We start from the raw sequence: 57,671 nt of genomic DNA, 5'->3' as shown, positions 1-57,671 counted from the left end.
GCGTAGCTATCATAGCTTCTGTAAAATCGATAGATCCAAGCTTACCGGAAGCGGAGTTAGTTAAAATTTTCGACAGAGCAGCAAAGCAATGGCACGCTGCTGGCCAGGTTGAACGAGATAATTACGAGCAGCTAAAGCGCGAGTGGAAAGCGGTTTCTGCTCCCATCCAAACTAAGATTCAAGCTTGGCAGAATGATAACCAAGCTCAGAAGCGAGATTTAGTATTGCAAGCTCAGCAACTCGCAAATCACGACGATGTAGCTGTTGCAGCAGACGAAGCTCAGAGTCTACAAAACCGATGGAAGCAAGTTGGTAATGCGGGCAAGCGGGAAGAGAGTAAACTTTGGTCGGAATTTAAAGCGGCAAATGACTTAGTTTTCGAACGCTTGAAAGCAGAAAGAAAACTGCTTAATAACGTTGTAAACGAGAAGGTAGATTCACTGCTTTCTAATATCGAAAATATTGATACAAGCAGCGACGACGCTACTTTCAACGAGTCTATGGCCCGCGTTAGAGAACAGCTTGCTGAACTACCTAAGTCGCAGCGCAGTAAAGTTGAGCGAAAATTAAATGTGGTAGAAAGCAAGCGCGAAGCGCAGGCAGAACGAGCACAGGCTCAAGCTAAACGGGACAAAGCACAGGCACTCACTTCATTACTTAAGCTTAGCGTAGGTGAAGGTACTGAAGATAAGGAGATGCTAATTGAACGGTTGGGTAAGCGTTGGTCAGGTTTGTTCAGTCAGTCTGACGGCTGCACTCGCTCGCAGCACGATAGGCGGTGGTTAACCGTTGCCTTGGAAGTGGCATCTAATATGCCAAGTCCAGATGCTGATACATCAATAAGGTCAAGCGTTCAGTTACAGATGATGACTGCAAAACTTGAGCAAGGGGAGGCCGCCACGGCTTCTGAGATTTTAGCTGATTGGCTGTCTTATGATGTATTAGAGGTTAAAGACAATGCTTTAACCCAACGTGTTATTGCTGTTGTTGATGCACACCCCGAGGTGGTGTATTAAATGGAAAACGCTGTTGAATATGAATTTAAGACAGAAATGTCTGCATATCGGTTTTTGAACACCGTAAAACACCTTGATGCAGATGGATTGAAGGTTAAATTCGGAAAGTCTGACCATCACGTTAGTGTTAAATATCGTTATATTCTTGGTGAGTTTGATTCGACGCTATCGACGCTCGACGATTTAGCTAGAGACTTAGGTGGCGAAGAAGTTTCCTAGTAAGTTCTTAACGTAAACGAAAAAAGGGTCAGACAATGTCTGACCCTTTTTTTCTAAAGATGCTATTAACAATCTTTGTCTTCGGCATCTACGCCTTCTTTCACATCTTCGCAAGCATCTTCAACGGCGTTACCAGCATCGGTAACCATCTCGTCAAGCTCTTCACCTGCGTTTTCTGCTTCACCATCGCCACACGCGGCTAGTGATAGTGCAAATGCTGATGCTACTAATACTTTAGAAAGATTTTTAAATGAAAACATATCCTTACTCCTTTTTCCTATTAAAATGCTTGTTACTTCTAGGCTCTTGGTGCTTTGCCACGTAGCGCATTAGCGATTAGTGAGATTACTAGCAATGCGATAAACACGAAAAATAGAAACTGTGCTATACCCGTTGCTGCACCTGCGATGCCTCCAAAACCAAAAACTGCTGCGATAATGGCGATAATAAAAAATGTAATTGCCCAACCTAACATAACTAAGTCCTCGTTTTGCTTCCGTTACTTACACAGTTACTAATGCTAGCTTCATGCCGAGTTGTTAAGTTAATGATATTTAATATAAATATTTATTTTTCTTATTTTATTGGACGGTAGCAACTAGATAATTAAAGTCACGATTACATAAAAAAGTGCATATTTTACATGCCTGCAAAACGGTATAAGTTGAATCGTACAGCTTAAAGAAAGGTGAGGGACCCCTAAATATGTCAATATTCAGGGGCGAAGCTTACTTAATTGTTATTAGGGTTGTAGGGTAAGGATGATTGATGGGCCACAATTCGAAGATCACCGTCACTGTCTTTAACATAGGCAAATGTGTATTCGACCTTTGTTTCTCCGCCCTGTGTGTCGGTAAAGAAGTAGTTACCCATCGCTACTGCCATACGGCAGCTGTTATTGATAATGCCAACGTTATCAAACTTAACGTTTGTATAAGGTTTAATTGCGAAGCCTTTATCCTCAGCATAGGCATCGTTGCCGCCAACAAAGTAAGAAAGCGCTGCATCAAAGCTTGAGCGGAATTGGTCATTAGCGGCCAGTGTTGGTTTAAATAAAACACTACTTAAATCGTAGCCATACATCGCCTGTATAAAATCGGCAGCCTCAGTTGAGTAATCGCCATCATTACTAAATACTGCGCCAATTCTGACTATTCCGTCGCCCCATTTTCTTTGCGCTGACACCACCTCTCTTTCCGTGATGCACTCGTCGGAATAAAGTAGCGCGTTATCTAGTGCTTTTGCTTTTAAAACAGGCGCATTGGAAGCGGTATTGTCCATCTGCGGTTTAGCCACAGCACTGCACCCCGAGACTAATAACACTGTAGCCGCTGCAACTGCTGTCTTTGTAATAGCCGTGTTTAGGTTTTTCATCGCTGACTCCTTAGTCATATGCAAAATTAAGTTCTGCGTCACCCAAATCACTAATATGATTAAGGCGTATAAACCTGCTATGCAGTTCATGTGATTAAGGATAGATATTGTTGATGACAAAGACTTTTGTACAATATTAATAGAAGATTAATAGGGCATTAACGCCATGAAGATGCGGGAAAAGCTTTGAATGCAGTGGAGCTGAGTTGAGGCTTTTTGAGCACGGTGTATCGTGCTTATCTAGCAGCGCCAATTTAATTATAATGAAATAGATTAGAGTGGTGGGTGGGGAAAAGTCGCGCGGTCAAGGGTAGCAGGTTGTATGAACCTGGCAGTATGACGCGATAAACACCAAGTCGCGATCAAACTGCCAGACGCGGATATTGTATCTTATCTAATTCTGCTTTTGGGGTTCCAAAGGCTCTGACAATATCTCACTCACTGTGAAGGCATTTTTGCCCAAAATAGTCTTATCGCTAGACATCTTTACATCTATAGTAAAATAAATATCATTTATCTGTGTTTTTACCACGTCATTAGCGCTAGGTACGGCCATTGGCTGAGCTACTTCGTCACAGCCTGACATAGTACACTGTTTATCGGTTTGAAAAGCTACGGGCTGTTCGTTGTTCGCCATTATCTCTCTTGCCATCACAGGCTTTTTATCAACACTGGTTTTTACAATAGCGAGGTGGGAAAAACCTTGAGATTTAGCTATCTCAGCGGCCCGATGCAGTGCGTATTGCTGAACAAGATCTGCAGGCGTTTTATCCGTTGCTTTAAAAAGGACTCTAATCGCGTTTTCAGAAAGCTTTTCGCTGGAATAACCGTACGCGGCTTTTGAACTAGCCGATTTATAGGGAGTAGGGGCTGCAATGGGAGAGGATGAGCAACCTGTTATGGCTAAAGCAAAAGTAGCCCCAATTAAGGCCAACTTAATTCGTGATTTTCTATTTATGATTGTATTGCCCATCTCACATACTCCTTAGGTACTGTGATTATTGGAATAATGACATCAACGCCGTTCGGCCTAGAGCCATCATTGCTTGATTACGTTTTGCTTTAGGCTTTGCATCTACTGCACCTTTGTAGGCACCGAGTGCCGAAATACCTAACAGAACCTCGGGTTTTCCCATCAGTAACTTACATTGCCTTTTTGCTTGAGTAAGTGCAACGTCTGCGTGATGTTTTTGAGAGAAGTAAGCGTGCTCTTTTTGAGCAATATCTTGTATGTTCGATTTAAGAAAAATATTCATAAATACCATCCGTCATATTAACGAACCTTCTACAAGCAAATAAGTTAACCAATAACTTTATGCCATGTTCGAATCAGCCGTTGAAAGCTTAAATAATTAAATGCATTTTGAGCAAGCTTGAACAAACCAAATGCTGCAACACTATTAAGTACGAGAAGCACAAGAGGTACTACAACATAATGTAGGCCGATGTTGTGCAAAACAGCGCCAACGGCAATGTTCAAAATAAGCCAGCAGACTGTGCCAACCGCAAACGCAGCTAAACAAGCAAAAACGGTTACAAAAAAGCTCTTTTTAATGAGCATTAATTCGCTGTTGGTTAACTCTAAAAACGCAAAGCCTTGTGCTTTTCGCTGAGCGAGTGCTTCTTGTAGTGCTGAGAAAATGTCCGAGAAGGCCGGGTCTGGATATTGCTGTTCGCTTTTAGCGGAGCTTGCTGATTTACTCGTATTTAAATTGCGGGAATAAAAATTCGTCTGCGCCCCAGGGGGCGTCAGACGAAACGGATTTTCTTCGCACAGAGTAAATTGTGCTTTGTGAAAATCAGGGACTTTCATTAAATTACTTCTTGCGTAGCAGTGAAGTTACTAACATACCGGCAGCAAACGCGATACCCGCTGTTGCAAGTGGATTTTCGATTGCATAGTTACGCACTTTTGACGCTTGCCATTTTTGCTCTGCCAAACGTTTTCTCTCAGACATACTTTCTGCAGACGATGATGCTGTTTTACGAATATTTTCTTCGGCAATACCCGCACTGTCTGCTAATTTATCGACAGATGCATGAAGAGAATCTTTTAATTGATCCGTCACTGGGTGGCTTGGCTCAGTCACGCCGTTTGCTGTGGTAGATTTTACCGTTTGCGATTTTGCTGATGCTTGTGTAGCCATAATACTCTCCTTAATATTTTGGGTTCAATAAAACAGGTGCAACGCTTATACCAATGCGTTAACGTACTGTTTAATAAAGGAGTTTATGTTTTTGGTGTGGTTGGGGGAGTGAAAAGTTTGCAAGTCCCACGCACTGAGGTTGCAAACCTTTGTAATATTTTCGCAGTGTCTATGCGGACTAGTATTAGGCTAATGTCGCCCGCTTAGCCGACGACGGACTCTAAGTCATCTTTAGATACAGGCTTAAGGAGTGCGCTGTCTATACCAATAGATTTCATACTTTCTGTGTCGGCTTCATGTCCGCTTACTATCGTCAGCGATGTGTCAGGAAGTGCTTTCTTTAGCTCAGCGGCAAGGTCATAACCGTTGTAATCGGGCAAGGTTAAATCCATAAGTATGTGGTCAAAACGTTGCTCTTGAGCGGTATTTAATGCATCTGCACCACTATACGTAGTTGTAACTGTGTGACCTAAGTGTGTAAGAAACAGCTGTAAAAGCTCCGCCGCATCTTCATCATCTTCAATCACAAGGATTCGCTTGTTATTAACACCCTTTTCACTCGACTTTTCATCAATGTCTGTCTTTTCGGGGCTAAATGATGTTACATCTTGCTTGTTTTCATCTTCTGCTGAATAGGGAAGGTGTTTTTCCGGCGCAAACGGTTTGTCCAAAGGCATGTCAGCAACTTGAGCTTCTACGTTTGTAAACGTAACGTGGTTACCAGGTGGCAAGTATTGAGAAAGCAAGGTGGCGAGCGCAAACCGGTCGATAGGTTTTCCGATAACATCATTAAACCCTTCTCGAATTAACGACTCTTTGAGTCCCTTCCGGCTGGCGGCTGTTACTGCAATAACAGGAATTTTTTTACCGTGACGGCGTATCGCATGAAGTGCTTCAATACCATTCATAACAGGCATGTGAATATCCATTAGCACTAGGTCGAAAGGTTGATTGTGTTCATCTGCTTCCAACACAGCTTCTAGCGCCTTAACGCCATTTTCAGCATAGCTGATATCCGCCTGCGACTGGCTCACTAAATGTCCGGTAAGCCTACGTATTTCTCTCAAATCATCAACGATTAAAACCCTTCCCGTCACACAGAGGTTTATACTACTTGATTCAACAGGTTGAATTTGCTCAAGCTGAAGGTCAACGAGAGGTTGTGATGAAATATTTCCGGGGTCAATATTAAAAGTAAAGATACTTCCTTCGCCATGGCGAGATGTAACCGATATATCTCCACCGAGCTTAGTGACGAGCTCTTTGCATATTGCCAGTCCCAAACCTGCGCCGCCGTGATTGGCCCGCATTACATCTTCAATTTGTTCGAAAGGTTGAAATATGTTTTCTAGCTTATCAGGAGGCATTCCAATGCCAGTGTCCTCAACCGAGAAACATAAACGCGGCTCGTCTGCGGGCTCCGACGAGGACACTTCAAGTGAAATCGTTAGCGTAATGCTTCCCTTGTCAGTAAATTTTACTGCGTTAGAGATAAGGTTGAGCAGCACTTGTCGCAGTCGAGTGGGGTCAGTCTTAATAAATTCAGGGATTTTGGTAGTTGAAACAACGTTAAGACTTAAACCTTTCTCTTTTGCATTTAACCGCATTAGTGAATGGATGTCGGTAAGAAACGCCGATAAATTCACGTCTTGAATATTCAGCTCCAGTTTCTCTGCCATGATGCGCGACATATCAAGAAGATCATTCAGCAAGCTTAACAGATGCTTACCATTAGAGTGAATAATCGACAGTTCTTGTTGGAAAGGACTGTTGCGCGCGTCATCAATAAGAAGTTCGGTGTATCCAAGAATAGAGGTCAAGGGGGTGCGGAGTTCATGACCCAAATGGGCGAGAAATTTGTCTTTCGCCTTGTTTTTTTGCTCAACTTTATTGCGTTCAAGCCGCTCGTTTTCGATGTCACGTCGCACCATTGCATAGCGGATGGTGCGCATAAATCTTGGAGACTCAATTTCAGATTTCTGCAAATAGTCAGCGGCGCCAGCACGCATGACCATTTCATCTACCGTTGCATCAGATTGTCCGGTCAAGATAACTACGGGTAGGCTAAATTGATTTGACTTTAATACGCCTAAAACATCAATAGCGTTTTCTGCACCTAACAAGTAGTCAAGTAAGCACAAATCGAAACTATCAGCTTTAAGTGCTTCGACTGCGTCTAAACTGTTTGTCACCCACGTTAGTTCAAACGAAGGTGACTCACATTGTTCCAGATAATCAGAGGTAAGGAAGTAATCATCTTCATCATCCTCGACTAATAAAACTTTAATAACCTCTGTCATCTAGTTCCCCGACTACTCGTGTGGCAACTCTACGAACTCTATCCAATAACGTCCGAGCGCGCGCATTAGTTCAACCAGACCTTCAAAGTTAACCGGCTTGGTTATGTAAGATGCACACCCTAAGTCGTATCCTCGAAGCATATCTTCTTCTTCCTTAGACGTTGTTAAAATAACAACAGGAATACTTCTAAGTTTTGGATCGTTTTTAAGTTCTTGAAGTGCTTCTCTACCGTCTTTTCTAGGCATATTTAAATCTAACAGAATAAGACTAGGACGTGGCGCGGAAGCGGGGTCTGAGTATTTTCCCTCATGACGCAAAAACTCTAAGAGTTCAACGCCATCTTCAACGCAGAACAAATTGTTTAAAACTCGACTCTCTTTAAGTGCATCAACCGTAAGCAAACGGTCGTCTTCATCGTCGTCTGCCATAAGGATGTTGATAGGTTGGGACTGTTTACGCGTCATTGGTTGTCTCTCCATTATTGTTGTTAGTTCCAAAAGGGTCACTGTCTTTTGGCAGTATTATCGAGAATGTAGCACCCTCTCCAGGCTTGCTTATTGCGTTAATTTGCCCATTGTGACGTTCAACTATACGGCGGCAAACAGCTAAACCTATACCGGTTCCTTTGTACTCACTTCTACCGTGTAAACGTTGGAAAGGTGCAAATATTTTCTCCGCAAAGGACTGATCAAACCCAATGCCGTTGTCAGTTACCGTGATTTTTATCCACTCGTGCTCTTCGGAAATGAGGATATCTGATGTATCTTCGGGAAGTGCATTGGTTGCATTTATCGAAACAATGGGCTTGACGCCTTCACTTTGAAACTTGAGCGCATTGGAAATAAGATTTAAAAACAGCTGTTCAAGTTGCGATTTATCGCCACGAATGACAGGCATATCACTTACATTTATTTCGGCGGATTTTTCATCAATAGCAATTTCTAAATCGTCAATAACGCTATTTATCGCACGATTGAGGTCAACCTCGCCAAATTCCTTACCACGTGTTGATACGCGCGAAAACGCGAGAAGATCTGATATTAACATTGACATCCGCTCTGCTGCATTGAGCATGCGTGCAAGGTAATCTTTGCCTCGCTCGTCTATGACGTCGTTATAACCTGATTCTAACCTATTACCGAACGCTCGAATTTTTCTAAGAGGCTCTTGTAAATCATGAGAAGCGACAAAAGCAAAGTCTTCCAGTTCTCTGTTACTCCTTGCAAGCTCCTCAGAAAAAACGCTTAGCTCCTGTGTTCGCTCAGCAATCTTAGTTTCTAGATCCTCATTCACAGACTCAAGATCAGCTTGGTACTTTTCATGTTCCCGAGAGTTAATCTTTAACAGTAAGAATACGGTGATAATCAGAAGCAGAGTAGTGACAGAAGAAATGATTAATGTGTTCACTGAATCGCGTCTTAAGCTCATCAAGTTAGCCAAGTGAGTTCCTTGCATGTTTCTCTCAGAACTATCGATTTCACTGAAAAGCGTTTCGAAACGCTTATAAAGCATAATTCCTTTGTCACTTTTTACGAGCTCGATTGCCTCTTGTTCTTTACCTGCTTTTACTAGTTCAACAACTTCAATGACCTCGTTAACTTTGGCTTTTGTCAATACAAGCAGCTGTTCTATTCTGTCAGTTTGCACTTTAATGTCAGATGAAAATGAACTTACTTCTACTTCATCCATGACCTCATTGATAAGGCCCAATGTTTCTGTGTAGTCAGCAAGGTACTTTTCATCATCGGTTAGCATGAAGCCTCGTTGACCAGATTCAATTCTGAGTACGGCAACATGTAACCTGTTGACCGCGTTAATTACGCGGTTGGTAGTGAAAAGCCTTGCTTCAAGGGCAGAAAGATCATTTAAAGTATTAACCACATAAAAAGAATTAGCCGTTATCACAACAATGACAAAAACAACAATAATGATCCAACTGTAAACAGAAGACAGCACTTTAGAAATCATTTAACTAATCCGCAATGTTCTCACCCAAGTCTGAGGTCATTTCAGTAAGGGTGTGGCTGCAGTCTTTCGCACTGCTAATTATTTTGTCTAACGCCGCTATCGCCTTTTCGGGGGCGACGTCTCCGTTTAAAGCCATTTTTACAAGTTCAGCTTGCATAGAAATTCTGTTAAGCGGCTTGCGTGCATCGTGTACGAAAACACTTAGCTTCGAAAATTCCTCGCTAGTCATACCGAATACCTCTTTTTATTCGTCTTTACTTAAATCACCATAGGCATGAAGACGGTTATAAAGCGTTTTAGTGCTGATCCCCAGCATTTCGGCTGCGGTGGTTTTATTGCCGTTCACTTTTTCAAGCGTGGCGTAAATGAGTTCTTTTTCTACGTCCTCTATTGTCCTACCTGCCTGTAGCGCAGGGGTAGTACTTTGCTTTTGCGCAAAAGGAGACTCAATCGTTTTAGGAAGCTCGATTTCACTTTTTTCTGGGTCACTCATAATGGCAGCACGGTGAACAAAATGTCTCAATTCGCGAACGTTACCCGGCCAGTCATAGGCTTGTAACGTTTCAAGTTGGCTATCTTCCCAACGATAAATTGAGCCATTGTCTTTGTTGAATTCAGCGATAAACGTTTTAGCAAGCAGCGGTATATCTTCTTTGCGTTCACGTAGGGGAGGGATAGTAATAGGAAAAACAGCAAGCCTAAAATAAATATCTTCTCGAAGTACCTTACTTTGTGCAATTTCTTCCATAGTGCGGTTCGTAGCCGAAACAACACGACAATTAACCGGAATCGATTTGGTTCCGCCAACGCGAAGTACAACTTTGTTTTCCAATACCCGAAGCAAATTCGGCTGCATATCAATTGGCATTTCTGTAATTTCATCAAGGAAAAGTGTGCCGCCTTCCGCTTGTTCGAATACACCTTCTTTTCTGCCTACAGCACCCGTAAATGCCCCTTTTTCATGACCGAACAATTCGCTTCCAATTAGTTCTTTAGAAAACGCGCCACAGTTTGTCGCGATATAGGGGCCTTCACTTTCAGAGGCGCGGTGGATTGCGGCAGCAACCACTTCTTTACCCACGCCACTTTCACCTAGTAGCATAACGTTTGCACTTGTTTTACTGACGCGAGCAATAAGCTTATACAAGTCTTTCATCACCGGCGATTCGCCGATAAGTAAGTCAAAATGCTTCTCTATTTTTGCTTCTTCTGGCTCTTTACTCTTCTTTTTCTGACTTAGAACTGCTTCAATTTCTTCTCGCTGAATAGGTTTAACGAGGTAATCAACAGTCGGACCACAAAGCCCTTTTATAACGCTCTTTACAGAAGGGTGACCAGTTATTAATGTAACTCGTGGTCGCTTTGGAAGTGCATCTAATTCATTAAACAGGTGAGCCCCGCTACCATCAGGCAGCATAAAATCTAGTAAAACGTGGTCAAAGGTTTCTTTTTTTAACCAGTCTCGCGCTTCTTCTAGTGTTCCGGCAGTAAGTACTTCATGCCCCAAAAATTCAATAATGGTACAGGCAACTTCTGTGAATTCGGCGTCGTCATCAACTAAAAGTACGGTTAGCACGTGGATGTCCCTCTCTTCTATTCCTAATTGGAAAAACTTGGAATGTAATCAATATCATGGTTTTCATAGTTCAGTCATCGCAGCATTAAGAAGTATCGAAAGCTCGACAACTGCATACGTCAATTCTTTATAACTAGGAAAGTTAACTCGGCAGACGAAACGACCCATTCAAACTAAACCGCGTTTGTTGAGTAGTAACCTTTGAAGCTATTCCTATATTTCTAATTTTTGTTATTCGCAAGAACGTTTTATAAAAAGTGAATTTGCAAAAAACATTCCTATGCGCGCGGTAGTAATATCAAGTACCCAATGGCACATTTTTCGCACAGCTTTCATCTAATCATTGTTCGCAATATGGAGTGCTTTGTCTCGAAAATGCGCTTTATATTAGATTTTTAGCGAGGAATTCGTCAAACAGCATACCAGTTCACAGGTAAAGTTAAATCAAAGGATTTGAAAATGTTGGGAAAAACAGCTGAAAGATCAATGACATTATATGAGCTTCTTGGAAGAATGCAGCCCAGAGCTCAACAAGACGTCTTTCATCTTGCTGATTTTTGGAGTGTCTTAGAAAAAAGAGGCTTCGGTCCAATGCTTGCCTTGCCTTCATTTATCGCCTGTACACCTATTGGAGCTATTCCAGGAGTTCCATCTATAACAGGTGTGACGATTTTACTTATCTCTTTGCAAATTTTACTCGGTCAACGTCATCCGTGGCTCCCAGAAAAAGTAATGGAATTACAATGTGACGCCGACCAACTTAGATCGATAGTTGAAAAAGTGAAACCTTATGCGGTGCGTATCGATCGATTCTTAGTTCCTCGATGCTTTTTTATGCGTCAAACGGTTTTTCGGTCGTTAATCGCATTGAATTGTATGCTATGCGGTGCAGTGATGATGCCACTGGAATTCATTCCGTTTATGGGTTTAATTCCCGCGTTTGCGGTTTTGATTATGGCAATAGGTATGGCCACTGACGATGGAGCAGTGGCTTTAGTTGGTGTGTCTGTTTCACTTCTAGGCTTTGTTTTAGGTTTTGAGCAGCTCAGCGGCATCTTGAGCTAGTCAAGACGTTTAATCCGTACTACTGTCTATGATTAAGTCGGAGGTTGGAAGGTTCATCGTTTGATAACGTAATTCTCCGATAAAAGCGCGAGCCGCAGGACCAAGTGTGTCACCATCCTCAAAAGAGAGATAAAGCAGCGCTTTTCTCAACGCAGCATTGTTGCCCAGCGGCAGGGGAACCAAGGTTCCGTCTTCAAGTTTGTCTTTAATAATAGCAATAGGCAACCACGCAAATCCTAAACCCTGCGCAATAACATCTACCGAAGTCCTTACATGACTAACTGTCCATCGCTGTTCCGCTCCTAACCAGCCGACATCAGCCTTACGTTCAGTTGATGAATCTCGAACCACTATCTGACGGTGGGCCTTTAAATCCTCTAACGTTAGTGTCCTACCTAACTGGTGTAACGGGTGGTGGGCGTGGGCGACGGCCACAAACTCGATCTCGCATAAATCTTCACTAAAACCATTTGGAAGGACGAAGGGCGAAATGCCCATATCCACCTTACCGCTGCTTAATAGAGAATTTGCACCGCTCAATACGGTTTCCTCTAACTCAATACGCAACAAGGGATATTCGTCTGACACTTTTGCGAGAACGTTGTATAGCAGTTCCGAAGGAAATATTATATCGACAGCAATACGTAATGTAGTTTCTGTTCCAGCCTGAAGACTGCTTGCCACCGCTTCTAGTTTGTGTGCCTCATCCAGCAAAAAACTAGCGCGACGATACATTAACTCGCCCTGCGGCGAGAGCTGTACTTTTCGTCCAATGTTTTCAAATAATCTGACACCGATAGCATTTTCTAACTTTTGTACAGCATGATGAACACTTGACTGACTTTTATGTACTTCTAAGGCTGCCTGATTAAAACCGCCTGCGTCGACAACGGCTTTGAACATTCGCCACTGTTCTAATGTGGATTTCAGCATGTATCGCTCTTTCTCTTTCTTTTCAGGCTTTTATATCACATGAGTGAATATAGAGTCATTTATCGCTAACTTCGTTAATTGTAGGCACTGAGCACGTAATAACAGATATATTTTCGTAACCTAATTTAGTTAGCTGCTCTGCCGCGAGCTTAGCGCGAACACCTGAGGCACAGTGAATGTAAAGGGGGGTGGACGCATCTTTGAATTGCTCAAGGGCTTTCATTTCGAGAACGCCACGGGGGATGTGTAATGCAGAACGAACGGGTTGTTCATTTACCTCTGCGGCTTCCCTCACGTCAATTAATGTACCTCCATTATTTTCTAACTCATTAAAAGCCTGTTCTGCCGTTACAGTTCTAAAGTTAACGTCGATATTTTCTAAACGAGTCTTGATGTCAATGAGCATTTGGTTTCCTTTAAGTTAAGCTGGTATTAACGTTTATATTTGTAATTTAGGATAGCAGAACAAGAGTCTTGACTGAAATTCATCGCATAAAATAGCCAATCGGCAATTTGTTTTATACTTTAGTATAATAAAGGGGTAAATTAGCCCAGTTATTTTACAAAAAAGGAAGTGCTTATGTCCGAGGATATGGTTATAGGTTCAAACGCGATAATGGAACATGCCGCAGAAGCTGAAATTTTTCTCAAGCAGTTTGCAAACAAAACGCGCCTTATGGTGCTTTGCTCATTACTCGAAGAGGAAAAGTCGGTTACTGAACTTCTTGATGTTGTCGACGTGTCTCAGCCAGTAATATCGCAGCATCTCGCCTTACTGCGAGAGTCAAAAATGGTAGCCACGCGTAGAGAGGGGCAAACTATCTTTTATCGTTTAGCTGACGAACGGGTTAAACGTTTAATAGCCTTAATGTTCGAATTTTTCTGCAAATGAAGTAAAAATTATCGTAAAAGACCCTCAAAGCAATGTCCGTTTAAAGAAACGGACATTGAAAGAGAAAGGCATATCGCCTCATTTATATACCGCTATTAAGGTCACTGCATAGCGTTGCAATGTAACCATCTTCAGAAATCTTATCGTTATCCACTTCAGGTCGATTCATTAGTTCATCTTGGCTCAGATTCACCCTAACGTGATGAGCTGCCCAGTCGATGTTTTTGATATCGCTCGGTAATAACGCTAAATGCTTCCCGCCGGGTAGCCAGTTGTTTGTATCAACCACCAGAAGTACGATTTTCCAACTGCGCGTATCAATAATAAAATTGCTAATATGACCTACATTGTCAGATGTCGTAGCAACCTCATATCCTCCAACTTCTCCCACCGCGCGTAAATGATTTGATGTTTTTTGAGGGTGAACAGTATCGGACTCCTCGGCATGCTGTAGTTCAACCAACTCATCGGGGTGGGCAAATTCGCCCCAAGCTCCGGGGCCTATCCAGTAGTAACCGTAGCCAAAGTACTTAAAAAGGTTCTCTTCGTACTCGCGAGAGACAGGTTTGTGTTCGTCAATTGAAGGGCTATTCTTGAGTGTATCGACAGTCATATTAATATGAACTGTTTCATCTTCACAGGCTAACTGCTTGACCGAAATAGGGGATATCACGACTTTGCGGCTGAGGGGGAGCCAGGTATTAGTGTCCGCCACTAGATAACGAACGGTGAAGGTTTCATCATCAAAAAGGATGTCGCGAATGCCGCCCACTTTGTCATCAAGTGCATGAATAGAAAAGTGAGTAAGCTGTTTCGAACTAATAACCATCGTTGCGCCTCCTTTGCATGGGCTGGTTTAATCAGAGCAATAGAACCTAATACAGGCTTTTTTGCTCATCTTTAATCTAAGTGTAGACATTCCTTAACGTTTCTCAATTTTGTTCTTTCCATAACTTGATTGAGATCATTTAAAGCTCAAACAAAAAAGCTCGCCATGGCGAGCTTTTTTATCAGTCTATACTTTTTACGCAACGTCGAACTCGTCGTCTGAGTAGTCGTCATCGTAATCCGACTGATTACTTGCGCTACTGTGCAACGTATAAAAATGTTTTTTGCCTCTTGCAAGTCTGACGTACTTTGCCCACGCCTTCTCCATGTTATTGCTTGCTTCAACCTTACCACTGATAAAGTCAACAAAATGCGCTTCATCGTCGCTTTCTGGTTTAAGTTCGCCACTCTCAAGTCCCAGCAGGGTTTTACCGTATGTGGTGAGAAGATCTGCTTCAGCAATGCTGAAGTCACCGGACTTACGAAATCCATAGGGGAACTTCAAACGGTCAATGTAAGGTTTTGCTGATGGTCTAATAGCTAAACTTTTCATAATGTACCCAACGTAATGTTTTGTTCAGCGCTCTTTTATGACAATTGAAAAGCAAGATAAAACAAAAGTTTTTTTTCTTATCAACAAAAAATTTTTAACTGAAGATAAATTCAAAAAGTATGGAGGATAAATTAAGCGATAGATTGCTATTTGTGACTTGTAAAGCGATGTTATTTTTCTTCTATATTATTGAATAATTTAACAATTTAGCTCTTTATGCTTTGCTTTTAGGTGATATCAGATAAACGTTCTATCGATAGCTTTGGGTGACGGTGGATTTTTCAAAAACTACTCCATTTAGTCATCAAAAATTATTATCGCTACGATGATAAATTTTCGTTTTTCATTTTTACGCTTACGTTAATAATTAAGGTGTGTTAACAACTTAGAGAAAGCAATGAGCAAAGACTATCGTTACCAGCGTGAAGAATGGGACTCGGTAGAAGACGAAGGTTCTTACGCAAAGAAAACTAACGCTAAGCGTCAAAGCAGCGTCAAAGTTAAACAAAAGCGTGACCTACAACGTCGTGATAAACAGCGTCGTCTGCACCAAGAAGAATATTAATTCTACTAGTTGGTGAAAATTTGATAAAGCGTACCGTTTGTAGCGGTGCGCTTCTGTGCTTTTGTGTTTACTTGCCGTATCATCTATGTCAATTTAGACACACTTTGATTCGGTTGTACAACAAGCATGGACATACGCTTCCTTACCACCTTTATAGAGGTGGCCAAAACTCGTCACTTTGGTAAAGCCGCAGAAAATCTTTACCTCACACAATCTGCAGTCAGTGCACGTATAAAGCTTCTTGAAGAATACTTTCACACCACGTTGTTCATTAGGCAAAGAAATAGTATTCAGCTTACGCAATCCGGAGAAAAGCTCCTGCCTTATGCGAAACAGCTTTGTGCAACACTAAACGAGGCTAAACAGGAATTACAAATTCAGTCGTCTGAATATGTAGTATGTGGCGCTACGCAATTAGCCAGTGAATTGTTGTTACCCCAAATGTTGAGTCACTTGCATAATGCCTTTCCGGATTGGTCGGTCAAAGCGGAAGTGCTTACGCTTGACACCTTGTCTCGTCAAATGCACGAACGCGTTACAGATTTGTCTTTTTCTACCGAACCGTTAAAGTCAGAAGAAGTGAATAGCACAGTGTTGCTAGAGCATGAACTTGCTCTGTATAGAGTCGGAGAGGGACGGGAAACCATAGATGCCGCCGATTTTGTTGCCATCGACTGGGGCGCCAAAGCAAGAGACTGGCTACTTACGACCTATCCACAATTACGAGATGCTAAATTAAGAACAAACTCTTTGAACTTAGCGTTAAACAATCTTCAAAGCGAAGGTGGTGTTGCTGTTTTACCCACAAATGTTCAAACCCAATTACCTGAAAATGTAAAACTTACGAAAATTAAAGTATTGGAAAACGTATCACTGAAAGTATACGTACACAGCATGAAGCAAGTAAGAAGAGTAGGTCTAACAGAAATTATAGACAGTGTGTCGACTGCAAATTAATCGTTAATTAGACAATAACTTTGAATACACAGAATGTGGCAATCGCGCCAATCAAAACGAGAATTTTATGCCAAATATACATCCATTGTTAGAAAAAAGTGCTGCTCAGCGATTAGACGCCAGTTTAGCAATTATTAAAGCCGAACAACGATTATTCATTCTCAAAGATGAGCATGGATGTGTGATGCTAACTACGGATGAAGAGGATGGCGTACCAATTTGGCCTGAATCTGAACTTGCATTATTGTGGGCGACAGAGGATTGGGCTCACTGCGAGGCGATGGAGCTTACTACGCAAGAGTTCTTAACTAAATGGGTTCCGGGTATGACCCAAGATGAGCTTATGGTCATCGTGTGTCCTGTACCTGCCGAAGAAGGTGAGGTAATAACGCCTGAAGATTTTGCAGAGTATTTATAACCTGTGATCTCAGAAGCAGATGTGCCGGTAAACACTTATTAGGAATAAAAGGAGACAATATGTTTACTGAGCAACCCTCGATAAATAGTCTGTTTAGTCAACTTGGCCTAGGAAGTTCAGACGAAGAAATCGCTGAATTTTTTGAAACACACCGGGGACTGAATAAGAGTCAACATCTACATGAGGCTCCTTATTGGGACGAGAGTCAGTCTGCGTTTTTAAAGGATGCAATTGTTGAGGATGCAGCGTGGGCTGAAGTCATAGACCAGCTCAATGCCGAGTTACATGAGTAGTCGTGTTTTTGATATCAGAAATTATCCTCGCTAAGTAATAAAATTTATTTAAAGGTAGTGTTAATTTGTTGCAACCAAAAGCGGACGACTTGTGGTTTGTACCCCTAGGAGGGACCGGAGAGATTGGGATGAATCTCAATCTCTATGGCCACAATGGGCAGTGGCTGATGGTAGATTGCGGTGTCTCTTTCGATGAACCCTTGATACCGAGTTACAAAATCAAAAGTACTCATGGAGAAGGTAGCAAAGCAGGGACTACTCACCGCGTTGTCGCTCCCGACCCTTCTTTCATTGCTAGTCAAAAGGAGTCGCTGGCAGGTATTGTTATTACTCATGCTCACGAAGACCACGTAGGTGCAATCCCTTATCTATGGGAGAGATTTCAAAAGCCAATTTACACTACGCCTTTTACCGCTGAAGTACTCCGACGAAAACTCGCTAAAAGTAAATTGGCAAACCGTATTCCGATTGTTGAGGTTGACGCTGGCGATATCCGCCAAATTGGGCCATTTACAGTAAACTGGCTGGCAATTACCCATTCTCTGCCTGAGCCTTTTGCCTTGAAAATATCCACACCAGTGGGAACCGTTTTACATACTGCTGATTGGAAAATTGATGCCAACCCTATTACCGGTAAACCGTTTGACGTAAAACTTTACAAACAGCTTGGAAAAGAGAACATACTTGCGCTGGTAGGTGATTCTACTAACGCGCCAAAACCTGGTTTCTCCATTTCCGAGCGCAACTGTTATGATGGATTACTCAGCACCATTTTACCTCTCAAAGGCAGGATCGTTGTCGGATGCTTTGGTAGTAATATCGCGCGCCTTATTTCTTTGGCGAGGGTGGCGAAAAAAACGCAACGTTACATGGGGCTTTATGGGCGTTCACTATTAAATATGTACGGCATCGCTAAGCAGCAGGGGATTTGGCCTGACGACTTGCCAATTGCCGATGCACAACATCTCGGCTATCTACCGCCACATGAGGTGCTTGCTGTGGCTACGGGTAGCCAAGGCGAAAAAAATACAGCGCTTGCAAGGCTAGCTAAAGATAATCACCCCCATCTTCAGGTCGAGAAGGGCGATACGGTGCTGTTCTCTTCTATAGTGATCCCAGGCAACGAGAAAAGCGTTGAGCGTTTAAGTAAATCACTGACAGATAAAGGAGTGACAGTGATTCATAGTGAAGACAGTCCTCTACCTATCCACGCTAGCGGTCATCCTTGTGAAGAAGAGCTCAAGCTTATGTATCACTGGGTAAAACCGAAGATTTCTATTCCCGTTCATGGCGAACACCTCCATCTTACTGCTCATGCCAACATCGCGAAAGAGAGCGGTGTTTTAAAACATTATGTGGGGCAAAATGGCGATTTATATAGGCTAGCACCACAGCCTAGTATTAGACGTCAAATTGTTCCAGTAGGTCGTATTCCAGTTCAACAAGATTAATGGTACCGAGTCGTTTATATACCTAAACTTAAAATAAAGGTAAAACGTTTCACTCAATTCGAAAAATAAATATCTTTTTTATCAACGTGATATCGCAATACTTTTGAGTTAAAAACCTGTGTACGGATGCTGCCCATGCTTAAAACATTCTGTTACACTGAAGTGAATAATAATAAATCTTACCGAACGACCTTTATTCGATGCGAAGTTTCTTTTATTTGTTTCTGTTTCTTTTTGTGGTGGGATGGCAGGCGGCAGCGTCACCTCGATTATCCAATCCGGTTTTTCAATCGCTTTCGACAAAAAACGGTTTGCCTCAGGATATCGTTAACGACATCGTCCTCAGTGAAGACGGGTTTGTTTGGATAGCCACAGAAGGCGGGTTAGTTCGCTGGGATGGAGTGCGTGCCAAACGAGTAGAAGGCCCTAATAATTCCATAGTTGATGCCTCAATTTACAAGCTCTCATTAAAGGGAAAAGAATCACTTTGGTTTAGCGTTTACGGTAGAGGTGTTTTTTATTTAGATTTGGCAACTCAGAAGATTGAACAGATAGAGCCTACAAGTTATAGAGATGTAAAAGGCTTTATTCAGCACGCAGAATCCTTTCACTGGCAAAGCGAGAATCAAGTGATCATTGCACTTGCAGAAGAAGTGCAGAGATTCAATACCCAGACCAACACCCTCGAGACAGTAGCACGACTTCCTGAAAAGTTTCTCGATAATAATCAGAGTATTCGCGCTGCGATTACCATAGACGACACGCTCCTTATTGCTACCACATCTGGTGTTTTCACTAAAGATGTAAATAACCCATCTCAATCGCTTAGCGAGCTTAACTATCTGGGCGAAATACCGAAAAATCTTGACAATGATAACGCTAAGTTTTTGATGGTAGATAACCAAGATAGGGTTTGGATCACAACGGTTCAGGGTGTTTTTGTTGCAGAGAAAACAAATTTCCTCGCGCAGTTACGAGGCGAGAAAGAAGGAGTTTTCACTCAAGCTGTATCTGACAGGAACGTGTGGACTATGGTGCAGCATAAAGCCGACGGATTTTGGATGGGCACGAATAAAGGGCTCTACGAATTAAATAAGACAGCTAGCGGATGGGAGTATGAACATATCTTGGAGCCGCACAATGGGTCGACCGAGCTATCAAATAAAAAGATATCAGCCATCGCAAAAGACGAATCTGGAAACCTTTGGCTTAGCTCTGTTTACGCGGGTGCGCTTTATTTTGGTACCAAAAGTGCTGATATCTTTTCAATACAGAATACGCGAACTGGAAGCGGCGATGTTCTTACGAGTCATGTGATATGGGCCCTAGCCGAAACACAGCCTAACGAACTGTGGCTAGGCACAGAGAATGGACTCAATCGTTACAATTTAACGTCTAGAGAGTCCAACAAATATCTCTTTTCAGAATCTGAGCTTGCGTCTATGGGAGATGGTGCAATCGACCGCATCATTCCACTGTCTGATGGAAGACTCGTAATTCAATCCTACAATGGAATTCGACTTTTTGACCCAAAAACCGGTGAGTCGAAGCGACCAGCTATTTTAAACGGTGGAGAGCCCTCTATCTTCGACGCCTACGCGCCAGGCGCAATGCTAGCAAGTGATGGCCAGCTTTACTTCATCGGGGTTACCGATTTTATAAGGTACGACATTGAACAAAAACGTATTTCTACTTTAGAGCTCGACCCCCGAGTATTTGATATTAATTTTTCATTCGGTTTTCTAGGGGAGTCTCCCCATCATGACAATAGGCTGTTCTTCGCAACCGAGGGCGGACTTTGGTTGATTGACCCTAAAACCTCCGGTCATGAACTTGTTTACAGATTTTCAGAGCTTCAACGGGCCAGAGACCGCTCTATAGGTTCCTGGGTTATCGATGATATGGGCGTGTTATGGCTTGCTTACAGTGGTGTAGGCCTTATTGGAATAGATGCTGACACCTTCGAGCCGCTCTACAATTTAGATGACTCCAATATTTTACTTTCCAATATTGTGTATGGCCTTCAAAAAGATGAGTCTGGGAAGATATGGTTTAGTTCCCATAAGGGCTTGCACAGGTATGACCCTTCAACTAGCCAAATAAAGAATTTCATCTACGGTCGTGAGTTGAGTGTGTCTGAATTTAATCAGGGAGCGTCTCTCAAGCTCAATGATGGTCGGCTTGTTTACGGCTCTACAAGCGGCGCGGTCGTATTTTCACCGTCACAGTTAGAAAACTTAGAGACTGGAAAAAGTTTGCTTAGTAAGCAAACGGCGATTACCGAACTTTCTGTAGATAATAGAGTGCTTCCACAACCTCTTGCGAACTTAAATGGGCTTCATTTTAACTTAGGCTATGAAGACTATGGGCTAACTATCCATTTTTCAGCCCTTACTATGTCTGGTGTCGGAAAGGTAAAATATTACTATAAATTGCTTAACGGGGAGCAAACCGTAACAGAAGGCGTTACGGAAGATGCAAAAATTACCATCGCCAATATAGAGCCTGGCGACTACGTATTCTCGGTCGTACCTACACCGGGAAGCTTCGATTTCAATGTCACTCCTGCTGAAGTTACTCTTTCCATGCCTTATGCGCCACTTCGTTCACCGCTGGCTTACACGATATACGCATTACTTATTATTGGTCTTTTGATCGCTTATTTGTTATCGCGTCAGCGTCAGCTATTTAGGTTACAAAAAGCCCAGCAACAGGTGACTTTGTTTAGTGATGCATTCAGGCAAACTCGCGACTGGGTTTTAATCTTTGATAAAGATAAGCGCCTTGTTGCTGCGAACCCAGCATTTGAGCAGGTGTTTGGATTTAACAGTAAAGAACCTTTACCCAAGCAGCTAGCGAAACTTTATTTGCGCTACCCGAATTTGAACAGACACCTTTCTGGAAAATTGCCAGAAATGCAGGGTGGTGATTTTTGGAAAGATGAAGCCACAATAGATGGTGCCGACGGAAAACGCTACGATGTTTTAATCGATATTACAGCGGTAAGTGGTGAAACCTATGATGCTGATCACTATCTAATTGTTATATCGGACATCACAGAGCAAAAAAATGCGGAGCGCAAACTCTTAAAAATTGCGACCTATGATAGCCTGACAGGCTTGGTAAACCGGCCACTCCTCTTAGATAGGTTAGAGCACGCTATTGGCTTGGCACGTCACAACGCCCACCGTGTTGCCGTAATGTTTGTAGACTTAGATCGATTTAAGGGAATTAACGACTCACTAGGTCACGATTATGGCGATAAGTTGCTACGTATTGTAGCAAACAGGATGAGAAACCTTGTGGCCGAGTCGGGAACTGTTGCAAGACTTGGTGGTGACGAGTTTGTGATCGTAATTGAAGAAGTCAGTAATGACGACGATTTAAGTCCATTTGTTTCGCAAATTATCGAGTCGGTCGAAACACCAATTTCATTAGCAGAAGAGGTCCTTCGAGTGTCTTGCAGCATTGGCGTGGCATTTTATCCGGAGGACGCCTCAGAACCCGCTGAACTGATAAAGCAGGCGGATGTAGCTATGTATACGGCTAAAAAAGATGCGCTGAGCGGTTTTACATACTTTACGAGCGACATGAACGAACGAGCAAAAAACCGACTTCAGCTAGAAAACAAGGTAAAACGTGCGTTCTCAGAAGACGGCTTCTTTAACCATTATCAGCCCATTATTGATTCCAGAAACAACACGACTGTTGGGGTAGAGCTATTGTTGAGGGGAAGGCTGAACGATGAGCCGTTATACCCAGATCAATTCATTCCCGTGCTAGAAGAGCTCAAATACATAATTGAAGTTACACGCAGAGCGATGCGAAGAGCTGCTGAAGACTTGTCCTCATGGTATGAGAAAGGTTTTGAAGGATATGTTTCAATTAATCTGTCGGCATTGCATTTTAAAACCGAGTTCGATGTGGCGGGCGTTTTAAATTTACTTGGTGAGTTTGGGTTACCAAAGGAAGCATTTCGTTTTGAAATCACAGAAGGCGTATTGATGGACGATAGCGACAACGCGCTTAGGCAAATTCAACGTTTTGTTAACGAAGGTTTTGTACTAGCACTGGATGATTTTGGAACAGGGTATTCATCGCTCAGTTACCTGAAACGCTATCCGCTGTCGGTATTAAAAATTGATAAGAGCTTTGTTAATGAAATGGCGCCTGGTAACGCCAATGAAGCACTAGTGACTACCACCATCACACTTGCCAGCAATTTAAAGATGACGTGTATAGCTGAAGGCGTTGAAACAAAAGCGCAGGTTGACGAATTAAAATCGAAGTCGTGTTTCCTACACCAAGGCTACTTTTACGCGAAGCCATGTACGGGCCAAGAGATTATTCCGTTGTTGTTTAAGTCGTGGTAAAAAATTTTGTGGGTTTTGCTTGGATTACCTATAAAAATTAAAAAGCCTTAACTATAAGGAAACTAAATTCAGCGCTCAAAGTGTTGTTATTCATCGCAAATAATGTAAACGCTTGTTTAAAAGGCTTGTTTTTCAATTAAAAATAGGGCTTATTAGAAGTCTGTGAAATCATTGTAAAAATGATCTACATTATAACAACATATGAGTGACTTATGCCGCTAGACATGACAGCAAATACTACGGAAGTAATAACATCGCCATTGAGTATGTTGTACCACTGGGAAAAAAGCCGAGGGGACGACGTATTTCTTACTCAACCAATAAAGGGTGAATATCACGATTTCACTTGGAAGCAAGTTGCTGAACAGGCTCGAAAAGTCGCTGCACGTCTTCGTGAAATGAATTATCCTGCTGGCAGCCGCATAGGCATTTTTTCAAAGAACTGCGCAGAGTGGTTTATCGTTGACCTTGGCATAATGATGGCCGGTCACATTTCTGTTCCAATATTCTCCACAGCCGGGCCAGATACCGTCCAATACGTGTTAAAACATGCAGACGTACAGCTTTTATTCGTTGGCAAACTAGATAATACTGCAGAACAGGTTGCTTCTATTCCTGCCGAGTACCTAACCGTTGCTTTCCCTTATCCCAATATCGCTACCAAACAGCAATGGGATGAATTCATGGATATTGCGCCTATTGATGATTCGCCGGTTCACGACATGGACGACATCATGACTATTATCTATACGTCGGGCAGCACAGGTCAGCCAAAAGGCGTTGTTCATAGCTACAACACTGCATGTTGGGCGGCCCGTCGATCGTTAGATCAGTTGGGTATAAACCAAGATGATCGCACCATGAGTTACCTGCCGCTCGCACACATTACTGAGAGAGTGCTTGTTGAGCTTTCAAGCTATTACAGCGGCGGGAAAATCCACTTCGTAGAAGATTTGGCAACCTTCCAGCGTGACGTAGGTCACTGCCAGCCAACCTTGTTCATCTCGGTTCCTCGCCTGTGGACGAAGTTCCAGATGGGCGTGTTGGCGAAGATGCCACAGAAGAAGCTAGACACACTGCTGAAAATTCCAATTTTGAATAAGATTGTAGCGAAGAAAATTCGTAACGGCTTAGGAATTAACAACGCTCGCTTATGGGCTAGCGGCTCGGCGCCACTTGCACCAGCGGTAATAGAATGGTTTGCCAAAATAGGCATCAATATTTCCGAAGGTTGGGGGATGACCGAGAACAGCGCTTATGGTACAGGTAGCGTTCCATTCCGCCACGATAAAATAGGATGTATCGGTAAACCGTATGATGGCGTTGACATTCGTACTTCTGAAGAGGGCGAAATTCAGGTTAAGTCGCCATGCAATATGTTGGAATATTATCTCGAGCCAGAAAAAACTGCCGAAGTCTTCACTGAAGATGGTTACTTGCGAACCGGAGATAAAGGCGTTATCGATGCTGACGGCTACGTTAAAATTACGGGCCGTTTGAAAGATATATTTAAGACGGCTAAAGGCAAGTATGTGACGCCAGCGCCTATTGAAGCTAAGTTTATGGAAAACCCAATTGTGGAGCAGGTGTGCGTTACGGGAACGAACCTACCTCAGCCTGTCGCTTTGTTGGTGTTAAGCGAAGAGGCCCAGAAAAAAGATAAATCGGGTATTGAAGCAAGTCTTAAGAAAACCTTCGACGCTATCAACGCTAAGCTGGAAAGTCATCAGGTTATGGATCGTGTGGTAGTGATGAAAAACGAATGGAGCATTGAAAACGACCTGCTTACGCCAACATTAAAAGTAAAGCGTCACGTATTAGAAGAGCGTTTCGAAAATATTATTCAGGGTAACTACAGCGACAAATTAGTGTGGGTTGATGCGTAGGCGTGCCAATTAGCTCACTCGAATTTGGTAAATATCAAAAAAGCTCTGTCATAGACAGAGCTTTTTTCTTGAACGCTCAGTTAACTGCTGCTTTATCGTGTTAAACGAAATGCAACCACGATCAAGAAGGATAGCGAGCGCGTAAACCTTCATAAACCAGGTCGCTAAACTCAGGCTTAGTTAGGTCAAGTGCGTCCATAACTTCTACTAAATGCTCGTTATCTTCACGGCCTTCCCATACTTTTTCGTAAGTCCCTTCCTTGTAACCATTATCTTGGCGGAAAAAATTAAGTACATTCTTGCCTACGTATTGACGATACAGTTCGTCGGCCGACATTTCGCACTGAGTTACAATGAACATGAATAGGGGAACACTAAAGCGCTTAGCGGCACAGAGCCCGGTCATTAACTCTAAATTATCAAGAAGCGATTGATTTGATGCGTCATAGTCTTTACCGTCAAACGTAACTAATGTATTGCCGCTTGCCAGTTCAGAGGCAATGCTTTTAGCAGATTCCTCAATATCGCCTTTGTATTCGATAATGCAGGCGCTTAATGCAAAATGCCAAATATCAACTAACTCCATTTGAAGTTGAGGCAAATCTTTCTGCTGCGCCTTCCACCATTTCCAGCCGTGATGTTCGATAGCCTCAACCGACTCGACCATTGCCGCACGAAGGTAGCCATAACCTGCGTTCAGCCAGTCTGGGTTTACTTTTGCGTTCATTTTATCTTGAAGAGAAAGCATGGTGGCGAGTTGTTGCGCGGTTAACATTGTTGCTCCTGACCGTGAAATTATATTGCGTTTTATGAAGATGAAATTGTACTTGAATGGTGCTTTGTGAGAAACCGCTAATTATCGTTTAAAGGCGAGTTCATCCTTACTATTTGGCTTTATGCGCATTGGTATTTCCCCGTGCTTGCTTGTGGTGCATTTGCACCAAGCTTAAACCTTAAGTATAAAGTACACGGCTCGAAAAATATTTAAGTTATTGATATTTACATATTAAAAAGTTGGCACTCAACATGCAAAATCTTAAGTGTTAACAGTGCTGCGCAGTAGCGCTAACGTGAATGAGTGCCAGGCAACGCTTATTCACGTTGTTACTGAGTAGACCGTAAACCTTACCCATACAGATTTTTCGTGTCCTGAGGTCTGTGTGGGTTTTTTTTGCTCGAAAAACGTGGCTCTTACACCTTTTCTTTTATCCGCTTGATCACGTTCAATGTTTTTATCTATGAAACATCAACTCGCACATCGCTAATGAAAGGCGCGAATGAAGCTATTGTAAAAAGACTCCCACCGTTATTTTTTACGCATAAGACATTTGCTTATCTAATTTTTAGAGAAATAACTTAACTACTTTGTTGAATACGATACACTAAATTATAACGTCGACGATGTGTGCACGGTATCTACACTGTATCTAAAAGCACGTTCTACAAAGGATTTTTCGATTGCTTGCGCTATATCCCTCTAACAAATTAGAACATTTAAGTTTTCTTCTTACTACGCTTTTACGTCAACAGCCTTTGGGCGTATTTACGCCGGAAACAATTTTGGTTGAAAGCCCCGGCATGCAGCACTGGGTCAGTATGCAGTTAGCAAACGAACACGGTGTAGCGATGAATATCGACTACCCGTTGCCGGTGCGCTTTATGTGGAATACTGCGCGTACGGTACTAGGAACTGATAAGGTACCAAAGCAATCGCCTTATCGCCGAGAAGTGTTGACGTGGCGAATAGATAATATTCTTCAAGATAGTTCGTTAATGGATAGCGACGCATTCGAGCAGGTAAACAAATACTGGCAGAGCGCAGGCAGTGAACAAGAGCAAGGGTTACAACGTCTTCAGCTTGCAACAGCATTGGCTGACGTTTATGAACAGTATTTACTTTACCGCCCAGACTGGCTATTCAAATGGGAGAATAATGAGCGCGCCGTCTTTGATGGCATGGAAATATGGCAAAGCGAAATTTGGCGTATTTTAGCGAAAGATCAGCCCTTGCATCCTGCTCGCTTACACCAAATGACGCTAGAAGCACTCGAAGCGGGAAAAGTGCCAGCTAACTTGCCCAAGCGTGTCATTGTTTTCGCTATCAATACCATGGCTCCCCAACTTATTGCGTTTTTTGACGCGCTCGCTCAGCATATCGATATTCACATCTTTCATCTTAATCCAAGTGTCAATTACTGGGGGGAAGCGAAAAGCAGTAGCGAGCAAGCGAAGCTACTTCGTTTAGAGGGGCTCAAAAAGTGGATGGAAGAAGACCAGTCTAACCCTTTGCTAGGTAATTTAGGCAAGCAAGGACGAGAGTTATTTAACCTGCTTACTGAGCTAGACACGTTTGAGATAAGTGCATTTGATTCGCCAGATTTTGAAGGTGTAGGCGAGGGGAATAGTGCAAACGAACAGGTTAATGGCAGAGGCCTGCTCGAATATATCCATAACGACATATTGCACGCTGCACATCCTCAGCCAATTGGCAGTCAATTAAAAGAAAACGACGACAGCGTTACCGTGATGTGCACCCATTCAGCGCTTCGAGAAGTCCAAGTATTACACGATCACTTATTGCATTGGCTTTCTCAAGACAAAAATCGAACACCTTCTGATATTTTGGTCATGTGCCCTGCGATAGAAAATTATGCGCCCTTTGTAGACGCAGTATTTCACAGAGTAGGCACCAAATCTTTAGCCGGTACTGGGCAGGTGCGTCTCCCTTGCACCATAGCCGACAGAAGCCCGATGGATGCGGAGCCTCTCATTGCCGCATTCATGGCGTTACTCCAGCTACCGGATAGCCGTTTTGGTGTGTCAGATATTTTAGATTATCTTCAGCTTGATTCTGTTCAAAAGCGCTTTTCTGTGTCTCAAGATGATATCGAGCAAATGGTGGTTTGGTTGAAACAAGCGCATATCCATTGGGGGCTCAATAGTGCCCATAAAACTGCTGTTTCAGAAGGCGTTAGCTTAGACGACACCTACAGCTGGTGGTGGGGAATTCGTCGATTACTTATGGGAATGCTCGCGCCAGATAGTGAAATAATAGTAAGTGATTTACTTACTATTCCTGATGTAGAAGGGCAAAGTGCCCTTACCTTGGGCAAGCTTATCGAAGTTGTCGCCTTGCTGGGCGAATTTGCACAGGAATTAACGGCACCGCGAACACCACAACAGTGGTCAAAGGCATTGATTGCCCTTCGTGACGCCTGCTTTATGCCGATAAATGATCAGCAGCAAAGCTGGGATCTTATTGCCAAGGTTGCAGCAGATCTCGCCGCACGATGCGAAGAAGCGGGTTACGAGCACGAGTTAACGTTGCGTCAGGTCCGCGATCTTTTACTTAATCGGTTCTCTTCGCCTGATGCGGGAAACCATTTTATGACCGGCCAAGTCACCGTATGTTCAATGCTTCCAATGCGAAGTATTCCGTTTAAAAAGGTGTGTATATTAGGGTTGAACGACAGTGAATTTCCTCGCAAGTCGAGCCCCTTAGGGCTCGACCTAATGGCAGGCTCGGGTCGTCGAGTTGGCGATCGCTCTAGGCGGTTGGAAGACAGGTATTTATTCCTTGAAGCCATTATTTCAACGCGGGAAAGCCTGTATCTAAGCTACCAAGGTAATGATGTCACCAATAATAGTGAAAGGCAGCCCAGTCTTGTGTTGGCTGAATTTATGGATATGCTAGAAAATAGCTACGCGTTATCTTTAGACAGCTACGCGGTTCATGCGCCACTACATCCTTTCAGCGAGGCGGTTTTTTCTGGTGTGTTGCCCAGCTATGAGACAGGGTGGCTGCGGTTGGCCGATGCTCTTCAGCAAAATAATTCTCGAGCAAGTATCGAAAAGAGTGCTAACGACGGGCAATCCATAGAAGGCATGGCTAGCGAATCAGCAACCGATACTATCCAGCCAGCAAACGCACTTGCAGCCCAAGAATTACGCTTATCACATATGCAAATAGCCAGAGCGTTTAAAGATCCCCTTGAGCATTTTGCAATTCAGAGATTGGGAGTGAATCTAACTCAATCCTTTACCTTGCTTGAAAACAGCGAACCCTTTGAGACTAATGCGCTGCTTCGTTATCAAGTGCTAGACGCTATCTTTTCATCGCCAGAGCGCACGGCAACTGGTGAACAAGACTCCAATGAACTTACTTACAGTGAACAGGTGATCACCTATGCATCCCTTAGAGGGGATATCCCTAATAATCCTGTGGCGATGGATGAAGTGGAAATGTGGAAAGAAGGGGCACTAGCGCTGAGTCAAGCTATGGGCCCTCACGATGCGGCCCCTAAAAAGGCACAATTTAAAGGGAAATATATTACCTTCAGCACTGCGGCATTCAAAGGTAGCGATGCGTTAGTAGAGCTTTGCGCGGGAAAGGTTGACACTCACAGAGCGCTGGGCTTTTTCATCTCTCAGTTGGTTTTTTCATGTAGCGATGAAGAGACTAGCTATACCGGTTATCCACTAGAAATCTATTCATGCTCGTGGGAAAAAGGGGAAGCTACCCTGAAGAAACGAACCTTTCCTGCGTTTGAACGTGATACCGCCGCGCAATTGCTATTATTTATCGAACAGCTTTATTTGGCTATTTATTCCGCGCCAACGCCTGTGTATCTAAGCCTTTTTGACAGCATCATCCCCGGCAAGAGAAATTCTGAGAGTAAACCTATCGTAGATAGTGTAAACCCTTCTCTGTTTAACGAGGTTCTGCGCGCGCTTGTGCTAATAAATGAAAGTTCCAGCGAAGCTGACAAAGCATTGCTAAGTCAGCTTCGAATGACAATTGACGAAATATGTCCGTTCGTAGACAAAGATGATGCGCCAAACGAAGAAAAAGATGAGAAGGTTCAACAGATAGTTGCTCATGCCGCGGCGCTTTTTGAGAGTGTCGAATTGCAGCGGGCGTTAACCGATTGGCAGCAAACTAGCGGGCAATTTAGTGCGGATATAGCGAACAACCCTTACCTTAACTGGCTTTTTCCTCAAGGCGTTAGTTGGAATGATGTACCGCATCTTAGTGCATTTATGTTACTAGCTATGGTGAACAACGCATCTCAAGAGGAGAAGTTATGAGTAATATTACCCCATCCTCTGGTAACGACATGTCAATCGATACGCAGCGCCACGCCAATGAGCAAGGCAAGGATAATGCACGGCTACTCGATGTCGTGGCAATGCCGCTTAAGGGGCGTCATCTTATTGAGGCCAGCGCTGGCACAGGAAAAACCTTCAATATCACCCGGTTGTATTTACGTTTGCTACTAGAGAAAAAGCTTACCGTAAAAGAAATATTGGTAATGACTTTTACCAAGGCTGCCACCGAAGAGATAAAAGGGCGCATTGCTAAAACCTTGAGAGAAGCGTTACTGATTTGGCAAGAAGCTAAAGATAATGGTAATAAAATTAAAGACGACTGCGACCCTGTTTACCAGCATCTTTTTAATAGCTTTGATATTGATGAAAGTTTGGCTTTATTAAAAGCAGCGCAACTTGAGCTAGATGAAGCGTCTGTGTTCACCATTCATGGCTTCTGTCAGCACGTGATCACGCAGCTGGCGTTTAACAGTGGCTTTGCCATGTCGTTAAATTTAGGCAATGACACGGGCGACTTGTATCTTCAGGCAGCAGAAGATTACATCCGAAAGGTGAGCAAAAGTGAAGATGACTTTCGGCTGTTGGCAGAGTCTGGCTGGCATACACCTGAAAAGCTATTGCTTGAATTTGGTACCAGCATAAAAAGTACTCTGACCCCACTAATGCTCAGCGAGCAAGATATCGAGCATGCCTTTCAAAAGCAGTTGGATGAATTGCCTGATACATCATTGGCTTATGTAAAAACCTTGTTGCAAAGCGTGGAAGAAAACGAAGGGTTATTGGTTGAGCAGCTTATTAAAACCCCCGCACATAGAAAAGAACGGCCGCAGGAATTAGCTGCGCTAAAAAGCTGGTTGCGCTCGTGCGTAGAGAATGCACAGTATTATTTACCACCACCTGAAGCAGAAGCCTTTGTTAAAGGAACTCGCTATGCGAGAAATTCCTCTGGTGTTAAGGAAATCCTAACACCTGTTAAAGAATTTGCTGCTACGTTGAAAAAGGTATTTGGCGAAAAAGAAAAGGCCCTTGCTAAAGTGCCGGTATTTCAGCTGATTGTAGAGGCTATTGGATTTATAAAAGGGCGTGTTGATAAGCAGAAAAAGCAGCTTGGCCTTATTGATTTTGATGATCTAATTCGCATGCTGGCTGATGAGGTAGTGAAGCCAAACAACACACTAGTACCTGAACTTCGCAAAAAGTTTCCAGTGGCGCTTATCGATGAGTTCCAAGATACGGATGCCAAGCAATACGCTATTTTGGACGCGGTTTATCCCAATGCATCAAGCAATTCGACCTCACAAACAGAAGCAGACCTTTTAAACGATAACGAGGAAAGCGCGTCGGCTAGAGACAGTGCGCTTCTAATGATAGGCGACCCCAAACAAGCTATATATCGCTTTCGCGGAGGAGATATCTTTACCTATTTGAAAGCCGGTAGGCAAGCAGACTATCGCTGGGTCATGAACACAAATTGGCGTTCAGTAGAGGGAATGGTAAAAGCTTACAACCGATTATTTTATGGCGCACCTGTCGCATCGAATGCACCCACAGATGTGTTTGGCTTCGACATCAAATATAACCCCGTTGAATTTACGTCTAAAGCGGCAGCGGCTAAAACACCGTTGGTAGACCCTGCTAATCAACGCAGCGCAATGAATTACGTAAGCATGTGTTTGGAGGATAAAGAAAATACCAACATCATGCGTCGGAAAATGGCCCAATGGATTGCGCAAGAGATCTATCGCTTACTTAACGAGGCACACTTTGAATTAAGAAATGGCGAGGCTAGGCCTGTAAAACCTCAAGACATCGCTATTTTGGTGAAAGACAGAACTGAGGCTGGGGCTATTAAAAATGTGCTTCAGCAAAAGGGGTTAGCCTGTGTGTATTTGAGCGATCGAAGCAATTTGTTTGCTAGTGCCGAAGCGAAGGATGTCCTCAGGCTGCTTAACGGTATATGGCACGCAAACGATACGAGTAAAGTCGCTTCTAGTTTAGCGTCCCCGCTTTGGGGCTATAGTCCACAGATGCTTATCGAACTGCTTTATCACGAAGATGATGCAACGTGGGATAGAGCGATGGACAAAGTATTGTCTCTGCGGGATATGTGGCTGCAAAAAGGATGCATGAGTGTGCTGTTGCACCTAATGCAAGATAGCTATACCCCTCACGCTGATAGCGTGGAGCGAGCGCTAACAAATTACCAGCATCTTGCAGAAGTGCTAGAAAAAGCCAGTACCACGCACCAACGACCTGAACAGCTACTCGACTGGCTAAATAAACAAATTCACAAGCCAGAAAGTGACGAAGAGCTTACGTTACGCCTTGAAAGTGATAGCCAGCTAATTCGTTTAATCACGCAGCATGGTTCAAAGGGCCTTGAATACCCCATTGTGTTTATCCCTTATGCAACGGGCTATCGTGATGCGGCAAAAAATGGTAATTCGACGTCTCAAATATTTACCTACTACGATGAAGAGAAGCAAGATTTGCAAATGCAGCTAGGTCAAACTGCGCAAGCCATATCTCGGGTTCAAAGTGAAAGTGAGGCAGAAGACATGCGCCTTGCCTATGTTGCGGTAACGCGTGCAGCACATCGTTGTTACATGGGGGTTATTCCACTGGCAAATAACGAAAAAAGCGCATTGGCGCGCGCTTTAGGCGTGAGTGGGGAAGAAGGATTGGGTAATGACTGGTCGAGTGTATTACGCCGTGTGGCCGAAGAAGACGAATCTCATGCAAGCTATATAGACGGTGATGAGTTTGTGGAAGTGTATTCAGGCTTTGAACAAAATGAAGTCATTCCTCAACTTACGGCACTTCAATTTAACGGCACCGCAAGCGAGGAATGGCGGCTTTATTCGTTTTCAGCCATGAGCCGTTTAACAACTACTGGCCCAGTGAATAACGCTGAAACAGCCGAAGACACAAACCAAAACCTTCCAAGTGTCCCTGTACTTCAAACTATTCGTGATGAAGAAATATTCGCGCTCAATACATTATCTGCTGATGGTGAGATTCTCGATGAGACGACGTTACACCACAACCCATTTGTCGAAATGAGTTTAGTGACCCGGAGTGACTTGCGTTTTACGCTTGAAAAAGGAGCAAGCGCGGGTAATTTGCTCCACGATATTTTAGAGCATAGCGATTTTAGTGCCCCTACTTGGGAAGAGACGGGCAAAGAATTAGTAAATCGTTTTGGATTAGATGAAAAGCGCACGCCTTTTCTATATGCGTGGTTAGACGAAGTCTTACAAACGCCGTTATATCCTAATATGCAACTAAGTTTGAGTGATTTGACCCTTCAGCAAACCCTGCGTGAGGCGGAATTTTACTTTCCAATGAACGACACACAATGGACGTTGCTTAAAGAGGTTCTAACAAGCCATCGACAAGACGTCGCAGTTACCCTAGGTGGTGACGCTGAAGTCGCTCCACAGTTAATAACCGCAAAACTACAAGGTATGATGCATGGTTTTATCGATTTGATTTTTGAGCATAACGGGCAGTTTTTTGTTGCTGATTACAAGTCGACTTGGTTAGGAGATACCTTAGAGAGCTATACACCTTCAGCGCTTTTTAGTAACAATCAGCATCACCTTTATGACCTACAGTATTTAATTTATTGCTTGGCACTGCATCGTTATTTAAGCAATACATTGCCAGATTATGATCCCGATATTCATTTTGGAGGCGTCTACTACCTTTATTTACGCGGAATGCATCCAGAAAACGAGCAAGGGGAAGGCGTGTTCTATACTGATATACCTTCATGCTTACTTAACCAACTCGATGCTATTTTCGCAAGTAGGGATGGTACGCACACCTATCAAGACAAAGCCTATGACCTTGAAAGCGAAGCGCCTGCAAGTGAACCGCAATCGGATGACACGCTGACAAGTGGAGCGAGGGTAAACTCGTCAAGCTCAAATAATAGAGCTTCAGGTCAACAGCAATTTAGTTTCGACGACGAGTAGGAGATGTCATGAACAACTATCAACAATCCGTGTCGTCGTTTTTCGATAATTTATTTGGCATTGAAGCCATCGATAAGTTCGTCGCAAAAGAGTTTGGCTTTGTAGAACCGCTTTCTGAAAGCGATGCTTTAATATGGGCAGGTTTATTGGTACACCTATCGTACATGCAGCGAAATGGCCATAGTTGTGTTTATTTAAAAGATGTTGCGGGAACGACGCTTTTTAAAGAGGTAGCACCTTCGGCGGCAAGTAGTATTGCTGAGCAACCATCTGGCGACGTACTTCAATCAGACGAAATTCATGCAAGCGCACGAGAAGAAAAAGCGCTTAAAACAGGCTTTGTGTTACCAGAATTAACGCCTCTACTTAAAATTGTGAAAAGTGCGCTTAAAAACGAGCAGGTTGCTCAGCTGTTCGTCTATGACAATGGCAAACTTTACAGCCGTCGCTACTATGAGTTTGAACAAGAGGTAGCGAGAAACGTTGTGAAGCGAGAAGCGCTCGAGCCGTTAAATGAAGAGGCTAGCGAAAAAGTTAAGCAGCTTTGGCCTGCTATATTCCCCACACAGACCACAGAGCATCAGGACTGGCAGCAAATCGCCGTTGCTAAGAGTTTGATGCAGCGCTTTTGCGTGATAAACGGCGGACCGGGAACGGGGAAAACCTATACTGTGCTGCGCTTATTACTCGCGCTCCAGGCGAGTAATGAGAACTTAAAAATTGTACTGGCAGCGCCTACCGGTAAAGCGCAGCAGCGCATGACTGAGTCTATTATAAGCAGTATAGAAGGACTTCGCGGCAAGGTAGACGATAGTGCCCTTGATAAAGTGCCTACCGATGCCGTAACCCTGCACAGATTGCTAGGGCTTCGCGAATTCGGCGTTTCAACAAAGTACAACCAGTATAACCAATTGACTGCTGACGTACTCATAGTAGATGAGGCAAGTATGGTCGATTTAGCGTTAATGACCCGCATCGTTAGGGCATTGCCAGAGCATGCTCGGCTTTATCTTATCGGCGACGCCGACCAGTTGCCTGCGGTGGAGCTTGGCAACGTGCTAGAACAACTCGTTAGTGACGAAACAGTGGTTTTTGACAAGAGTGATAATGCTATTTCAAGTAACGCAAGTACTCGTGATGACGCGCTTTCAATGGGAGGCGTGCCTTCTTTAATGCGACAGAGTATCGCAACGCTTTGCCCACATCTCCCCTTGTTGCCTGTAAATGAGGAAGCCAAAACATATGTGGCGACACTTCAGGCACCGCAGCGCTTCAAGGGGCAGGTGGCAAAGGTGGCGACGGCCATTCAGCGTGGCGATGCTAATGAAGCAATTGCCGCCATTGGTGAACATGACAGTGGCGATGAAAAGACAAAAATTACGTCAAATGCACTGTTAGGCTTGAAAGCTGGCGTTCATCTTTTGCCAGAACAACAAGTAAATACTCGAGATTTACAGAAGCTTGCAAAAGAAAGCTTCTTGCCAATATTTGATGCGAAAAGCGCTGAAGACGCGCTTAGTTGCCTAAATTATGTCCGATGGCTCACACCAGTACGAAAGGGTGTGATGGGTGTTGAAGGTTTGAACGGTCTTGTATTCGACGCCATTAAGCACAAAATTAAAAAGCGAGAAGGGCACTTCTATCAGGGCCAGCCGATAATGATAGTAAAAAATCATCATCCTCAGCGACTTTCAAACGGCGAAGTTGGCGTAATTTGGCCAGACAGTAAGGGTAAACTTTATGCTTGGTTTTACCAAGATACAAAAAATGAAGGCGAAGTTTCAAGTGCAGATAACAAACAACGCGTAAATGTGAGTCACGGGCAGCAAAAGCAAGCGCTTCGCAGCATATCACTGTCCAGAGTTCCGCAGTTCGAAACCGTATATGCAATGACTATTCATAAATCCCAGGGCTCTGAATTTAACCATGTAGTACTGATTTTGCCGAAGCCTGACAGCGAAAAAGCCGCTAACCTTTTTCATCGAGGCTTGGTCTACACCGGGTTAACCCGTTCAAAAGATGGTTGCTTAATCATAGCTGATAACAACACGTTTACTGGTATGGTTGCGAAGGTTGATAAGCGTTATTCTGGGCTGTCAGAAGCGATAAAACGAATCACTGCCAAAGCGCAGGACTTAGTGCTAGAAGACGATTAGAAATAAGTACTCTGACCCCTAAACTTTTGAGGGGCAGAGTACCTTTCTATCTCACAGGGGTAAAAAGGCACAGGCCGTGTTTGTTGATATCTATGGGTGTTTTGCTTATTAAATAGATACGGGTCGGTGACGTGACGCGAAGGATCCCTCCTTCTGCTTTTAAAAACTGAGAAGGAAGAATCACTGACTTGTCGTCAGAGTCACTGCTGGTTGTTTCAGTTTTCACCGCAAAGTAAGATAACCCGCCGTGATCGAGCCAGCCTAATATATTATCTGGCGTCGCCACAAAATTATCGTGTTTTAATACGCTACTGTGCAGCGTAATGTTGGCGCCAAAAACCGGCTTGGTTTCTATTGCCATTTGGGTATTGGGTTTCAGGTGCAGCCGATAAAGACCATGAGGTTCTGGTACGATCTCGTTGTTTGCATCTGTACTGTTCACTAACGTAAGCATACTAAGTTTCGCATGGAAGTTCTGATGGTTTTATTGTGGTGGACTTATGGCTAGACTGCATTGACGTGGATCAAGTAGACTCAAAAGCCGTGGTGGGCCGGTATAAATCGAACGCCTGCCTTAAAAAGTAGAAGCAATTTAGCAATTATTGAGAGACGTAGTGACAGATACCCTAACTAGCGTGCACTTTCGCTTAACAAAGTTGGATGCCATGCAAGCATATACACTAAAACGTGAAATTGAGGGCGCGTACTTCATTAAGCGCGATGACACTGATGTATTTGTAGGTATGGTGCCTTTAAAAGAAACGCTGTTCGACGAGCTAAACGATTATGTTATTCGTCAGCAAATTCAATATGATGCTTGCGATATACTTGTAGAGGCGAAAAACACAACAGGGGAAGTAGCGGTACCAAGGGTGGTAAACAAACTGCTCAAATATATCGACTGTAAGCTAACTTACACTTGCTCTGCATAGCATCAACACGCTCTAATCTTAATGCTTCATTACAAACCGCCAAGGCAATTTGGCATCATGCTCGGCATAATCAATACCAATGCGAGGTGAGCTTATAATATTCTCATGGCAAACCGGAGAGGCGTTGCCTTCAATCCAAACAGTGGCTTTATCTAAAATAGATATGCCATTTAGTGCAGGCGTTAAACCGAGAGCTTGAGACAGCTTTGCAGGGCCGGAACATAAATTCCGAGTCGGTGTTTTTGTTCCTCTGCGCTCTCGCATGGTGTCTAAGCCGACAGTGGGCTTTATTGCTCTAACGAGAACCGAGTCCGCAAAGCCCGATTCATTCGTGACAATATTAAACATGCTGTGATAGCCATAAACGGAATAGATATAGGCAATACCACCTTGGTTTTTGAGTACATCAATAGATGAAGGTCTTCGCACAAGGTGCTTTTGCATGGCTAAATCGCAGCTTTCACAATATGCCTCGGTCTCGATAATGATACCGCCAGTAAGTGTGCCGTCTACCTTGCTATAAAGGGAGGCGCCAATGAGCGACTTGGCGATACCAACAACATCGTTTTTAATGAAAAAAGACCGTTGCATAACAAGCAAAACAGATTAAGACGACTTCTTGAGCTCACTATGAGATTTTAAAACCTTGCTGCCATCATCTTGCTCTATAAGGTAAGCTGGGTCGCTATCGCTTGCTTCACGTTTAACTGATGAGCCCTTAATTGTGCGCTCAACATCACTGGTAAATTTTTCTCTAATATTGCCAGTAGCGCTACCATTACCCCATTCCCATTCAACTTCTGTATTTACAGCGTAGTGTTTCATCGCATTATTCCCTGTGTTCTTGAAAGTTAGCGCCCGTATACTGCTTAAACGGTACGGGTAAGCGCTAAGTTCATAAATCAGAGAAAAAGCGATGAAAAGCACGGCAAACTTTAAGAGCTAAGATAAGGTCTCGACCTGTTTTTGCCTCTGAGTAATAGAGCTGCCAGCAGTAGCAATAACCACCAACGCCACCGCAAACCACTGCGAAAGGGTGAGGGTTTCATCAATAATGATAAATGCCGCTATTGCCGCGACGGCTGGCTCGACACTCATCATTATACTGAACGTTTGTTTCGGCATATTGCGCATAGCACTCATCTCTAATGTATAGGGGATAGCAGACGAAAATATGCCTACAGCGCAGCCTATAAGAATAACGTCGATGTTTAGCAAAGCGCTTCCTTGGCTTATTACGCCAATGGGTACAACGCACATAGCGGCTACCAACATGCCCAAGGTTACCGTAACACCGCCAGACCCTTCGTTACCTGTTTTATTACCAAACACGATGTAGCCAGCCCAGAAAGCACCTGCAGTAAGTGCAAAGATAACACCGAGTGGATCTAAGCTTTCTGAAGAGGCTCCGCCAATATCAGGAAGTAGCAAGCAAACGCCAGCAACGGCCAAAAGAGCCCACGCGAAATCTCGCTTTTTTCTCGCACTAAAAAAAGCCACAGCTAGCGGGCCAGTGAACTCAAGAGCAACACCAATACCAAGAGGAATGCGGGCAATGGCAAGATAAAAAATGATATTCATTGCACCTAAGCAGGCGCCATAAAAGAAAACGTTCCGCCATCCTTTCGCGCTTAAGCGCGCACGCCAGGGTCTAAAAATACCTGTCAAAATTAATGCGGCGAAAAAAGCGCGAAGGGCGCTTGTTCCCTCAGGTCCTACAATTGGAAAGAGCTGTTTGGCAAACGAAGCACCGGATTGAATGGTTATCATGGCCAGCAGCACTGCGACAATGGCCAGTAAAAAACGTTGATTCACAATGTATTACAACTTGGATAAGACAAAATTAAATTATATTTCTTCTAGAAATGAAAAGCTTGTCTATAAGGGAAAGTAGTGAAAATTAATGTTGAATAGCAGAGGATATAAAGTGAAGTTTGGTGTTACTTTACGTAGTAAAATAGAATAAAACACAGCAAAGTTGTAATGTGTTCAAAAGAGCATGCACAGTGTCTTTTAAGCACAATGCTAACGGCAGTTAAATTGATGTTTAAATTCCGGTGTAGCAACGCTCTATTGTGCTATTACGTTAGCTTAAAACGCATGAACTCTTACATATTAGTATGTATCGCTACCATCGCCTATACTGAAGTGCGAACGTAATTCAGGCATTATTTTTCTAGATACATTGTTCACCGTATCCACCAATCACGCAGTGTGGGTGATAGTAGTCGGTTGATATTTCCTAATTTAAGGAAAGCACTTGTTTACAATTACCCAGTTACATATCGATATTGCGCGCAACGCTACTGATGATTTTAATTTATTTCACGACCCTATGCGGTGGCAGCGAATATCGGGCAACCCATTTCAAGGAACTATCGCGCTTGGGTTTCAACTTGGTTTATTCATAGAAACTCAAATTCACCGAGGTGCGTCTAACATCAAACCAAGACGCTATTCAGTCTACGAATTTACCTTCGTAAATCCCGCCAAAGAGGGAGACGACCTAAGCTTAATGTTCAAGGCTCCAAGGGTTTCACAGACGGAGCAGGGTGAACAGGAATCACAGCGTTTGATTTTAAAGGCGTCGGGTAAGCCGAGTTTAATGGGGTTTTATCGGCAGTCAGATTTTATGTCGGTAAAAAGCCCTTTGGTGAAATATAAAAAAGAAGACATTGCTCGACTAGCGGACAGAACGTTACTAGATGGGGATGTGTTTCTAAAGCGGAAATGGATGATAGTTGGTAATGCTAAAAATTATTTGTTGAGCGCCTTTGCTGACCAATCACGATATATTGACGAATTCGCAGATAAAGTGCGCTTTCCACAATTTTACCCACTGTCTCTGATGTCTTCAGCCATGCTAGAAAGAGCCCAGGCTCTTAGTTACGATTTAATTAAAAACCCGATGATCTACATATCGCAAAATTTATGCATTGACAACGACCAGCTCGAGCAACTAAAAAGTAACGACTGTTTAAATATGCTTGTTGCGCCTGTGGAGTCTGACTCTGGTCATCTTACTTGCGCGGGATGGGTAAAAAGTGAATCTCCACTTTTTTGCGCCGAAGTGAGACTTATGCCTCTATCAGATATGCTCGTTAATAATCGTTAACTAGGCCAAATTTTCAGAGTAAATTTATTATTCATTAAAAAAACCGACGCTGAAAAACGCCGGTTTTGCTTTTACTCTATATGAATTGATCTACATTTTGTAAGCTACAGGCACAACCGAAACGGCCTCTGTTAAGCCGTTCGTCTTAGCGCTAATTCTTGTCTTACAATGTCGGCACCTGCACTTAATGCCTCGAGCTTACCTCGCGCAACAGCGCGAGAAAGTGGCGCCATGCCGCAATTAGTGCAAGGGTAAAGCTTGTCTGCATCCACATACTTTAACGCTTCACGCAAGGTAGCTGCTACTTCTTCGGGGGTCTCTATCGAGTCTGTTGCAACATCAATAGCGCCTACCATTACCTTTTTTCCTTTAAGAAGCGAAATCAGCTCAATAGGAACATGGGAGTTATGACACTCTAGCGAAACCATATCAATATTGGACTTTGCTAGTTTAGGAAAGCTTTCTTCGTATTGACGCCATTCCGTACCCAGTGTTTTCTTCCAGTCTGTATTGGCTTTGATACCGTATCCGTAGCAAATATGAACAGCGGTTTCACATTTCAGCCCTTCAATAGCACGCTCTAATGCCGCGATACCCCATTCATTCACTTCATCGAAGAACACGTTAAAAGATGGCTCGTCAAACTGGATTATATCTACACCCGCAGCCTCTAGTTCTTTCGCCTCTTGGTTTAAAATTTTTGCAAATTCCCATGCAAGCTTTTCGCGGCTTTTATAGTGGTCGTCATACAAGGTATCGACCATAGTCATTGGGCCTGGAAGTGCCCATTTAATAGGTTGAACAGTCTGGCTTCTTAAAAACTTCGCATCTTCAACAAATACCGATTTTGGTCGCGTAACCGCTTGGGTTACAACAGGTACGCTAGCATCGTAACGATTGCGAATACGCACGGTTTTACGGTTTTCAAAATCTACGCCATCAAGATGTTCTATGAAAGTGGTCACAAAGTGCTGACGGGTTTGTTCTCCGTCGCAAACAATGTCGATGCCAGAAGCGGTCTGCTCCTGAAGCGTAACGCGCAGCGCATCTTTTTTACCTTCTTCCAGCGCTTCACTTTCTAACTTCCAAGGCGACCATAGCGTTTCAGGTTCTGCCAGCCATGATGGTTTTGGAAGACTGCCTGCAATAGAGGTGGGGAGTAGTTTTTTCATGTAGTTTGGTTTCTTTTAATCAATAATTCGGATAGGTGAATACAGGGCAGGGCATATTACCCTTCTCATTGATATTTCGAATTCAACTAGCCCTGTTTGAACGTGATGAGCCGCGCTAAAAGAGCAAGCTTTTAAGCATAGCTAGCCGTAAATTGCTGTAGCTTGTGTTGATAAGGCTTCAGAAAATTATCTTCTACAAACTTGCCTTGCTCAACAGCGAGCTGGCTGCGCTCTTCACGGTCATACACAATGCGCGTTACCGAATGGTCGCTATTTTTTAAGTCCGGCTTGTAGCTTAGACCCGCTTGTGCGTTTGCGTTGTAAATTTCTGGGCGATAGATTTTCTGGAACGTCTCCATGGTCGCAATCGTGCTAATAAGCTCTAGATTGGTGTAGTCGTTTAGCAAATCGCCGAAGAAATAAAAAGCAAATGGCGCGGCGCTATTGTGCGGCATGAAATAGCGCACGTTTAAGCCCATTTTTTTAAAATATTGCTCAGTTAGCGACGTTTCACTAGGCTGATATTCCACACCTAATACAGGGTGCTGGTTCTCTGTTCGGCGGTAGGTTTTGTTGTCAGAAACACTCAAGCAAATTACTGGCAGCTTTGAAAAGTGTGTTTTATAGGCTTCTGAATTAACAAAGTATCTAAAAAGTTTGCCGTGCAGGTCGCCAAAGTCGTTGGGTACACTAAAAGATGACTGCCCACGGTTATGATTCGATAGACGAACGCTAAAATCATAATCGCGCACGTAAGACGAGAAGTTGTTACCCACGATACCTTGGGTGCGTTTACCGGTTTGATTATCGATGATATTGGTTTGCAATATCTCGATAGTGGGGAAGGTGTTGCCATTTCCTTCTATATCAATATCTACCGATACTATTTCTAGTTCAACGGCATAACGGTCTCCACGTTCATTGTCCCAGCTAGCTAGTGCATTAAAGCGGTTGTTAATCATACTTAATGCATCGCGTAAGTTTTCTTTGCGGCGTTCACCCCGTGCTAAATTGGCAAAATTTGTGGTAATGCGCGTATTGTCTGACGGGTGATAATCTTCATCAAACTTAACGCTGTTAATAGTAAAAGAGAAATTTGTGTCCACGTTACTGTTCATGAGAATGCGCTTCTATTCAAAAGATTAAACCGAGTGTTGTAACTGCTGTAAAAGCTATAGGTACGTTATACGGGGTTTTATTTATGAATAAAAATGACTTAATTTCATTTTTGTATGAAATATTCTCATTAAATATTTTACGCTGCTATTTAGATAACGGTGTTCCCGCCATTAGTGGTTGCGCAGCGCGTCGATCAGCTCGTCTTTGTTCATGTTTGAGCGGCCTTCAATACCTACTTCTTTTGCTTTTTGGTAAAGCTCATCTTTAGTGCGGTCCTCGTACTTCTTGCCTTTTCCGCCATCCTTTGAAGGCGTTTGTTTACTGTTTGCTTGCGCATTGGCAATACGCGCTGACTTCTCCTTGCTGTAGCCTTCATCGCGAAGCGCTTCGTAAGTATCGTCGTTTTTAATTTGAGCACCGTGATCCCTAGCCATTTTGAGACTCCTGTTTTCCAATGTATTTAAAGCTAAAAAGTTAACTTTGTTTCATACTCTGTATTCACCAAGATGGTTTAGCTTCATATGAATGACAATCGATGCTTTTTGAAAAACTGCTAAAAAGGAGCGTCTAAAAGTTGCCGCTACTGTTACAAAAAATGTCATTCATCGCAAAAGTTCAAATGCTCAAATTACCGCTGCACCGCAATGTAACGGCTTAACACGTTAAAACTTCTTGTATTGTCAACTTTAGTGCGTTTCATGCACGCAAAAAGTGCATTTGAGTCAATGGTTTACGTTTTTTATCCTATTGCACGTTCAAAATTAAGTCTTTAGTCTAAAGATATTGTAGATGGAAGGCAGAGCGAAATATGAATAAAAATGTACAACAAACCACGGTGAATTCGTCACGTCGCAATTGGTTGAAGTCAGTGGGTTTAGGCGCTGGTGCAGTGGCATTAACTACTAGTGTCGACAGTATTATGGGTGACCTTCGAGCAGCAGGTATGCCAACCGAACACTTTCCATCAGCCACCCCTAATGTGAACGACGGTCTTATTCGCTTATCGTCAAACGAAAATGCCTTTGGCCCATCAAAGAAAGCTGTAAAAGCGATGCAAAGCGAGCTTTTAAATCTAGCACGTTACACTGATGCTACCGTTGAAGTATTAGCGCAAAAAATTGCAGAGCAAGAGGGCGTATCTGCCGACCAAATTGTTATTACCAACGGCTCATCACCTATTCTTTTTGGCTACGCTGACTGGATTACGAAAAATGGCAACAAACTAGTTACCTCTATGGCAACCTATGAAGGGGTGCCGCGAGGGGCTGAGTTTATGGGGGCAGATGTCACTTATGTCCCCCTTGCGGCAGACATGACATTTGACCTTGATGCGATTGAGGCAGCTGTAACCGAAGATACTACCGCCGTGTATGTATGCAATCCAAATAACCCTACGGGGAGCATGGTCGATGCAGCCAAACTGACTGCTTTTGCAAAGCGTGTGTCAAAGAAAGCACAGGTGTTTATCGATGAGGCCTACATTGAAATGTCTGATGCTTATCCAGCTAATGTTCAGTCTAAGCTAGTAGCAGAAGGTCACAACGTGGTGATATGCCGCACCTTTTCTAAGATTCATGCGATGGCAGGCCAGCGTTTAGGGTACGCCATTATGCCTGCCGAACAAGCTAAAACTATGGGTGGCATGCTACGCATGGGTGGTGTGAACTATTTGGCATTAGTGGCGGGTATGGCAAGTATGGACGACCATGCGAACTTAAACACAATGCGTTCACGCATTAAAACCGAGCGTGAAAAGCTAGTGAAAGTGGCCGAGGAGTTAAACCAGCCGTATGCACCAAATCCGCAGGGGAATTTCATCTATATAGATACGGGTATGCCGCACGATGTATTCGCGGAAAAAATGAAAGCTCAGGGTATAAAGGTGGTAGGGCGCACATGGCCAGGCTACGACTCATGGTCACGGATCAGTGTCGGCACGCCTTCAGAAACAGATGCGTGCGCTAAAGCATTAAAAGCAGTACTTGCTTAGAAAAAACAATAATAACACCTAGCGCAGAAAGAAAAGGCCGAACACTAATAGTGTTCGGCCTTTTTAATGGTAGTTGAGCAAAAATGCACGCTACTCTTTGATAGAGTAGGACTAAACTTAAACTTTACTTTAGTTCTTGCTTTAGCTCTTACTTAAGCCTCTATTTTAGCTCTTATTTTTCGATAGCAAACGTTAAGCCTGCTTTCTCTTCTAGGCGGTTTATTAGCTTATCACCAAGAGCAGCCGCTGGTGTGAAAAAGCCGCCAGATAGGTTTACGTCTTTACACAAGCAAAGCGCCGATTCTGAAATCATCTTACTAGTAGAGCCATAACCTGGGTCTTTATCACCTTTAACCGATACGGCTAGCATATCGCCATTCGTTGGGGTACCCACAAACACGACATCGTAAAAGCCGTTTTCACGCTCTTCTTTGCTTGGGCCTTCACCTGGCTTAGGGCCATCGTCGCTTGCAAGCGATTTATCTTTAGCAACGTGGTTGGCCATAGCCTCACCTTTCTCGCCGGGGCCTGTCATCATCATTTCATCATACTGGAAGTTCTTCCCATAGGCATATCCACCTAAATAGTTGGTGCGATGAACGTTTTTTGTATTGATTGCCGCCATAATGAAGGGGGCAACCCATGTACCTAATTGCTCGTCGAAATAAGGTTTGTTGCCGTCGGGCTGAGGCTGGTTTGATGCGCCATCGGTTAACGAATGCGGGTTGATAAGCGCGGCCATTACCGATTTGTCTTTGTGAGCAGCAGCCATGGTTGCTTTTAAGCTGGCAGCCGTGCCACCAGAGAAGGTTCCCTGCATCTTGCGAACGCGACCTTTAACGTATTCAATCACATCGCCAGTTTGCTTTTTAGCATGCGCTTGTAAGTAGTGAACACCTAAATCAAACGGTACTGAGTCGAAGCCGCAAGAAAATACAATGTTTGCGCCCGTTTCTTTGGCTTTCGCTTCATACTTATTGATCATCTGGTGCATCCACGCTGGCTCACCGCATAAATCTGTATACCCCGTACCATTATCAACACACGCACAGAGTAACTTTTCACCGTAAATTTGATAAGGACCCACTGTGGTGAGTACAACCGCAGTTCGCTTAGTCATAGCGTCTAGCGCGTCGGCATCATCACCGTCGGCTACAATGCTGGCAACACTATCACTAATACCCAGTTCCTGTTTTACATCGGTAAGTTTGGCTTCATTACGACCTGCAACTGCCCATTTCACACTGCTGTCATTACCATACTGCGCCTGAAAGTACTCAGCTACTAGCTTGCCCGTAAAACCTGTAGCACCGAAGATAACTACATCAAATTCCCGTTCGTTACTCATTGTTTTGTCCTGTCTTATTTCGTTTTGACACGTGTCATCAATCTACGATATCCAATATACGCACAAGCGCGGATATCTATCATTTTTTTCGGTAATATTTGTCTATTCACGAAATTAAACGGCAGGCGATAAACCCTTAGTTTAATGACTTAACAAACTTAGCTAGACGCGTTAATCCTTCGTTTAAGCGGTCCATATCGGTAGCGAAAGACAGCCTTACATAGTGGTCGGCATTGTGCTCGCCAAAATCATTGCCAGGGGTCAGTGCCACATGATGTTGTGAGAGCAGGGCGTCACAAAACTCAATAGCACTTAGCCCTGTGTGTTTAATATTGATGAAAGCGTAAAAGGCACCGTCTGGCTGGGCATCTAAACGAAGGCCGATTTTTTCGAGAGCATTAAAAACGAAAGAGGCCCGCTTTGTCAGGTTTATACGATTTTGTTCGCATTGCGCCAATGCCTCAGAAGTAAAACACGCAAGGGCGGCTTTTTGCGAAAGGGTGGAGGGGCAAATAAACAAGTTCTGCGCGAGCTTTTCAACGATGGGTGTCATCACTTCAGGCACAACACACCAGCCGAGACGCCAGCCGGTCATGCCAAAATATTTAGAGAAGCTATTGATAACCACTACAGTGTCTTGCAGCTTGTCATTAGCAAGTACGGTTCGAAGCTTGGCGTTCTTGTTGCTGGTTGACTGGCTAGCATCGTCATTAATAGAAAGCGAAAGATCCAAGTAAATCTCATCAACAATTAAGAAACCGCCGTTGGCATTGCAGTATTCGCCAATCTTAATCAACTCGTCTATATCAATCGCTGTACCTGTCGGATTGGCTGGGGTGGCGATAAGCACGCCTTTCGTGTTTTGCTTCCAATTATCGGCAACACTTTCAGCGGTTAATTGAAAGTTATCCTCGCTGCGTGTTGGCACCAGCGTTACTTCTGCGCCAAATGCGTTCAAAAAGCGTCGGTTACAGGGGTAAGATGGGTCGCCCAATATCACGTTATCGCCGGGTTCAACCAAGGCAGCACTTGCCAAAAGTAACGCACCAGACGCGCCGGCGGTTACGACCACCCGTGAAGGACTTATCTTTACGCCGTGTTTAGTTTCGTAAAAGCGGGCTATGGCTTCTCTTAGTTCAGGCATACCTAGCGCAGACGTATAAGGAAAATCTGGAATATTTAAGCTTTCTTTCATTGCCGCAAGTACAGGCTCGGGAGCGCCAAAATCTGGCTCACCAAGATTAAGACGAATAACATCTTTACCTTGCTTTTCTAGAGCAGAGGCCTTTTCGCCATAGGCCATGGCAAGAAACGGAGAGATAGCGGTAGCGCGAGAGGCAAACTTCAAAACAAAACCCTTATTAGTTGTGCCAGTTTAAACAGTTCTGCAATTAGGGATCACTCTTGAGTAGGATTCAAGAGAATTCTTTGAATAGTATGTTTAACCTGTTGGCTTACATCGTTGCTAAGTAGTTAAACGTATAAATTTCTCAGCTAACTCATCTAACGTTTCTTTCTTGTTCGGGTCTGGTTTAACGACATCTATAGGGCACACTGCCACGCAGGTAGGGGCATCGTAATGCCCCACGCATTCGGTACAACGATTAGCATCTATTTCGTACACGTTATTTCCCACGCTAATTGCCGAATTAGGGCACTCAGGTTCGCACATATCGCAGTTAATGCAGCTATCTAGAATAAGTAGTGCCATGAATTATACCTCGCTCACGCTCTGTTTTTTTACGGCACTATCCGGTTTGCGAAATGGGTTACGAGTATCAACGCCTTCATCCAGATTTCGTAGCAGAAGAGCAAAATCTAGGTCTACATCGCAAGGTAGAGGTATTCTAACCTGGTGCCCTGAACCTTTGGCATCGCTAATATTAAGGTTTTTCTTATCCAGCATTTCATTAAGCGCAAAGGTAATGTTTCCGCTTGGTGTCATCAGTTCTAGCGAGTCCCCTACACAGAATTTGTTTTTAACATCTATAATCGCAAAACCCGTTTCGTCGCAGCGGCCTAGCACTTCACCAACAAATTGCTGTTTATCGCTGACAGAATGCCCGTATTCGTAGTTCTGATACGTTTGGTGTGAGTGACGACGCAGGAAACCTTCCGTATAACCTCGATGAGCCAAGGTTTCCAAACTTCCCATTAGCGAGTTGTCGAAGGGTTTACCTGCTACTGCGTCGTCAATGGCTTTGCGATAAACTTGCGCTGTTCGAGCGCAGTAGTAATGTGATTTTGTGCGGCCTTCTATTTTTAAGCTATGCACGCCCATTTTGGTTAGACGGTCGACATGCTGAACGGCACGCAAGTCTTTCGAATTCATAATATAAGTGCCATGTTCGTCTTCAAAAGCAGGCATCAATTCGCCGGGCTTTTCTTTTTCTTCTAACATAAACACATGAGTAGTTGGCGCACCTTCACCAAGGGTGGGAATGACCGTTTGAGGTGCCGAAACGGCTTTATCAATTTCGGTGGCTTGAACGATATCACCGGTTTCGTTTTCGCTTCCCGCCTTAACATCATAAGACCAACGACAAGCATTGGTACAAGTGCCTTGGTTAGGATCTCGTTTATTCATGTAGCCAGACAATAAACAGCGCCCGGAGTACGCCATGCAAAGCGCGCCATGAACAAACACTTCTAATTCCATGTCTGGCACTTGCTCGCGGATTGTTTCAATTTCCTCAAGTGAAAGTTCTCTCGATAATATAACGCGCTCAATGCCTTGTTTCTGCCAAAACTTCACCGTGGCGTAGTTCACAGCATTGGCCTGAACACTTAAATGAATTGGCATGTGAGGGAATGCATCGCGCACCATCATGATAAGTCCGGGATCTGACATAATTAGCGCGTCAGGTTTCATAGCAATTACCGGCGCAATATCATTAAGGTAAGTGCCAAGCTTGCTGTTGTGAGGGGCAATATTGCTCACCACGTAGAATTTCTTGCCTAGGGCATGCGCTTCTTCTATACCTATCGCTAAGTTTTCGAGGCTAAATTCGTTATTTCTCACGCGTAGCGAGTAGCGGGGTTGACCAGCATAAACAGCGTCTGCTCCATAGGCAAAAGCGTAGCGCATATTGCGCAAGCTACCTGCTGGGGCGAGCAATTCTGGTGCGTTAAACGTTTGGTCGGAAAGTTTTAACGCTGAATCTTCGCATTGAATTGAAGAACTGTTACGAGAAGAAGTGTTTGAAGTCATATATAAAAACCGCTACTGGACGCCTTTAATAAGGCGGCGGATTCTATAAATACACCGTGAGGCCCTCAAGGCAAATCAGGCAAGGGGTTGATGGAGATCAAATTATTTCAGCATATTAGACTGAGCAGCAAGACAATTGCACTAAGACAAATGTAATGAGAACTTATAGCAAAACTAATCAATCACCTCAGTTGACGCACTAAAACGACGAATCACCATGGGCAAACGCCGCTAGGTAGGGTAGGCTAGTAATTCACAATAATAAGGACTAACTGCATGCTGCAATTGAATATTTTTCATAAAGCGGCGCGACAAATAAAAGCTTCCGGCAAATCGGCCATTGCCATTACGGTATTGTTTGTTGTGTCTACGTCTTCAGCTTGGGCAGCGCTGCCAAGCATTGGTGAATTCACTAGCGATATGACCAAAAAAGACGGTCTAATCCCTGTTTACTATGACGATGAAAGTGACAAAGTTTACTTGGCGGTGCCAACAGGTAACGCCGAATATTTGTTTCAAAGCAGCTTGCCCTACGGTGTAGGTTCAAACGATATAGGCCTTGATCGCGGACAGCTTGGCGATACCCGTTTGGTAAGCTTTGAAAAGTTTGGTAACAAGGTTTTGTTGAAGCAGCACAACACCAAATACCGTGCGGCCCACGGCAGCGACGCTGAAAAGCAAAGTATTGATGAAGCGTTTGCCGATTCGGTCATTGCCGGTTTCACGCTGGTAGCAAAAAGCGACAACGCCAGTCTTATCGATTACACGCCTTTTTTACTAAGTGATATTCACGGTATCGGTAACCGCATGGCGCGCACCAATCAAGGTAGCTTTAGCGTAGATAAAATGCGAAGCGGGGTGTACTTACCAAAAACCAAAGCCTTTGAAAAAAATACCGAGTTAGAAGCATTAGTCACTTTTGCTGGTAAAAAGCCGGGTGAATACGTTCAGCAAGTTACCCCCGACCCAGAAAGCGTGTCGGTGCACTTACATCATTCCTTTGTGGCACTGCCTGACGACAACTATACGCCTAGGGAGTACCACCCATACTCAGGCTATTGGAAATTTAGCTATTTCGATTACTCAACACCTATTAGTGAACCTACTGAGCAGCGTTTTATTACCCGCCATCGCTTAAACAAGAAAACGCCCCATGCAGCAATGAGCGAAGCAGTGGAGCCAATTGTGTATTACCTAGACCCAGGTATCCCAGAGCCGGTGATGACCGCGCTTAAAGAGGGGGCAAGCTGGTGGAACCAAGCCTATGAAGCTGCAGGCTACAAAGACGCGTTCCAGGTAAAAGTATTGCCTGAAGGTGCCGACCCTATGGACGTGCGCTACAACGTTATTAACTGGGTACATCGCGCAACGCGCGGCTGGTCTTATGGGTCGTCGGTTGTCGACCCACGTACAGGGGAAATTATCAAAGGTCACGTTACTTTAGGTTCGCTGCGAGTAAGGCAAGATTATTTAATTGCCCTTGGCCTAACCAGCCCTTTTAAAGACGGCAACACCGACACCACTTTGCAGCAAGAAATGGCGCTGGATCGCATTAGGCAGCTTTCTGCTCACGAAGTAGGGCACACACTAGGCATAGCGCACAACTTTGTGGCAAGTGAAAATAACCGTGCGTCGGTAATGGATTATCCTCACCCTAAAATAAGCATTAAAAACGGCAAGATTAGCCTTGAAGGCGCGTATGACAAAGGCATAGGCGCATGGGATATTCACGCCGTAGCGTATGGCTATCAAGACTTTGCCAGCGATGTAGAAGAATCCGAAGCCTTGGCAAAAATTATCGTTAAAGGTCGTAATGAAGGGTTAAGCTTTAAATCAGACCCAGATACCCGCAGTAGCCGTCATGCGTCAGCAAATGGTCATATGTGGGAAAATGGTAGTAACCCGCTAGATGCCTTCGATGAAATTTCACAAGTGCGCGAACTGGCGTTAGCCAATTTAGGTTTAGATACGTTAAGCCCGAACAGCAGCTTGTCGTCACTTGAAAATGCTTTAGTGCCCATTTACTTGTTACATCGCTATCAACTAGAAGCCGTAGCAAAGCAAGTAGGCGGCTTAGTGTACGAATATGAACGCAAAGGCGATTACACCCAAACGCAAGGGCAGCAATTTGTCGCACCCGCAGTGCAGCAGCGCGCTATGCAGCAGTTAATCACTGCTACTACGGCGGATTACCTTACTATATCTGAATCGGTACTCGCCCTTATTCCACCTACAGCGTACGGTGACGACATTACCCGCGAGCACTTCAAGGGTAAAATGGGGTTAATGTTAGACCCAGTTTCTGCGGCCGCTTCGGCGTCAAATTTTGCGTTTGAGTTGTTATTACACCCAGAGCGCCTGAACCGCTTAGAGTGGCAAGTAAAAAGCAGTAAAGATAGACGCAAAAAAGTGGGCGTTTCAATGCTGGTGAAGCAAATACTTAGCGTACACTGGTATAAAAATAAGTCGCAAAGTCCACTAGCAAAGCGCTTACAGTTAGTTGCATTAAATGCCGTGATGAAAGCGGTCACTAACGACAAGCTGGCGCCAGAAGTAAGAATGGAAGCTGAACTTGCTTTACTTGAATTTAGCGAGTGGCTAGATGATGAAGCTGACGACAATCAGTATGAGATATTGAAAGAACAGTTCAATACTTACTGGTCCAGTAAAACGTGGCCAAGTAGCTTCGAAGTAGAACCACTACCGCCAGGCTCGCCTATTTAAGGAAACTTGGTACAATGTTAGGAATAACAATGTAGTGCAGCTAAAAAATCTTGACCAAAAGCTGTTGCCGCAAAACAACGCTGCGGCACAGCTTACGTCTTTATTTGTTGCTATCCCTCTAATACTGATTCCGTTAGCCAAGAGCCTTAATGGCAACGGATTTCGCGGCTTGAATTACCTTTTCCCTAAGTTTATGTCACAGGTCGAGGGTGGGTTAGCCCAACTCAAACTACCGATCCTTTTGTGAAGACTTGTACCTGCTTTTTACAAAGCACGGTACATTTTTGCTTTATGTTAGATGAGTGTTGTCACCGTTAAATTGCACTTGTTTAATGTAACCACCTTCTTAAATTAAACGGGCTAAAAACCAATGGGAGCTAGCGTTATTGGAACGAGTTTGACCTGTGACTGAATGCCGCTTTGAACAAGTTAAAGACCTTCAAGAGGTGCATATCAGACGTCCTATTTTTTGCAAATATCATACGGTGGGTACCGGATAACGTAGCTTCGATTCAAATTCAAAGCAAACGCTTAAAAGCTAGGTCTTTGCATAGCATATAGACCGACCTCATTATTGAAAAAGCAAGTTTAATGCTGTTAATGGAACCTTATCGACATTAGCAATATGTCTTTTTAATACCGCAACTGCTAATTAATATGTTCTACAAAGATCTTCGAATAAACTTATCATTGAGTATTCCTTTTTAGGAAGTTGTAATAAAAAAAGCCCTCAAAAATGCCTTAAGAAAAGTATCAAAATTCAGATATGATAAGTATTTACATTCATGCTGAATCTGAATTTACTATGACACCAATTGACGGCCAACAATTTGATGAGCTAGCAGCATTAATTGCTGTAGCGGCTAATGGCTCATTTGTAGCAGCGGGGAAATGCCTTGGCAGACATTCTACAATAATTTCCAAGCGGATCGCTTCATTGGAGCAGCGCTTAGGTGTGCGTTTGGTTGAACGTACAACACGTCAAGTCCAGCTGACTGATGCTGCTAAACTCCTTGCTGAAAAGTATAGAGTCGCAACTGATCTTATAGTTGAAGCTCAGGAAGAGGTAGTAAAAGAAGCCGCAGAGCTTAGCGGAAGAATAAAACTCGCATTTCCGGCAACAATGGGGCGTTTATGGTTAGCGCAACAAATCCCCAGTTTTATGGCTATGTATCCGAAGTTAGAGGTGGATATCAACTACAGTGATAATTATGTCGATCTTATTGAAGGTGGATTTGACGCAGCCATAAGAATTGGCCATTTATCGGATAGTCGACTTTTAGCCCGAAAACTAACAAGGCATAAGCGAATTTTAGCCGCGTCTCCTAGTTACCTTAAACAATTCGGCCAGCCGCTTACACCAAGTGACTTACTTGCACATAACTGTATAGGCAACCCTAGCTTACACTCCTACCCAATTTGGCGTTTATCCGACGGAAATAAAACAGAGGCAATCAGAACCAACGGAACGCTGCTCACAAATGATAGTATTGCCATGCTAGAGGCTGCAAGGGCAGGTGTAGGTATATTGGGTGCGGGAGAATGGCTTGTTGCCCAAGATATTGAACAGGGAAAGCTATTTAGAATTCTTCCCGAATGGACATTTGATGGTGATGGGGGGATTTACCTAGTGCGCCCATCTCGCCACTATGTATCAGCACGCGCCGAAGTATTTGCTAATTGGATATCGTCGCTTTTCCAACCTTCACCTTGGTCAAACTAATAAAAACTTATTGCAGCATAATTTGCAGCTTTAAAATGCATTCCAAGTATATTGTGCATTTTCTTGCAGCCTGAGAAACTACCTCATACCTTGAAGCATTTGCTTCATCAAATCCGATATTGCTCTTAGAGTAAATGTGAAGTGTTATCCCTTTCATGTCGAATTAATCAAGGAGCAAGTTATCACGAGGGAGATTTCAAGTGGCGCATTTATCAACATCTATCAAAGCTGGCTCATTATTGTTTCTATCTGGTCGACTCGCATTTGATTCTGACGGCAAAATAACTGGAGACATTGAAAAGCAAACTGCACTGATCCTTGAACAACACTTTGATGAGTTATCGAAACATAATCTGCGTCCTGAAAATGTCGTCAAAGCTGGAGTTTGGCTGACTGAAAGAGATGACTTTCAGTCGTTTGATTCAGCCTATGCTCAGGCATTTGGTGACCATCGTCCTGCTAGGGCGACAGTCATTTCACAACTAGCGATCCATGGAGCGCTGATTGAAATCGATTTAGTTGCCTCCTTTGACTCAATTGTCGGCTAATCACTCTTCAAACATCCAGCATAGAAGGAACGTATCATGAATATTGAGCGTATATCGGCATTTTCAAACGGTTCATCGGGTGGAAATCCGGCCGGTGTTGTATTGTGCGAGACAATGCCAAATCCAGATATCATGCAGAGCCTCGCCGCCCAGATTGGCTACTCGGAAACTGCATTTGCTTCGCCACTAAACAAGGGGTGGAGAGTACGTTATTTTTCACCAGAAGTAGAAGTTGACTTCTGTGGTCACGCCACGATTGCTCTTGGCGCTGTACTTGCAAAAGCCATCGGAGCCGGAGAGTTTGATCTTACGCTTAATCAAGCAGAAATTCGTGTGGAAGGTTTCATTTCACAGCACAATTGGGGAGCATCATTTGTTTCCCCCTCAACCCGTAGTCAAGCATTAGAACCAAGTCTATTACAGGAAACCCTCGCTTTATTTGGTCTCAATAATGAAGATTTGGATATGCGTATTCCGCCAGCTGTAGCTTTTGCAGGAGGTACGCATCTCATTCTTACTATTAATAGTAGAGAAAAGCTAACACAGATGAATTACAACCAGAAGCAAGGGGCGAACTTGTCTAAACGCGCAGGTTTGGTGACGTTTAGTCTGATTTATCCAGAGAGTCACACGGTATTTCATTCGCGGAATCCATTCCCAATCGGAGGCGTTTTTGAAGATCCTGCGACGGGGGCCGCTGCCGCTGCATTGGGAGGATATCTGAGGGATATAAATTGGGAACACCGCGGGGCAATAACCGTTCACCAAGGCGATGACATGGGTATGCCCTCTCGCTTAAATGCAGAAATTTCCTCTGAAAAAGGTTCCGGCATAAGAGTATCAGGCTCTACAAGGACAATTTAATAAACGCATTAACGAAGGGCTCAATTATGGTATCTCCCGAACAAAGGCTCAGGTCGTTGAATATTACGTTACCACCTGCACCAAAGCCCGCTGGACTCTACCGCCCTGCGATTCAGGTTGGCAACATGCTGTATATATCAGGGCAAGGCCCAAGAGATAGTAAGGGGCATTTTCTCACCGGCAAATTAGGAGATGGGCTCGAAAAAAATGACGGTTACCGAGCAGCAAGTAATACTGCATTGCAACTTCTTGCTGTGGTTAAAGAGGTTATGGGTGACTTATCGTGCATTGATTCAGTAGTGAAAATCGTTGGTATGGTGCATGCCACAGAGGACTTTAAAGACCATGCCTCAGTTCTTGATGGGTGTTCTGAATTATTGGTCCATGTCTTGGGTGAAAGAGGTTATCACTCGCGCTCAGTAATGGGGGTAAGTTCACTTACTTTCGGCATGATCCTTCAGGTTGATGCCGTTTTTGCTTTAAAAACCAGTCACTAATAAATTCCCCAAACTTTCTCAAAGCCGATTAGCGAATAGGACTTCAAGATGTCCCTCATCGAAATTGTCATTGCCTCTGGCAAATCTTCAGTAGATATAGCGCTATATACACTTTTGCCTGTAATGGTGGTTATGCTCTGTCTGATGAAAGTGCTGGAGGCAATAGGCGTAATGGCTATTATTGTGAAAATGCTCGCGCCTATTTTAAAGCCATTCGGATTAACGGGCATGAGCACCTTAGCACTGATCCAGATGAATCTAATCAGTTTTGCAGCGCCGCTTGCGACACTTGCGATAATGCTAAGTCGAGGGGTCTCTGATCGGCACTTGGCTGCCACCTTGGCAATGCTTCTTGCCATGGGACAGGGCAATATTCTCTACCCGATGATACCTCTGGGGCTTAACTGGCCAGTTGCTATCGTGTTTTCCATCGCCGGAGGGCTGAGTGCAGCGTCATTTACGTGGTATTTTTCTGGAAAAAAATTGTCGTCCATTACATGTGGAAAAACTCAGGACGAGTTAACGTCTTCTCCGCCAAAAAAAGGAATTATCAACATTATTAATGATGCCGGTGCTGAGGCTATTCGCTTGTCGGTCAACGCCGTTCCAATGTTAACTTTATCAATCACAATCGTGGGTATCTTAACACAGATAGGCGCAGTAGCGGGATTTGAACGTCTGGTCACGCCGATACTTCATGTGATAAATGTCTCTCAGATCTATGTTGTGCCCTCTATCGCCAAATATTTGGGCGGAGGCACCGCATATTTAGTCGTAGCAAGTGATCTGGTGAACAGTAGTAATATTACTGCTGGAGAAATCAACAAGTCTGTTGGCTTTCTAATCCATACTTTTGATTTACCCGGCATCGGCATTTTTCTGGGGATATGTACTCGTATCATAGTAGTGTTTAAATACGCCTTGCCCGGCATACTTGTTGGCATTTTGATGCGAACAATACTGCATGGGCTTTACTTTTAAGGGCGATGCTGTGCACTAAGAATAGCACCTATGAGGAAAGACTTTTTCAGGATTAACCATCCGCTTACACGTCAATTGTAGCGACTCGAATACTAGTAATTCACTGATGGCAACTCGCTCATAACTATCAGTGAACCAGTTTCTTCCGAACGGCGGCTTTACGTCTTGAGTTCAATTGGTGAGTGCAACGCTATCCTTATTAAAGGAGGAATGTTGCCATGAAACAAAGAAAACGTATCTATTACTCACCAGAACAGAAAGCGCTTATTTGGGACAGATATAAGCGAGGTGATTCGCTGCATGATATAGCTAGAATGTTTGATCGCTTTCACTCTTCTATTATGCCAACTATTTATCAAACTGGTGGATTTCGGCCACCAGAACGAAAAAGACATCCACAGTCTCTCTCGCTTGATGAAAGAGAAGAAATATCACGATGCTTAGTCGGTAAACAATCCATTCGAGAAATTGCCAGACGTTTGTCCAGAGCGCCATCTACAATTAGCCGTGAAGTAAAAAGAAATGGTGGGTTGAAGCACTACCGCGCCGTGAAAGCTGAACAACGAGCATGGGATGAAGCATTGAGACCTAAGCCATGTAAGTTAATTGGATCCCCAGAGTTATGTAAACTAATAGCTGTTAAGCTTAAAAGGGCATGGTCGCCACAACAAATTGCGGGTTGGTTAAAGCGACAATACCCCGATAATCAGGAAATGTACGTGTCTCACGAAACCATCTATAAAACACTCTTCATTCAGACGCGAGGCGCTCTAAAGAAAGAGCTACAAAAGTTTTTGCGGTCAAAAAGAGCGGTTCGCAAATCTCGTCAATCTTCACTGAAAAGGTTAGGTCTAGGCAAAATCCCTGATGCTGTTTCTATAAGTGAACGACCTGCATCAGTTGAAGATAGAGCGATCCCTGGTCACTGGGAAGGCGACCTAATATGTGGCTCCAACAACAGTTACATAGCGACACTAGTAGAGAGGCACTCTCGATTCGTAATGCTGGCGAAAGTGGATGATAGTAGAACGTCGACCGTGATTGCTGCACTTATCAAGCACGCTCAAAAGCTACCTAAGGAACTATATAAATCTCTAACTTGGGACAGGGGGAGAGAAATTAAAGACCACAAACAATTCACACTAGCCACGGATATAAAAGTCTATCTTTGCGATCCTTACTCACCGTGGCAACGTGGTACCAATGAAAACACCAATCGATTACTACGACAGTATTTTCCAAAAAGTACCGACTTATCAGTACACAGCCAACAAAAACTTAGCAGTGTAGCGAGACAACTTAACGAAAGACCAAGAAAAACGTTAGACTATGAAACACCAGCACAGAGATTTAACCAATGTGTTGCGCCCATTGATTGAACTCAAGG

The 57,671-nt window shown here is 43.7% G+C and carries 52 protein-coding genes (1 of these 52 running past the window's edge); 24 read left to right on the top strand and 28 right to left on the bottom strand.

Annotation, left to right across the window (positions count from 1 at the left end; translation table 11 throughout):
• Positions 1 to 1,016, top strand: partial view of a DUF349 domain-containing protein gene (locus C6Y39_RS02315; RefSeq protein WP_240618787.1) — the 3' portion only. 1,864 nt of this gene lie to the left of the window's left edge; 1,016 of the gene's 2,880 nt are visible here — the last part of the coding sequence; its start codon lies off the left edge, out of view; the stop codon is at positions 1,014 to 1,016.
• The gene (locus C6Y39_RS02310; protein WP_105929721.1) at positions 1,017 to 1,235 is read left to right on the top strand and encodes a hypothetical protein; all 219 of its coding nucleotides are present in this window, start codon (positions 1,017 to 1,019) and stop codon (positions 1,233 to 1,235) included.
• A gap of 65 nt (positions 1,236 to 1,300) precedes the next feature.
• On the opposite strand, the gene C6Y39_RS02305 is transcribed toward C6Y39_RS02310, so the two are convergent.
• From C6Y39_RS02305 to C6Y39_RS02250, 12 genes are all read right to left on the bottom strand, one after another.
• A complete protein-coding gene (locus C6Y39_RS02305) occupies positions 1,301 to 1,495 on the bottom strand; it encodes a hypothetical protein (protein WP_105929720.1) in 195 nt (64 codons plus the stop codon).
• 38 nt (positions 1,496 to 1,533) lie between these two features.
• On the bottom strand, positions 1,534 to 1,710 hold the full coding sequence (locus tag C6Y39_RS02300; protein ID WP_025255564.1) for a DUF1328 domain-containing protein: 177 nt from the start codon (positions 1,708 to 1,710) through the stop codon (positions 1,534 to 1,536).
• Positions 1,711 to 1,967: 257 nt separating this feature from the next.
• A complete protein-coding gene (locus C6Y39_RS02295) occupies positions 1,968 to 2,609 on the bottom strand; it encodes a phosphoribosyl-AMP cyclohydrolase (RefSeq protein ID WP_105929719.1) in 642 nt (213 codons plus the stop codon).
• 394 nt (positions 2,610 to 3,003) lie between these two features.
• On the bottom strand, positions 3,004 to 3,582 hold the full coding sequence (locus tag C6Y39_RS02290) for a CC0125/CC1285 family lipoprotein (protein WP_105929718.1): 579 nt from the start codon (positions 3,580 to 3,582) through the stop codon (positions 3,004 to 3,006).
• A gap of 25 nt (positions 3,583 to 3,607) precedes the next feature.
• Positions 3,608 to 3,865, bottom strand: a complete 258-nt coding sequence (locus tag C6Y39_RS02285) for a hypothetical protein (RefSeq protein WP_105929788.1) — start codon at positions 3,863 to 3,865, stop codon at positions 3,608 to 3,610.
• A 44-nt stretch (positions 3,866 to 3,909) separates the two neighbouring features.
• Positions 3,910 to 4,422 (bottom strand): hypothetical protein, encoded by a 513-nt coding sequence (locus tag C6Y39_RS02280; protein WP_105929717.1) that lies wholly within the window; start codon positions 4,420 to 4,422, stop codon positions 3,910 to 3,912.
• Between the two features lie 4 nt (positions 4,423 to 4,426).
• Complete coding sequence (locus C6Y39_RS02275; protein WP_105929716.1) at positions 4,427 to 4,756, bottom strand: DUF883 domain-containing protein; 330 nt, start codon at positions 4,754 to 4,756, stop codon at positions 4,427 to 4,429.
• 203 nt (positions 4,757 to 4,959) lie between these two features.
• Positions 4,960 to 7,056 (bottom strand): response regulator, encoded by a 2,097-nt coding sequence (locus C6Y39_RS02270; RefSeq protein WP_105929715.1) that lies wholly within the window; start codon positions 7,054 to 7,056, stop codon positions 4,960 to 4,962.
• 12 nt (positions 7,057 to 7,068) lie between these two features.
• The gene (locus C6Y39_RS02265; RefSeq protein ID WP_105929714.1) at positions 7,069 to 7,521 is read right to left on the bottom strand and encodes a response regulator; all 453 of its coding nucleotides are present in this window, start codon (positions 7,519 to 7,521) and stop codon (positions 7,069 to 7,071) included.
• Entirely contained in the window at positions 7,511 to 9,025 is a 1,515-nt protein-coding gene (locus C6Y39_RS02260; protein ID WP_105929713.1) for a sensor histidine kinase, read from the bottom strand. Before C6Y39_RS02260 ends, C6Y39_RS02265 begins: the two co-directional genes overlap by 11 nt.
• A gap of 4 nt (positions 9,026 to 9,029) precedes the next feature.
• Positions 9,030 to 9,254: a hypothetical protein gene (locus tag C6Y39_RS02255; RefSeq protein WP_105929712.1), complete on the bottom strand. Its 225-nt coding sequence runs from the start codon at positions 9,252 to 9,254 to the stop codon at positions 9,030 to 9,032.
• A gap of 15 nt (positions 9,255 to 9,269) precedes the next feature.
• The gene (locus C6Y39_RS02250; protein WP_105929711.1) at positions 9,270 to 10,601 is read right to left on the bottom strand and encodes a sigma-54-dependent transcriptional regulator; all 1,332 of its coding nucleotides are present in this window, start codon (positions 10,599 to 10,601) and stop codon (positions 9,270 to 9,272) included.
• 459 nt (positions 10,602 to 11,060) lie between these two features.
• Between C6Y39_RS02250 and C6Y39_RS02245 the strand changes: the two genes are divergently transcribed.
• Positions 11,061 to 11,666 (top strand): exopolysaccharide biosynthesis protein, encoded by a 606-nt coding sequence (locus tag C6Y39_RS02245; RefSeq protein ID WP_105929710.1) that lies wholly within the window; start codon positions 11,061 to 11,063, stop codon positions 11,664 to 11,666.
• 9 nt (positions 11,667 to 11,675) lie between these two features.
• Here C6Y39_RS02245 and C6Y39_RS02240 read toward each other — a convergent pair whose 3' ends face one another.
• Positions 11,676 to 12,599, bottom strand: coding sequence for a LysR family transcriptional regulator (locus tag C6Y39_RS02240; protein WP_105929709.1), 924 nt, complete (start codon positions 12,597 to 12,599; stop codon positions 11,676 to 11,678).
• A 55-nt stretch (positions 12,600 to 12,654) separates the two neighbouring features.
• Positions 12,655 to 13,005 (bottom strand): rhodanese-like domain-containing protein, encoded by a 351-nt coding sequence (locus tag C6Y39_RS02235; RefSeq protein ID WP_105929708.1) that lies wholly within the window; start codon positions 13,003 to 13,005, stop codon positions 12,655 to 12,657.
• Between the two features lie 174 nt (positions 13,006 to 13,179).
• Between C6Y39_RS02235 and C6Y39_RS02230 the strand changes: the two genes are divergently transcribed.
• Complete coding sequence (locus C6Y39_RS02230; RefSeq protein ID WP_105929707.1) at positions 13,180 to 13,491, top strand: ArsR/SmtB family transcription factor; 312 nt, start codon at positions 13,180 to 13,182, stop codon at positions 13,489 to 13,491.
• Positions 13,492 to 13,573: 82 nt separating this feature from the next.
• Here the strand turns inward: C6Y39_RS02230 and C6Y39_RS02225 are convergent, their stop codons facing one another.
• Together C6Y39_RS02225 and C6Y39_RS02220 are read right to left on the bottom strand one after the other, a co-directional pair.
• Positions 13,574 to 14,320, bottom strand: a complete 747-nt coding sequence (locus C6Y39_RS02225) for a PRC-barrel domain-containing protein (protein WP_105929706.1) — start codon at positions 14,318 to 14,320, stop codon at positions 13,574 to 13,576.
• A 195-nt stretch (positions 14,321 to 14,515) separates the two neighbouring features.
• Complete coding sequence (locus tag C6Y39_RS02220) at positions 14,516 to 14,872, bottom strand: MaoP family protein (RefSeq protein ID WP_105929705.1); 357 nt, start codon at positions 14,870 to 14,872, stop codon at positions 14,516 to 14,518.
• 397 nt (positions 14,873 to 15,269) lie between these two features.
• Here C6Y39_RS02220 and C6Y39_RS18705 point away from each other — a divergent pair, with 397 nt between their 5' ends.
• The 7 genes from C6Y39_RS18705 (at position 15,270) to C6Y39_RS02190 (ending at position 24,815) form a co-directional block, all read left to right on the top strand.
• Entirely contained in the window at positions 15,270 to 15,437 is a 168-nt protein-coding gene (locus C6Y39_RS18705; RefSeq protein WP_167390606.1) for a hypothetical protein, read from the top strand.
• A gap of 126 nt (positions 15,438 to 15,563) precedes the next feature.
• Complete coding sequence (locus C6Y39_RS02215; protein WP_105929704.1) at positions 15,564 to 16,394, top strand: LysR family transcriptional regulator; 831 nt, start codon at positions 15,564 to 15,566, stop codon at positions 16,392 to 16,394.
• Positions 16,395 to 16,461: 67 nt separating this feature from the next.
• Positions 16,462 to 16,812: a DUF2750 domain-containing protein gene (locus C6Y39_RS02210; protein ID WP_105929703.1), complete on the top strand. Its 351-nt coding sequence runs from the start codon at positions 16,462 to 16,464 to the stop codon at positions 16,810 to 16,812.
• A 59-nt stretch (positions 16,813 to 16,871) separates the two neighbouring features.
• Positions 16,872 to 17,105, top strand: a complete 234-nt coding sequence (locus tag C6Y39_RS02205) for a DUF2789 family protein (RefSeq protein ID WP_105929702.1) — start codon at positions 16,872 to 16,874, stop codon at positions 17,103 to 17,105.
• A gap of 65 nt (positions 17,106 to 17,170) precedes the next feature.
• On the top strand, positions 17,171 to 18,556 hold the full coding sequence (locus C6Y39_RS02200) for a ribonuclease J (protein WP_105929701.1): 1,386 nt from the start codon (positions 17,171 to 17,173) through the stop codon (positions 18,554 to 18,556).
• Between the two features lie 200 nt (positions 18,557 to 18,756).
• Positions 18,757 to 22,929, top strand: a complete 4,173-nt coding sequence (locus C6Y39_RS02195; protein WP_105929700.1) for an EAL domain-containing protein — start codon at positions 18,757 to 18,759, stop codon at positions 22,927 to 22,929.
• Between the two features lie 212 nt (positions 22,930 to 23,141).
• Positions 23,142 to 24,815 (top strand): AMP-binding protein, encoded by a 1,674-nt coding sequence (locus tag C6Y39_RS02190; protein ID WP_105929699.1) that lies wholly within the window; start codon positions 23,142 to 23,144, stop codon positions 24,813 to 24,815.
• A gap of 121 nt (positions 24,816 to 24,936) precedes the next feature.
• Here the strand turns inward: C6Y39_RS02190 and C6Y39_RS02185 are convergent, their stop codons facing one another.
• Positions 24,937 to 25,590 carry a dUTP diphosphatase gene (locus C6Y39_RS02185; protein ID WP_105929698.1) on the bottom strand — a complete coding sequence of 218 codons (654 nt, stop codon included), beginning with the start codon at positions 25,588 to 25,590 and terminating at the stop codon, positions 24,937 to 24,939.
• Between the two features lie 683 nt (positions 25,591 to 26,273).
• Between C6Y39_RS02185 and recC the strand changes: the two genes are divergently transcribed.
• The 3 genes from recC to recD are packed head-to-tail and all read left to right on the top strand — an operon-like array spanning position 26,274 to position 36,060.
• The gene (recC, locus tag C6Y39_RS02180; RefSeq protein WP_105929697.1) at positions 26,274 to 29,903 is read left to right on the top strand and encodes an exodeoxyribonuclease V subunit gamma; all 3,630 of its coding nucleotides are present in this window, start codon (positions 26,274 to 26,276) and stop codon (positions 29,901 to 29,903) included.
• The gene (gene recB / locus C6Y39_RS02175) at positions 29,900 to 33,904 is read left to right on the top strand and encodes an exodeoxyribonuclease V subunit beta (protein WP_105929696.1); all 4,005 of its coding nucleotides are present in this window, start codon (positions 29,900 to 29,902) and stop codon (positions 33,902 to 33,904) included. The genes recC and recB overlap by 4 nt, the downstream gene beginning before the upstream one ends.
• 8 nt (positions 33,905 to 33,912) lie before the next feature.
• Positions 33,913 to 36,060: an exodeoxyribonuclease V subunit alpha gene (gene recD / locus C6Y39_RS02170; RefSeq protein WP_105929695.1), complete on the top strand. Its 2,148-nt coding sequence runs from the start codon at positions 33,913 to 33,915 to the stop codon at positions 36,058 to 36,060.
• Between the two features lie 46 nt (positions 36,061 to 36,106).
• Here the strand turns inward: recD and C6Y39_RS02165 are convergent, their stop codons facing one another.
• Positions 36,107 to 36,514 carry a hypothetical protein gene (locus C6Y39_RS02165; protein ID WP_105929694.1) on the bottom strand — a complete coding sequence of 136 codons (408 nt, stop codon included), beginning with the start codon at positions 36,512 to 36,514 and terminating at the stop codon, positions 36,107 to 36,109.
• 160 nt (positions 36,515 to 36,674) lie between these two features.
• On the opposite strand from C6Y39_RS02165, the gene C6Y39_RS02160 reads away from it, so the two are divergent.
• Entirely contained in the window at positions 36,675 to 36,992 is a 318-nt protein-coding gene (locus C6Y39_RS02160) for a hypothetical protein (protein ID WP_105929693.1), read from the top strand.
• A gap of 18 nt (positions 36,993 to 37,010) precedes the next feature.
• On the opposite strand, the gene C6Y39_RS02155 is transcribed toward C6Y39_RS02160, so the two are convergent.
• The 3 genes from C6Y39_RS02155 to C6Y39_RS02145 form a co-directional block, all read right to left on the bottom strand.
• Positions 37,011 to 37,583 (bottom strand): DNA-3-methyladenine glycosylase, encoded by a 573-nt coding sequence (locus tag C6Y39_RS02155; RefSeq protein ID WP_105929692.1) that lies wholly within the window; start codon positions 37,581 to 37,583, stop codon positions 37,011 to 37,013.
• Between the two features lie 15 nt (positions 37,584 to 37,598).
• Positions 37,599 to 37,817: a hypervirulence associated TUDOR domain-containing protein gene (locus C6Y39_RS02150; RefSeq protein ID WP_105929691.1), complete on the bottom strand. Its 219-nt coding sequence runs from the start codon at positions 37,815 to 37,817 to the stop codon at positions 37,599 to 37,601.
• A 117-nt stretch (positions 37,818 to 37,934) separates the two neighbouring features.
• Positions 37,935 to 38,807, bottom strand: coding sequence for an EamA family transporter (locus tag C6Y39_RS02145; RefSeq protein ID WP_105929690.1), 873 nt, complete (start codon positions 38,805 to 38,807; stop codon positions 37,935 to 37,937).
• 445 nt (positions 38,808 to 39,252) lie between these two features.
• Between C6Y39_RS02145 and C6Y39_RS02140 the strand changes: the two genes are divergently transcribed.
• On the top strand, positions 39,253 to 40,107 hold the full coding sequence (locus C6Y39_RS02140) for a hypothetical protein (RefSeq protein ID WP_205664124.1): 855 nt from the start codon (positions 39,253 to 39,255) through the stop codon (positions 40,105 to 40,107).
• Between the two features lie 131 nt (positions 40,108 to 40,238).
• Here the strand turns inward: C6Y39_RS02140 and C6Y39_RS02135 are convergent, their stop codons facing one another.
• From C6Y39_RS02135 to C6Y39_RS02125, 3 genes are all read right to left on the bottom strand, one after another.
• The gene (locus tag C6Y39_RS02135) at positions 40,239 to 41,279 is read right to left on the bottom strand and encodes a methionine synthase (RefSeq protein WP_105929689.1); all 1,041 of its coding nucleotides are present in this window, start codon (positions 41,277 to 41,279) and stop codon (positions 40,239 to 40,241) included.
• Between the two features lie 131 nt (positions 41,280 to 41,410).
• Positions 41,411 to 42,397 carry a DUF1852 domain-containing protein gene (locus tag C6Y39_RS02130; protein ID WP_420808449.1) on the bottom strand — a complete coding sequence of 329 codons (987 nt, stop codon included), beginning with the start codon at positions 42,395 to 42,397 and terminating at the stop codon, positions 41,411 to 41,413.
• A gap of 171 nt (positions 42,398 to 42,568) precedes the next feature.
• The gene (locus tag C6Y39_RS02125) at positions 42,569 to 42,832 is read right to left on the bottom strand and encodes a DUF7218 family protein (protein WP_105929688.1); all 264 of its coding nucleotides are present in this window, start codon (positions 42,830 to 42,832) and stop codon (positions 42,569 to 42,571) included.
• A 374-nt stretch (positions 42,833 to 43,206) separates the two neighbouring features.
• On the opposite strand from C6Y39_RS02125, the gene C6Y39_RS02120 reads away from it, so the two are divergent.
• The gene (locus C6Y39_RS02120) at positions 43,207 to 44,388 is read left to right on the top strand and encodes a pyridoxal phosphate-dependent aminotransferase (protein WP_105929687.1); all 1,182 of its coding nucleotides are present in this window, start codon (positions 43,207 to 43,209) and stop codon (positions 44,386 to 44,388) included.
• Positions 44,389 to 44,560: 172 nt separating this feature from the next.
• Here the strand turns inward: C6Y39_RS02120 and C6Y39_RS02115 are convergent, their stop codons facing one another.
• From C6Y39_RS02115 to trhP, 4 genes are all read right to left on the bottom strand, one after another.
• Complete coding sequence (locus C6Y39_RS02115) at positions 44,561 to 45,736, bottom strand: saccharopine dehydrogenase family protein (protein ID WP_105929686.1); 1,176 nt, start codon at positions 45,734 to 45,736, stop codon at positions 44,561 to 44,563.
• Between the two features lie 136 nt (positions 45,737 to 45,872).
• Positions 45,873 to 47,084, bottom strand: coding sequence for an aminotransferase class I/II-fold pyridoxal phosphate-dependent enzyme (locus C6Y39_RS02110; protein WP_105929685.1), 1,212 nt, complete (start codon positions 47,082 to 47,084; stop codon positions 45,873 to 45,875).
• A gap of 117 nt (positions 47,085 to 47,201) precedes the next feature.
• Positions 47,202 to 47,447 (bottom strand): YfhL family 4Fe-4S dicluster ferredoxin, encoded by a 246-nt coding sequence (locus C6Y39_RS02105; RefSeq protein ID WP_105929684.1) that lies wholly within the window; start codon positions 47,445 to 47,447, stop codon positions 47,202 to 47,204.
• 3 nt (positions 47,448 to 47,450) lie between these two features.
• Positions 47,451 to 48,947: a prephenate-dependent tRNA uridine(34) hydroxylase TrhP gene (gene trhP / locus C6Y39_RS02100; RefSeq protein ID WP_205664122.1), complete on the bottom strand. Its 1,497-nt coding sequence runs from the start codon at positions 48,945 to 48,947 to the stop codon at positions 47,451 to 47,453.
• A 276-nt stretch (positions 48,948 to 49,223) separates the two neighbouring features.
• Here trhP and C6Y39_RS02095 point away from each other — a divergent pair, with 276 nt between their 5' ends.
• From C6Y39_RS02095 to C6Y39_RS02060, 7 genes are all read left to right on the top strand, one after another.
• Complete coding sequence (locus tag C6Y39_RS02095) at positions 49,224 to 51,671, top strand: zinc-dependent metalloprotease (RefSeq protein ID WP_105929683.1); 2,448 nt, start codon at positions 49,224 to 49,226, stop codon at positions 51,669 to 51,671.
• Between the two features lie 766 nt (positions 51,672 to 52,437).
• Positions 52,438 to 53,394: a LysR family transcriptional regulator gene (locus tag C6Y39_RS02085; protein ID WP_240618786.1), complete on the top strand. Its 957-nt coding sequence runs from the start codon at positions 52,438 to 52,440 to the stop codon at positions 53,392 to 53,394.
• A 200-nt stretch (positions 53,395 to 53,594) separates the two neighbouring features.
• Positions 53,595 to 53,942 (top strand): RidA family protein, encoded by a 348-nt coding sequence (locus C6Y39_RS02080; RefSeq protein WP_105929681.1) that lies wholly within the window; start codon positions 53,595 to 53,597, stop codon positions 53,940 to 53,942.
• Positions 53,943 to 53,978: 36 nt separating this feature from the next.
• Positions 53,979 to 54,806 (top strand): PhzF family phenazine biosynthesis protein, encoded by an 828-nt coding sequence (locus C6Y39_RS02075; RefSeq protein ID WP_105929680.1) that lies wholly within the window; start codon positions 53,979 to 53,981, stop codon positions 54,804 to 54,806.
• 26 nt (positions 54,807 to 54,832) lie between these two features.
• Entirely contained in the window at positions 54,833 to 55,303 is a 471-nt protein-coding gene (locus tag C6Y39_RS02070) for a RidA family protein (protein ID WP_276309274.1), read from the top strand.
• Positions 55,304 to 55,351: 48 nt separating this feature from the next.
• Positions 55,352 to 56,284, top strand: coding sequence for a nucleoside recognition domain-containing protein (locus C6Y39_RS18860; RefSeq protein ID WP_105929678.1), 933 nt, complete (start codon positions 55,352 to 55,354; stop codon positions 56,282 to 56,284).
• A gap of 218 nt (positions 56,285 to 56,502) precedes the next feature.
• Positions 56,503 to 57,663 carry an IS30 family transposase gene (locus C6Y39_RS02060; protein WP_105929651.1) on the top strand — a complete coding sequence of 387 codons (1,161 nt, stop codon included), beginning with the start codon at positions 56,503 to 56,505 and terminating at the stop codon, positions 57,661 to 57,663.
• The last annotated feature ends 8 nt before the right edge of the window (positions 57,664 to 57,671 follow it).

The sequence above is a fragment of the Alteromonas gracilis genome (assembly GCF_002993325.1).
Lineage (GTDB): Bacteria > Pseudomonadota > Gammaproteobacteria > Enterobacterales > Alteromonadaceae > Alteromonas > Alteromonas gracilis.
The sequence above is the reverse complement of the archived record's forward strand: the minus strand, read 5'-3'. Positions and strand labels throughout refer to the sequence as shown.

Coding starts and splice junctions, on each gene's coding strand:
- C6Y39_RS02310 (WP_105929721.1), top strand. CDS start 1,017: ATGGAAAACGCTGTTGAATATGAATTTAAGACAGAAATGTCTGCATAT.
- C6Y39_RS02305 (WP_105929720.1), bottom strand. CDS start 1,495: ATGTTTTCATTTAAAAATCTTTCTAAAGTATTAGTAGCATCAGCATTT.
- C6Y39_RS02300 (WP_025255564.1), bottom strand. CDS start 1,710: ATGTTAGGTTGGGCAATTACATTTTTTATTATCGCCATTATCGCAGCA.
- C6Y39_RS02295 (WP_105929719.1), bottom strand. CDS start 2,609: ATGAAAAACCTAAACACGGCTATTACAAAGACAGCAGTTGCAGCGGCT.
- C6Y39_RS02290 (WP_105929718.1), bottom strand. CDS start 3,582: ATGGGCAATACAATCATAAATAGAAAATCACGAATTAAGTTGGCCTTA.
- C6Y39_RS02285 (WP_105929788.1), bottom strand. CDS start 3,865: ATGAATATTTTTCTTAAATCGAACATACAAGATATTGCTCAAAAAGAG.
- C6Y39_RS02280 (WP_105929717.1), bottom strand. CDS start 4,422: ATGAAAGTCCCTGATTTTCACAAAGCACAATTTACTCTGTGCGAAGAA.
- C6Y39_RS02275 (WP_105929716.1), bottom strand. CDS start 4,756: ATGGCTACACAAGCATCAGCAAAATCGCAAACGGTAAAATCTACCACA.
- C6Y39_RS02270 (WP_105929715.1), bottom strand. CDS start 7,056: ATGACAGAGGTTATTAAAGTTTTATTAGTCGAGGATGATGAAGATGAT.
- C6Y39_RS02265 (WP_105929714.1), bottom strand. CDS start 7,521: ATGACGCGTAAACAGTCCCAACCTATCAACATCCTTATGGCAGACGAC.
- C6Y39_RS02260 (WP_105929713.1), bottom strand. CDS start 9,025: ATGATTTCTAAAGTGCTGTCTTCTGTTTACAGTTGGATCATTATTGTT.
- C6Y39_RS02255 (WP_105929712.1), bottom strand. CDS start 9,254: ATGACTAGCGAGGAATTTTCGAAGCTAAGTGTTTTCGTACACGATGCA.
- C6Y39_RS02245 (WP_105929710.1), top strand. CDS start 11,061: ATGTTGGGAAAAACAGCTGAAAGATCAATGACATTATATGAGCTTCTT.
- C6Y39_RS02240 (WP_105929709.1), bottom strand. CDS start 12,599: ATGCTGAAATCCACATTAGAACAGTGGCGAATGTTCAAAGCCGTTGTC.
- C6Y39_RS02235 (WP_105929708.1), bottom strand. CDS start 13,005: ATGCTCATTGACATCAAGACTCGTTTAGAAAATATCGACGTTAACTTT.
- C6Y39_RS02230 (WP_105929707.1), top strand. CDS start 13,180: ATGTCCGAGGATATGGTTATAGGTTCAAACGCGATAATGGAACATGCC.
- C6Y39_RS02225 (WP_105929706.1), bottom strand. CDS start 14,320: ATGGTTATTAGTTCGAAACAGCTTACTCACTTTTCTATTCATGCACTT.
- C6Y39_RS02220 (WP_105929705.1), bottom strand. CDS start 14,872: ATGAAAAGTTTAGCTATTAGACCATCAGCAAAACCTTACATTGACCGT.
- C6Y39_RS18705 (WP_167390606.1), top strand. CDS start 15,270: ATGAGCAAAGACTATCGTTACCAGCGTGAAGAATGGGACTCGGTAGAA.
- C6Y39_RS02215 (WP_105929704.1), top strand. CDS start 15,564: ATGGACATACGCTTCCTTACCACCTTTATAGAGGTGGCCAAAACTCGT.
- C6Y39_RS02210 (WP_105929703.1), top strand. CDS start 16,462: ATGCCAAATATACATCCATTGTTAGAAAAAAGTGCTGCTCAGCGATTA.
- C6Y39_RS02205 (WP_105929702.1), top strand. CDS start 16,872: ATGTTTACTGAGCAACCCTCGATAAATAGTCTGTTTAGTCAACTTGGC.
- C6Y39_RS02195 (WP_105929700.1), top strand. CDS start 18,757: ATGCGAAGTTTCTTTTATTTGTTTCTGTTTCTTTTTGTGGTGGGATGG.
- C6Y39_RS02190 (WP_105929699.1), top strand. CDS start 23,142: ATGCCGCTAGACATGACAGCAAATACTACGGAAGTAATAACATCGCCA.
- C6Y39_RS02185 (WP_105929698.1), bottom strand. CDS start 25,590: ATGTTAACCGCGCAACAACTCGCCACCATGCTTTCTCTTCAAGATAAA.
- recB (WP_105929696.1), top strand. CDS start 29,900: ATGAGTAATATTACCCCATCCTCTGGTAACGACATGTCAATCGATACG.
- recD (WP_105929695.1), top strand. CDS start 33,913: ATGAACAACTATCAACAATCCGTGTCGTCGTTTTTCGATAATTTATTT.
- C6Y39_RS02165 (WP_105929694.1), bottom strand. CDS start 36,514: ATGCTTACGTTAGTGAACAGTACAGATGCAAACAACGAGATCGTACCA.
- C6Y39_RS02155 (WP_105929692.1), bottom strand. CDS start 37,583: ATGCAACGGTCTTTTTTCATTAAAAACGATGTTGTTGGTATCGCCAAG.
- C6Y39_RS02150 (WP_105929691.1), bottom strand. CDS start 37,817: ATGAAACACTACGCTGTAAATACAGAAGTTGAATGGGAATGGGGTAAT.
- C6Y39_RS02135 (WP_105929689.1), bottom strand. CDS start 41,279: ATGAAAAAACTACTCCCCACCTCTATTGCAGGCAGTCTTCCAAAACCA.
- C6Y39_RS02130 (WP_420808449.1), bottom strand. CDS start 42,397: ATGAACAGTAACGTGGACACAAATTTCTCTTTTACTATTAACAGCGTT.
- C6Y39_RS02125 (WP_105929688.1), bottom strand. CDS start 42,832: ATGGCTAGGGATCACGGTGCTCAAATTAAAAACGACGATACTTACGAA.
- C6Y39_RS02120 (WP_105929687.1), top strand. CDS start 43,207: ATGAATAAAAATGTACAACAAACCACGGTGAATTCGTCACGTCGCAAT.
- C6Y39_RS02115 (WP_105929686.1), bottom strand. CDS start 45,736: ATGAGTAACGAACGGGAATTTGATGTAGTTATCTTCGGTGCTACAGGT.
- C6Y39_RS02105 (WP_105929684.1), bottom strand. CDS start 47,447: ATGGCACTACTTATTCTAGATAGCTGCATTAACTGCGATATGTGCGAA.
- trhP (WP_205664122.1), bottom strand. CDS start 48,947: ATGACTTCAAACACTTCTTCTCGTAACAGTTCTTCAATTCAATGCGAA.
- C6Y39_RS02095 (WP_105929683.1), top strand. CDS start 49,224: ATGCTGCAATTGAATATTTTTCATAAAGCGGCGCGACAAATAAAAGCT.
- C6Y39_RS02085 (WP_240618786.1), top strand. CDS start 52,438: ATGATAAGTATTTACATTCATGCTGAATCTGAATTTACTATGACACCA.
- C6Y39_RS02075 (WP_105929680.1), top strand. CDS start 53,979: ATGAATATTGAGCGTATATCGGCATTTTCAAACGGTTCATCGGGTGGA.
- C6Y39_RS02070 (WP_276309274.1), top strand. CDS start 54,833: ATGGTATCTCCCGAACAAAGGCTCAGGTCGTTGAATATTACGTTACCA.
- C6Y39_RS18860 (WP_105929678.1), top strand. CDS start 55,352: ATGTCCCTCATCGAAATTGTCATTGCCTCTGGCAAATCTTCAGTAGAT.
- C6Y39_RS02060 (WP_105929651.1), top strand. CDS start 56,503: ATGAAACAAAGAAAACGTATCTATTACTCACCAGAACAGAAAGCGCTT.